The 54,054-nt window shown below is 68.1% G+C and carries 62 protein-coding genes and 1 pseudogene (2 of these 63 cut by a window edge); 29 read left to right on the top strand and 34 right to left on the bottom strand.

Annotated features, from left to right (window positions below; genetic code table 11):
- On the top strand, nt 1–308 hold the 3' portion of the coding sequence (locus tag AB0I04_RS18255; RefSeq protein WP_360885747.1) for an FAD-binding oxidoreductase. The gene continues 874 nt to the left of window position 1, outside the view; only the last 308 of its 1,182 coding nucleotides appear in the window; its start codon lies off the left edge, out of view; it ends in the stop codon at nt 306–308.
- Nucleotides 309–387: 79 nt separating this feature from the next.
- A complete protein-coding gene (locus AB0I04_RS18250) occupies nt 388–1,095 on the top strand; it encodes a Mut7-C RNAse domain-containing protein (RefSeq protein ID WP_360885746.1) in 708 nt (235 codons plus the stop codon).
- A gap of 115 nt (nt 1,096–1,210) precedes the next feature.
- Here the strand turns inward: AB0I04_RS18250 and AB0I04_RS18245 are convergent, their stop codons facing one another.
- Together AB0I04_RS18245 and AB0I04_RS18240 are read right to left on the bottom strand one after the other, a co-directional pair.
- A complete protein-coding gene (locus AB0I04_RS18245) occupies nt 1,211–2,803 on the bottom strand; it encodes an ABC transporter permease (RefSeq protein ID WP_360885744.1) in 1,593 nt (530 codons plus the stop codon).
- The gene (locus tag AB0I04_RS18240) at nt 2,800–3,705 is read right to left on the bottom strand and encodes an ABC transporter ATP-binding protein (RefSeq protein ID WP_360885743.1); all 906 of its coding nucleotides are present in this window, start codon (nt 3,703–3,705) and stop codon (nt 2,800–2,802) included. The genes AB0I04_RS18245 and AB0I04_RS18240 overlap by 4 nt, the downstream gene beginning before the upstream one ends.
- An 84-nt stretch (nt 3,706–3,789) precedes the next feature.
- Here AB0I04_RS18240 and AB0I04_RS18235 point away from each other — a divergent pair, with 84 nt between their 5' ends.
- Nucleotides 3,790–4,278 (top strand): MarR family transcriptional regulator, encoded by a 489-nt coding sequence (locus AB0I04_RS18235; protein ID WP_360885741.1) that lies wholly within the window; start codon nt 3,790–3,792, stop codon nt 4,276–4,278.
- Between the two features lie 33 nt (nt 4,279–4,311).
- Here AB0I04_RS18235 and AB0I04_RS18230 read toward each other — a convergent pair whose 3' ends face one another.
- The 9 genes from AB0I04_RS18230 to AB0I04_RS18190 form a co-directional block, all read right to left on the bottom strand.
- Complete coding sequence (locus tag AB0I04_RS18230) at nt 4,312–4,908, bottom strand: NlpC/P60 family protein (protein ID WP_360885740.1); 597 nt, start codon at nt 4,906–4,908, stop codon at nt 4,312–4,314.
- A 278-nt stretch (nt 4,909–5,186) separates the two neighbouring features.
- On the bottom strand, nt 5,187–6,140 hold the full coding sequence (locus AB0I04_RS18225) for a SpoIID/LytB domain-containing protein (RefSeq protein ID WP_360885738.1): 954 nt from the start codon (nt 6,138–6,140) through the stop codon (nt 5,187–5,189).
- 149 nt (nt 6,141–6,289) lie between these two features.
- A complete protein-coding gene (locus AB0I04_RS18220) occupies nt 6,290–7,126 on the bottom strand; it encodes a peptidase inhibitor family I36 protein (RefSeq protein ID WP_360885736.1) in 837 nt (278 codons plus the stop codon).
- A 305-nt stretch (nt 7,127–7,431) separates the two neighbouring features.
- A complete protein-coding gene (locus AB0I04_RS18215) occupies nt 7,432–7,602 on the bottom strand; it encodes a hypothetical protein (protein WP_360885734.1) in 171 nt (56 codons plus the stop codon).
- Nucleotides 7,603–7,774: 172 nt separating this feature from the next.
- Nucleotides 7,775–8,764 carry a helix-turn-helix domain-containing protein gene (locus AB0I04_RS18210; protein WP_360885732.1) on the bottom strand — a complete coding sequence of 330 codons (990 nt, stop codon included), beginning with the start codon at nt 8,762–8,764 and terminating at the stop codon, nt 7,775–7,777.
- Nucleotides 8,765–9,312: 548 nt separating this feature from the next.
- Nucleotides 9,313–9,927: a GPP34 family phosphoprotein gene (locus tag AB0I04_RS18205; protein ID WP_360885731.1), complete on the bottom strand. Its 615-nt coding sequence runs from the start codon at nt 9,925–9,927 to the stop codon at nt 9,313–9,315.
- Complete coding sequence (locus tag AB0I04_RS18200; RefSeq protein WP_360885729.1) at nt 9,924–10,169, bottom strand: toxin-antitoxin system HicB family antitoxin; 246 nt, start codon at nt 10,167–10,169, stop codon at nt 9,924–9,926. The genes AB0I04_RS18205 and AB0I04_RS18200 overlap by 4 nt, the downstream gene beginning before the upstream one ends.
- A complete protein-coding gene (locus AB0I04_RS18195) occupies nt 10,166–11,035 on the bottom strand; it encodes an SPFH domain-containing protein (RefSeq protein ID WP_360885776.1) in 870 nt (289 codons plus the stop codon). The genes AB0I04_RS18200 and AB0I04_RS18195 overlap by 4 nt, the downstream gene beginning before the upstream one ends.
- A 400-nt stretch (nt 11,036–11,435) precedes the next feature.
- Nucleotides 11,436–12,278, bottom strand: a complete 843-nt coding sequence (locus tag AB0I04_RS18190) for a peptidoglycan-binding protein (protein ID WP_360885727.1) — start codon at nt 12,276–12,278, stop codon at nt 11,436–11,438.
- A gap of 338 nt (nt 12,279–12,616) precedes the next feature.
- Here AB0I04_RS18190 and AB0I04_RS18185 point away from each other — a divergent pair, with 338 nt between their 5' ends.
- From AB0I04_RS18185 to AB0I04_RS18175, 3 genes are all read left to right on the top strand, one after another.
- Nucleotides 12,617–15,118 carry a DUF3516 domain-containing protein gene (locus tag AB0I04_RS18185; RefSeq protein WP_360885726.1) on the top strand — a complete coding sequence of 834 codons (2,502 nt, stop codon included), beginning with the start codon at nt 12,617–12,619 and terminating at the stop codon, nt 15,116–15,118.
- Nucleotides 15,119–15,197: 79 nt separating this feature from the next.
- Nucleotides 15,198–16,235, top strand: coding sequence for a hypothetical protein (locus tag AB0I04_RS18180; protein ID WP_360885725.1), 1,038 nt, complete (start codon nt 15,198–15,200; stop codon nt 16,233–16,235).
- Between the two features lie 79 nt (nt 16,236–16,314).
- Complete coding sequence (locus AB0I04_RS18175; protein WP_360885723.1) at nt 16,315–16,854, top strand: hypothetical protein; 540 nt, start codon at nt 16,315–16,317, stop codon at nt 16,852–16,854.
- 46 nt (nt 16,855–16,900) lie between these two features.
- On the opposite strand, the gene AB0I04_RS18170 is transcribed toward AB0I04_RS18175, so the two are convergent.
- Nucleotides 16,901–18,340 (bottom strand): trehalose-6-phosphate synthase, encoded by a 1,440-nt coding sequence (locus tag AB0I04_RS18170; RefSeq protein WP_360885721.1) that lies wholly within the window; start codon nt 18,338–18,340, stop codon nt 16,901–16,903.
- 211 nt (nt 18,341–18,551) lie between these two features.
- Here AB0I04_RS18170 and AB0I04_RS18165 point away from each other — a divergent pair, with 211 nt between their 5' ends.
- Together AB0I04_RS18165 and AB0I04_RS18160 are read left to right on the top strand one after the other, a co-directional pair.
- Complete coding sequence (locus AB0I04_RS18165) at nt 18,552–19,295, top strand: hypothetical protein (RefSeq protein WP_360885719.1); 744 nt, start codon at nt 18,552–18,554, stop codon at nt 19,293–19,295.
- A gap of 53 nt (nt 19,296–19,348) precedes the next feature.
- Nucleotides 19,349–20,197, top strand: a complete 849-nt coding sequence (locus tag AB0I04_RS18160; RefSeq protein WP_360885717.1) for an MBL fold metallo-hydrolase — start codon at nt 19,349–19,351, stop codon at nt 20,195–20,197.
- Between the two features lie 89 nt (nt 20,198–20,286).
- On the opposite strand, the gene AB0I04_RS18155 is transcribed toward AB0I04_RS18160, so the two are convergent.
- From AB0I04_RS18155 to AB0I04_RS18140, 4 genes are all read right to left on the bottom strand, one after another.
- Nucleotides 20,287–20,859, bottom strand: a complete 573-nt coding sequence (locus AB0I04_RS18155) for a DUF1349 domain-containing protein (protein WP_360885774.1) — start codon at nt 20,857–20,859, stop codon at nt 20,287–20,289.
- A 134-nt stretch (nt 20,860–20,993) separates the two neighbouring features.
- Complete coding sequence (locus AB0I04_RS18150; protein ID WP_360885715.1) at nt 20,994–21,425, bottom strand: hypothetical protein; 432 nt, start codon at nt 21,423–21,425, stop codon at nt 20,994–20,996.
- Nucleotides 21,426–21,452: 27 nt separating this feature from the next.
- Nucleotides 21,453–21,929, bottom strand: a complete 477-nt coding sequence (locus AB0I04_RS18145) for a MarR family winged helix-turn-helix transcriptional regulator (RefSeq protein ID WP_360885713.1) — start codon at nt 21,927–21,929, stop codon at nt 21,453–21,455.
- Nucleotides 21,930–22,168: 239 nt separating this feature from the next.
- On the bottom strand, nt 22,169–24,700 hold the full coding sequence (locus tag AB0I04_RS18140; RefSeq protein WP_360885711.1) for an MFS transporter: 2,532 nt from the start codon (nt 24,698–24,700) through the stop codon (nt 22,169–22,171).
- A gap of 183 nt (nt 24,701–24,883) precedes the next feature.
- Between AB0I04_RS18140 and AB0I04_RS18135 the strand changes: the two genes are divergently transcribed.
- Entirely contained in the window at nt 24,884–25,690 is an 807-nt protein-coding gene (locus AB0I04_RS18135) for a class I SAM-dependent methyltransferase (RefSeq protein ID WP_360885710.1), read from the top strand.
- Between the two features lie 72 nt (nt 25,691–25,762).
- On the opposite strand, the gene AB0I04_RS18130 is transcribed toward AB0I04_RS18135, so the two are convergent.
- The 3 genes from AB0I04_RS18130 to AB0I04_RS18120 form a co-directional block, all read right to left on the bottom strand.
- Nucleotides 25,763–26,176, bottom strand: a complete 414-nt coding sequence (locus tag AB0I04_RS18130) for a hypothetical protein (protein WP_360885709.1) — start codon at nt 26,174–26,176, stop codon at nt 25,763–25,765.
- A gap of 120 nt (nt 26,177–26,296) precedes the next feature.
- Nucleotides 26,297–26,779, bottom strand: a complete 483-nt coding sequence (locus AB0I04_RS18125) for a YbjN domain-containing protein (protein ID WP_360885707.1) — start codon at nt 26,777–26,779, stop codon at nt 26,297–26,299.
- 254 nt (nt 26,780–27,033) lie between these two features.
- Complete coding sequence (locus AB0I04_RS18120; RefSeq protein WP_360885705.1) at nt 27,034–27,642, bottom strand: hypothetical protein; 609 nt, start codon at nt 27,640–27,642, stop codon at nt 27,034–27,036.
- Between the two features lie 282 nt (nt 27,643–27,924).
- On the opposite strand from AB0I04_RS18120, the gene AB0I04_RS18115 reads away from it, so the two are divergent.
- Nucleotides 27,925–28,305 carry a hypothetical protein gene (locus AB0I04_RS18115; protein ID WP_360885703.1) on the top strand — a complete coding sequence of 127 codons (381 nt, stop codon included), beginning with the start codon at nt 27,925–27,927 and terminating at the stop codon, nt 28,303–28,305.
- Nucleotides 28,306–28,373: 68 nt separating this feature from the next.
- Here AB0I04_RS18115 and AB0I04_RS18110 read toward each other — a convergent pair whose 3' ends face one another.
- Nucleotides 28,374–28,889 carry a hypothetical protein gene (locus AB0I04_RS18110; RefSeq protein ID WP_360885702.1) on the bottom strand — a complete coding sequence of 172 codons (516 nt, stop codon included), beginning with the start codon at nt 28,887–28,889 and terminating at the stop codon, nt 28,374–28,376.
- A 172-nt stretch (nt 28,890–29,061) separates the two neighbouring features.
- Here AB0I04_RS18110 and AB0I04_RS18105 point away from each other — a divergent pair, with 172 nt between their 5' ends.
- Nucleotides 29,062–29,226 carry a DUF1330 domain-containing protein gene (locus AB0I04_RS18105; protein ID WP_360885700.1) on the top strand — a complete coding sequence of 55 codons (165 nt, stop codon included), beginning with the start codon at nt 29,062–29,064 and terminating at the stop codon, nt 29,224–29,226.
- A 54-nt stretch (nt 29,227–29,280) separates the two neighbouring features.
- On the opposite strand, the gene AB0I04_RS18100 is transcribed toward AB0I04_RS18105, so the two are convergent.
- A complete protein-coding gene (locus AB0I04_RS18100) occupies nt 29,281–29,898 on the bottom strand; it encodes a hypothetical protein (RefSeq protein ID WP_360885698.1) in 618 nt (205 codons plus the stop codon).
- Nucleotides 29,899–29,903: 5 nt separating this feature from the next.
- Complete coding sequence (locus tag AB0I04_RS18095; protein WP_360885696.1) at nt 29,904–30,248, bottom strand: PadR family transcriptional regulator; 345 nt, start codon at nt 30,246–30,248, stop codon at nt 29,904–29,906.
- 358 nt (nt 30,249–30,606) lie between these two features.
- On the opposite strand from AB0I04_RS18095, the gene AB0I04_RS18090 reads away from it, so the two are divergent.
- The 4 genes from AB0I04_RS18090 to AB0I04_RS18075 are packed head-to-tail and all read left to right on the top strand — an operon-like array spanning nt 30,607 to nt 34,060.
- Nucleotides 30,607–31,542, top strand: coding sequence for an ABC transporter ATP-binding protein (locus tag AB0I04_RS18090; protein WP_360885694.1), 936 nt, complete (start codon nt 30,607–30,609; stop codon nt 31,540–31,542).
- On the top strand, nt 31,539–32,306 hold the full coding sequence (locus AB0I04_RS18085) for a hypothetical protein (protein ID WP_360885692.1): 768 nt from the start codon (nt 31,539–31,541) through the stop codon (nt 32,304–32,306). Before AB0I04_RS18090 ends, AB0I04_RS18085 begins: the two co-directional genes overlap by 4 nt.
- A gap of 3 nt (nt 32,307–32,309) precedes the next feature.
- Nucleotides 32,310–33,428 (top strand): histidine kinase, encoded by a 1,119-nt coding sequence (locus AB0I04_RS18080; RefSeq protein ID WP_360885690.1) that lies wholly within the window; start codon nt 32,310–32,312, stop codon nt 33,426–33,428.
- A complete protein-coding gene (locus AB0I04_RS18075; protein ID WP_360885689.1) occupies nt 33,425–34,060 on the top strand; it encodes a response regulator transcription factor in 636 nt (211 codons plus the stop codon). The genes AB0I04_RS18080 and AB0I04_RS18075 overlap by 4 nt, the downstream gene beginning before the upstream one ends.
- 40 nt (nt 34,061–34,100) lie before the next feature.
- Here AB0I04_RS18075 and AB0I04_RS18070 read toward each other — a convergent pair whose 3' ends face one another.
- Nucleotides 34,101–34,772, bottom strand: a complete 672-nt coding sequence (locus tag AB0I04_RS18070) for a hypothetical protein (protein ID WP_360885687.1) — start codon at nt 34,770–34,772, stop codon at nt 34,101–34,103.
- Between the two features lie 289 nt (nt 34,773–35,061).
- Between AB0I04_RS18070 and AB0I04_RS18065 the strand changes: the two genes are divergently transcribed.
- The 3 genes and pseudogenes from AB0I04_RS18065 (at nt 35,062) to AB0I04_RS18055 (ending at nt 36,623) form a co-directional block, all read left to right on the top strand.
- The gene (locus AB0I04_RS18065) at nt 35,062–35,778 is read left to right on the top strand and encodes a hemerythrin domain-containing protein (RefSeq protein WP_360885685.1); all 717 of its coding nucleotides are present in this window, start codon (nt 35,062–35,064) and stop codon (nt 35,776–35,778) included.
- Between the two features lie 69 nt (nt 35,779–35,847).
- Nucleotides 35,848–36,114 (top strand): annotated as a pseudogene (locus tag AB0I04_RS18060) (LppP/LprE family lipoprotein); the annotation flags it as partial.
- 65 nt (nt 36,115–36,179) lie between these two features.
- On the top strand, nt 36,180–36,623 hold the full coding sequence (locus tag AB0I04_RS18055; RefSeq protein ID WP_360885683.1) for a GNAT family N-acetyltransferase: 444 nt from the start codon (nt 36,180–36,182) through the stop codon (nt 36,621–36,623).
- Between the two features lie 64 nt (nt 36,624–36,687).
- On the opposite strand, the gene AB0I04_RS18050 is transcribed toward AB0I04_RS18055, so the two are convergent.
- Both AB0I04_RS18050 and AB0I04_RS18045 read right to left on the bottom strand, forming a co-directional pair.
- Entirely contained in the window at nt 36,688–38,175 is a 1,488-nt protein-coding gene (locus AB0I04_RS18050; protein ID WP_360885681.1) for a prolyl oligopeptidase family serine peptidase, read from the bottom strand.
- Between the two features lie 109 nt (nt 38,176–38,284).
- Nucleotides 38,285–38,878, bottom strand: a complete 594-nt coding sequence (locus AB0I04_RS18045) for a metalloregulator ArsR/SmtB family transcription factor (protein ID WP_360885679.1) — start codon at nt 38,876–38,878, stop codon at nt 38,285–38,287.
- A 178-nt stretch (nt 38,879–39,056) separates the two neighbouring features.
- Here AB0I04_RS18045 and AB0I04_RS18040 point away from each other — a divergent pair, with 178 nt between their 5' ends.
- From AB0I04_RS18040 to AB0I04_RS18025, 4 genes are all read left to right on the top strand, one after another.
- Nucleotides 39,057–39,530: a carboxymuconolactone decarboxylase family protein gene (locus tag AB0I04_RS18040; protein WP_360885677.1), complete on the top strand. Its 474-nt coding sequence runs from the start codon at nt 39,057–39,059 to the stop codon at nt 39,528–39,530.
- A 177-nt stretch (nt 39,531–39,707) separates the two neighbouring features.
- Nucleotides 39,708–41,240, top strand: coding sequence for a serine/threonine-protein kinase (locus tag AB0I04_RS18035; RefSeq protein ID WP_360885675.1), 1,533 nt, complete (start codon nt 39,708–39,710; stop codon nt 41,238–41,240).
- Between the two features lie 6 nt (nt 41,241–41,246).
- A complete protein-coding gene (locus AB0I04_RS18030) occupies nt 41,247–41,696 on the top strand; it encodes an NUDIX domain-containing protein (protein WP_360885772.1) in 450 nt (149 codons plus the stop codon).
- A gap of 326 nt (nt 41,697–42,022) precedes the next feature.
- Entirely contained in the window at nt 42,023–42,514 is a 492-nt protein-coding gene (locus tag AB0I04_RS18025; protein ID WP_360885674.1) for a hypothetical protein, read from the top strand.
- Nucleotides 42,515–42,725: 211 nt separating this feature from the next.
- On the opposite strand, the gene AB0I04_RS18020 is transcribed toward AB0I04_RS18025, so the two are convergent.
- Nucleotides 42,726–43,166, bottom strand: coding sequence for a MerR family transcriptional regulator (locus tag AB0I04_RS18020; protein ID WP_360885672.1), 441 nt, complete (start codon nt 43,164–43,166; stop codon nt 42,726–42,728).
- 146 nt (nt 43,167–43,312) lie between these two features.
- Entirely contained in the window at nt 43,313–44,209 is an 897-nt protein-coding gene (locus AB0I04_RS18015; protein ID WP_360885671.1) for an aldo/keto reductase, read from the bottom strand.
- 19 nt (nt 44,210–44,228) lie between these two features.
- Here AB0I04_RS18015 and AB0I04_RS18010 point away from each other — a divergent pair, with 19 nt between their 5' ends.
- On the top strand, nt 44,229–45,215 hold the full coding sequence (locus AB0I04_RS18010; protein WP_360885669.1) for a helix-turn-helix transcriptional regulator: 987 nt from the start codon (nt 44,229–44,231) through the stop codon (nt 45,213–45,215).
- 65 nt (nt 45,216–45,280) lie between these two features.
- On the opposite strand, the gene AB0I04_RS18005 is transcribed toward AB0I04_RS18010, so the two are convergent.
- A complete protein-coding gene (locus AB0I04_RS18005; RefSeq protein ID WP_360885667.1) occupies nt 45,281–45,931 on the bottom strand; it encodes a DUF416 family protein in 651 nt (216 codons plus the stop codon).
- Between the two features lie 257 nt (nt 45,932–46,188).
- Here AB0I04_RS18005 and AB0I04_RS18000 point away from each other — a divergent pair, with 257 nt between their 5' ends.
- The 3 genes from AB0I04_RS18000 (at nt 46,189) to AB0I04_RS17990 (ending at nt 48,473) form a co-directional block, all read left to right on the top strand.
- Nucleotides 46,189–47,253 carry a hypothetical protein gene (locus AB0I04_RS18000; protein WP_360885665.1) on the top strand — a complete coding sequence of 355 codons (1,065 nt, stop codon included), beginning with the start codon at nt 46,189–46,191 and terminating at the stop codon, nt 47,251–47,253.
- Nucleotides 47,254–47,261: 8 nt separating this feature from the next.
- Nucleotides 47,262–47,579 carry a hypothetical protein gene (locus tag AB0I04_RS17995; protein WP_360885663.1) on the top strand — a complete coding sequence of 106 codons (318 nt, stop codon included), beginning with the start codon at nt 47,262–47,264 and terminating at the stop codon, nt 47,577–47,579.
- 276 nt (nt 47,580–47,855) lie between these two features.
- Nucleotides 47,856–48,473 (top strand): MBL fold metallo-hydrolase, encoded by a 618-nt coding sequence (locus AB0I04_RS17990; RefSeq protein WP_360885662.1) that lies wholly within the window; start codon nt 47,856–47,858, stop codon nt 48,471–48,473.
- 450 nt (nt 48,474–48,923) lie between these two features.
- Here AB0I04_RS17990 and AB0I04_RS17985 read toward each other — a convergent pair whose 3' ends face one another.
- From AB0I04_RS17985 to AB0I04_RS17970, 4 genes are all read right to left on the bottom strand, one after another.
- A complete protein-coding gene (locus AB0I04_RS17985; RefSeq protein ID WP_360885660.1) occupies nt 48,924–49,412 on the bottom strand; it encodes a hypothetical protein in 489 nt (162 codons plus the stop codon).
- Between the two features lie 19 nt (nt 49,413–49,431).
- Nucleotides 49,432–49,677 carry a hypothetical protein gene (locus AB0I04_RS17980; protein WP_360885658.1) on the bottom strand — a complete coding sequence of 82 codons (246 nt, stop codon included), beginning with the start codon at nt 49,675–49,677 and terminating at the stop codon, nt 49,432–49,434.
- A gap of 10 nt (nt 49,678–49,687) precedes the next feature.
- Nucleotides 49,688–49,825 (bottom strand): hypothetical protein, encoded by a 138-nt coding sequence (locus tag AB0I04_RS17975; protein WP_360885657.1) that lies wholly within the window; start codon nt 49,823–49,825, stop codon nt 49,688–49,690.
- Nucleotides 49,826–49,983: 158 nt separating this feature from the next.
- Nucleotides 49,984–50,436: a YdeI/OmpD-associated family protein gene (locus AB0I04_RS17970; protein ID WP_360885655.1), complete on the bottom strand. Its 453-nt coding sequence runs from the start codon at nt 50,434–50,436 to the stop codon at nt 49,984–49,986.
- Between the two features lie 415 nt (nt 50,437–50,851).
- Here AB0I04_RS17970 and AB0I04_RS17965 point away from each other — a divergent pair, with 415 nt between their 5' ends.
- The 3 genes from AB0I04_RS17965 to AB0I04_RS17955 all read left to right on the top strand — a co-directional run bounded on the left by AB0I04_RS17965 (nt 50,852) and on the right by AB0I04_RS17955 (nt 53,411).
- A complete protein-coding gene (locus AB0I04_RS17965; protein ID WP_360885653.1) occupies nt 50,852–51,574 on the top strand; it encodes a hypothetical protein in 723 nt (240 codons plus the stop codon).
- Between the two features lie 428 nt (nt 51,575–52,002).
- Nucleotides 52,003–53,154: a hypothetical protein gene (locus AB0I04_RS17960; protein WP_360885651.1), complete on the top strand. Its 1,152-nt coding sequence runs from the start codon at nt 52,003–52,005 to the stop codon at nt 53,152–53,154.
- A gap of 2 nt (nt 53,155–53,156) precedes the next feature.
- Entirely contained in the window at nt 53,157–53,411 is a 255-nt protein-coding gene (locus AB0I04_RS17955) for a DUF6406 domain-containing protein (protein ID WP_360885649.1), read from the top strand.
- Between the two features lie 99 nt (nt 53,412–53,510).
- Here the strand turns inward: AB0I04_RS17955 and AB0I04_RS17950 are convergent, their stop codons facing one another.
- Together AB0I04_RS17950 and AB0I04_RS17945 are read right to left on the bottom strand one after the other, a co-directional pair.
- Nucleotides 53,511–53,723 carry a DUF397 domain-containing protein gene (locus AB0I04_RS17950; RefSeq protein ID WP_360885647.1) on the bottom strand — a complete coding sequence of 71 codons (213 nt, stop codon included), beginning with the start codon at nt 53,721–53,723 and terminating at the stop codon, nt 53,511–53,513.
- 17 nt (nt 53,724–53,740) lie between these two features.
- A protein-coding gene (locus tag AB0I04_RS17945) for a helix-turn-helix transcriptional regulator (RefSeq protein WP_360885645.1) crosses the window boundary here: on the bottom strand, nt 53,741–54,054 show its 3' portion. The gene runs 571 nt beyond the window's last position; 314 of the gene's 885 nt are visible here — the last part of the coding sequence; its start codon lies off the right edge, out of view; its stop codon occupies nt 53,741–53,743.

The raw sequence follows: 54,054 nt of genomic DNA, 5'->3' as shown, positions 1-54,054 counted from the left end.
AGCGGACCCGCGTCGGTCAGCGCGCCATGCCCGCCGACCGCCTCACCGTCGCGGGCTTCGCCGACCCGGAGGCGCGCGTCTACACCGTCGTGACGCACAGCGGGATCACGCTGGCGCCCCTCCTCGGCGACCTGGTGGCCGGTGAGGTGTACGGCAAGGAGTCGGCGCTGCTCCGGCCCTTCCGGCCGGCCCGGTTCACCGAACCGACGGGGGCCCGGCCCGCCGAACCCACCCCCGTGCCGGTTCAGTGGCCGATACAGCTGGAACGGCGGTATGCCGGGCCCAGGGATTCGGGAACACCGTCCTAGGATCCTGAAAGCGACGATCCGTACGGAATGGTCCGCGGCTCGGCGGGGATGTGGGTCGTATGAGTTCGACGGGCATCCCATGAGTGACGCTCTGCTCGAGTTCGCCGCGGAGCTCCGCTTCTTCCTGCCTCCGGCGTCCCGGAACGGATCGGTCTCCGTCGCCCTGGACGGGACCTCCTCCCTCGGGCACCTGGTGGAGTCCCTCGGCGTCCCGCTTCCCGAGGTGGGCGCGCTCACCGTCGACGGCCGCGCGGTGCCGCCGTCGTACCGCCCTCGGGGCGGGGACCTCGTCCAGGTGTCCGCGGTGCGCCGGCCTCAGCCCCTGCCCGTCACCCCGCCCCGTTTCACGCTCGACGTCCACCTCGGCACGCTGGCCCGGCGGCTGCGGCTCGTCGGCGTCGACACCGACTACCACAACGACATCGACGACGACGCCCTGATCGACCTGGCGAACCGGGAGAAGCGGATCCTGCTGACGCAGGATCGCGGGCTGCTCCGCCGCCGGAAGCTGTGGTTCGGCGCGTACGTTCGCGGGGCGGACCCGGACGCGCAGTTCGGCGACGTCCTCGACCGGTTCACGCCGCCGCTCGCGCCGTGGAGCCGGTGCACCGCCTGCAACGGCCTGCTGGCGTCGGTCGGCAAGGAGACGATCGAGCACCTCCTGGAGCCGGGCACCCGGCGCAGCTACGACGACTACGCCCGGTGCGGGGCCTGCGGCCGTCTCTACTGGAAGGGCGCCCACCACGACCGGCTGGCGGCGATCGTGGAGGCGGCCCGCCGGGCTTAGCCGAAGCGGCGGCGAGCGCGGCTGCAGAGCCGACCCGATGCCCGGGGGCGAGCCGATGAGAGCGACTGCAGAGCCAGATGTCCCGGCGGCGAGCCGGTGATGGCGACTGCAGGGCCTACCCGATGTCGCGGCGCCGGAAGCCCGCGAGACCGGCCGCGGCGACCGCGACCGCCAGGGCGGTCAGCACCGCCAGGGGCGTGACGGTCAGGTCGCCGCCGGGCAGCTTGGGCACGTGCGTGAACGGCGACAGGTCCATCACCGCCTGGCTCAGCTTGAGCACCGGCCCCATCTGGCCGAGCAGCAGGAACACGGCGAGCACCCCCCAGGCCGCCGCCACGTACCGGGGCACGACGCCGAACAGTAGGAGCGCGATCGCCGCCGTCACCCAGGCCGCGGGCACCTGGACCAGCGCGGCACCGAGCAACCGGGGCACCTGGGTGCCGACGTCATGGACCCGCAGCCCGTGGGCCAGCCCGGCCGCCGCGCCCGCGACGCCCAGCAGCACCGCCGGACCGGCCGCCGCGAACAGCAGGTGGCCGATCGACCACCGCACCCGCCGGACCCGTGTCGCCAGGAGCGGTTCGAGGCGTTGCGCCGTCTCCTCGGTGCGCAGCCGCAGCACCACCTGAATGGCGTAGACCGCGGCGATCAACCCGAGGACGCCCATGACGGTGCCGACGAAGGAGTCCTCGAGTCCCCGCTGACCGCCCATCTTGGTGAGCATGTCTCTCGTGCCGGAGCTGTCCTTGACCAGGTCGCTGATGCCCTTGATGATCGCGCCGATCACCGCCCCGTACACGGCGAAACCGGACAGCCACGACAGGAACGCGCCGCGCTGCAGCCGCCACGCCAGAGCCAGCGGGCTACTCAGGGACGGGGCCGCCTCCGCCGGACCGGGGCGCACGGGCAGCAGGCCCGCGCCGAGGTCCCTGCGCTCGACCAGCGCGTACGCCAGGGCCACCACCGCGCCGGCGAGCACCACGCCGAGGGCGATGAGCCACCAACGTTCCCCGCCGAACGCCCGGACCCGCTGCGACCAGCCGATCGGTGAGATCCAGACCAGCCAGGAGACGCGCGCCGCGTCCCCGGCCGCGCGCAGCAGGAAGGCGACGCCGACGACGGCGAGCGCGATGCCGCGCGCCGCCTGCGCCGTCTCGGCGAGCTGCGCCGTGACTCCCGCGACCGCGGTGAAGAACAGGCCCGGGATCGCCCAGGCCAGGCCGACCGCGAGGGAGCCCGCCGCCGGCAGGCCACAGGCGATCAGCGCGATCGTGGTCACCAGCGCCACCGCGAGGTTGGCGACCACTCCGACCAGCAGGCCCGCGGTCAGCGGCGCCCGGCGGCCGACGACGCCCGCGCCGACCAGCTCCAGGCGGCCCGCCTCCTCGTCGCCCCGCGTGTGCCTGACCACCAGTAGGACGCTCATCACGGCGACCATCACACCGCCGAGGGCGGCCAGCCGCCAGGCGGTGATGCCGCCGATCGAGCCGGGCACGAGGACCCGGCCGTAGAGGGCGACCGTCGCACCGTTCCCGTTGATGCCGGAGGTGAAGTTGCGCAGCGACTCTTGCGAGTCGTAGAGGCTCTTGAAACCGTACGCGGTGCCCGCCGCGTACGCCGCGAGGGCGTAGATCCAGACCGCGACCATGATGCGGCTGCGCCGCAGTCCGAGCTTGAGCAGCTGTCCGGTGCCGGTGAGGACGTTCATCGCGCCATCCCCACGGGGGCCTGGTCCTCGTAGTGGCGGAGGAACAGCTCCTCCAGCGTCGGCGGAGTGCTCGTGAGGCTTCGGACGCCCGCCCGGGTCAGGTGCTTCAGCACCTCGTCGAGCTTGTCGGTGTCGACCTCGAGCTTGACCCGGGTGCCCTGGACGTCGGGGTCGTGCACGCCGGGCAGGGCGGTCAGCCCGTCCGGCGGGCTCGCCAGCTCGGCCGTGATCGAGGTACGGGTCAGGTGCCGCAGCTCGGCGAGCGTGCCGCTCTCGACGGTGCGGCCCTTGCGGATGATGCTCACCCGGTCGCAGAGCGCCTCGACCTCCGACAGGATGTGGCTGGACAGCAGCACGGTGCGGCCCCGCTCGCGCTCCTCCTCGACGCACCGCTGGAAGACCTCCTCCATGAGCGGGTCGAGGCCAGAGGTCGGCTCGTCGAGGATCAGCAGCTCGACGTCGGATGCGAACGCCGCGACCAGCGCGACCTTCTGCCGGTTGCCCTTGGAGTACGCCCGGCCCTTCTTCTTCGGGTCCAGCTCGAACCGCTCGAGCAGTTCGGCCTTGCGCTCCGGGTCGTGGCCGCCGCGCAGCCTGCCGAGCAGGTCGATGACCTCGCCTCCGGTGAGGTTGGGCCACAGGACGACGTCGCCCGGGACGTACGCGAGCCGCCGGTGCAGGGTGGTGACCTCGCGCCACGGGTCACCACCCAGCAGCCGCGCCGTCCCCGCGTCGGCCCGCAGGAGGCCGAGCAGGATGCGGATGGTCGTGGACTTCCCGGCACCGTTCGGGCCCAGGAAGCCGTGCACCTCACCGGTCCGGACGGTCAGGTCCAGGCCGTCGAGCGCACGCGTCCGGCCAAAGTTCTTCACCAGGCCGGACACGGAGATGGCGTCTGTCATGCTTCAGAACGTACACTAGTTTCACAGTTTCGTGAAAGTAATAAAGCAGATAAACTAGTTGCAGACCCTAAGGAGTGTGACTGCGTGGCCGACCGGAACCCCGAAGCCGTCCAGCGCTTCGTCGAGCGGTTCGCCTCGGAGTTGGTCGACGCGGGCGTGCCGCGCATGCCCGCGCGGGCCCTGGTAGCGATCATCGGCTCCGACTCCGGCCGCATGACGTCCGCCGAGCTCACCGAGACGCTCCAGGTGAGTCCCGCCGCGATCTCCGGCGCGGTGCGCTACCTCTCTCAGGTTCACATGATCCGGCGTGAGCGCGAGCCGGGCTCACGCCGAGACGTCTACGTCTCCGACGGCGACATCTGGTACGAGTCGATCCTCAACCGCAACCGCCTCATCTCCCGCTGGCAGCAGAGCCTCCGGGAGGGCGTCGAGGCACTCGGCCCCGACACCCCCGCGGGCATTCGACTGGCCGAGACGCTCGCGTTCTTCGACTTCATTCACGAGGAGCTCGGCGATTTCCTCGCCAGGTGGCAGGAGCGCAAGGCCGAGCTTCGGGCCGCCCGCGGCGACTGAGCCCGCGTCAGCGGTTCGGGATCTGAGCGCCGTTCACGTCACGCGGACGGCGCCGGCGTAGTCGCCGCCCAGGCGGACCGGCACCGCGCGGATGTGCGTCCCGGACTGGAAGGCCTCGACCATCTGGCCGGTCCCGAGATAGATGGCGACGTGGTGGATGTGCCCGCGACCCCAGAACAGCAGGTCGCCGGGGAGCAGCGGACCGGCACCCTGCCCGGGAGAGAACCGCGCGACGGCGATCCGGGTATGGAACTGATTGTCGGATGTGCCGTTGAGAATGTCGCGGCTGGTCGCCCGAGAATAGGCGTATCGCACCAGACCCGAGCAGTCGAATCCGAGCCGTTGTCCGTCGTTCTTGCTGGCCGGGTCGTGGCCGTCATAATGGCCGTACGTCGGGCCGGGAAGGGGCCCGTGACCGCCGCCCCAGCTGTACCAGACGCCGATCTGCGAGCACGCCGCCCGGACCGCCTGCTGCGCCACCGGCGACGCGCCCGGCTGCAGCACACCGCACCCGGGCACGGCGGGCGCGGGGTCCGCGGGTACGGGGACCGCGGCGCTCGCCCCGGATGCCGCCGCGAGGACCCAGCCCGCCAATCCAAAAATACCGACAAAGGATGCGAATTTCCGCATCTCCATGAGCGTCACTCACCTCCAGAATTGATTCCTCGGATTCCCGGTGACCCTCATTCCCCGGAATTCGATGACTGAATCACTCGCGGTTGACAGCGAAAGTTCCCGTTATCTCGCGTCATTTTCGGATCGCATGGTGCTCCCGGTCGACCGTCTGCCTCCGGCCGAGGCGACACACTGGCTGAACGGGCGACGCCGCCACCAGGCACGCTCCCGCAGGTTCCACCGGCGGGAGCGTGCCTGAACCGAGACAGCGACCTGGTCGGCCACCGGATGGGTCAGGAGTTGAGGGCGATCCCCCTGTAGTAGTACTTAAGGATCCTGGAGTAGCTCCAGCCCGCTCTGGCCTTGTCACGAGAGCCGTACTGCGACATCCAGTCCCCGTCGACCCAACCACCGCACGCCGTCGTGGTGGAGCAGTACTGGGCCTGCGGGATCTTCCCGTTACGGGTCATCCGAGTGCTCCACGTCGCGTCCACCGCGGCGTTCGTCGACGCCTTCGCGGAGCCGGGCCTGTACACCTGGTTCGACGTGGTGTCGGTGACGTCGAAGCACTGGCCCCACGACGTCTTGCTCGCCGAGTGCATCGCCCAGTACCAGCCGTAGCTCTTGACGGCCATCGCCCCGGCCCGGAGGGACTCCCTCGGCCAGCTCGACACCCACTCGTTGGGCAGGACGTTCTTGACGTAGGTCTTGAACGCCACCCGGTCCACGCGCCCGAGGGACACCCGGTACACGAGGATCGTCGTGGGCAGTTTGCTGTTCGTACCGTCGGTCTTACACCCGGTCGGCGGCGTGGAACTCAGGAACCGGTGCGAGGCGTTCTGATTTTTCAGGCCGGAGTTCAGGTTGCCTTTGGCGCCCGGCTTGAAATCCTGGTACCTGCCGCCGTAGTTGCTGTTGAAGTAGACCCGGACGGTCTTGCTGCTGCGGTTCCAGACCGAGGCTGCACTGTTCTTGACGCACTTTCCCTTGCCGGCGCCCGGACCCTTGAAGTCGAAGCATGAGGGCTGCTTGGCGCCGTAATCGGCGACCGAGCCGGCGAAGTCCGAGAGCGAGCCCTTGTTACCGCTGTTGAAGTAGAGGCAAAACTCGCCGCTCTCACACTTGCCGTTGCGTCCCGCAGCCAGGGCGGGCGATTCGCTGACGAGGACCATCCCACTGATCGCCACCACGGCAGCGGCGGTCGTCGCGGCGAACCGCGAGAACAGCCGTCCAGTTCGTATCGACACTGTTGTCCTTCTCTTCTGTGGCGACGATCGCTCCGCCAAGCGTCATCGCAGGGAGGATTCTCTTGAGCGTTTTCATCGGGGTTCTCGGTCTTTCTGGCAGTCGCGGCCCCGGCACCTGGTCGGTGGGTGTGCCGGGGCCGCGTCATCGGTCAGTGGTTGGCCTGGAACCAGGGCTGGGTCCAGCCGAGGTAGGGCTTGCCCCACTTGCTCTTGATGGCGGCGATGGTGGTGACGGTGAGGGTGCCCTTGCCGCCGATGTCGTTGGAGACGAACTCGCCGCCGCCGATCGAGATCATCACGTGGCCGTAGCCGCCGGAGAAGAAGGCCAGCCCGCCCGCGGGGACGTTGGTGCTGCCCGGGTGCTTGTAGCGGGACGGCACGGCGAGCCAGTGGTGGTAGGCGCTGGTCGAGCCGGACGCCGAGAAGCCGTACGCCAGGCCCACCACGTGGTCGCAGCGGTTGGCGTAGTCGCCGTGGTATGTGTGCGTCACGTGCGACTTGGCCCACGCGACCGCCTGGGCGCACGTTCGCCGGTCACCCAGGCCGGCGGTCGAGCACGCCGACGTGCTGCCGGGGGCGAACTGGTGTGAGGCGTTCTGGTTTTTCAGGCCGGAGTTCAGGTTGCCTTTGGCGCCCGGCTTGAAATCCTGGTACCTGCCGCCGTAGTTGCTGTTGAAGTAGACCCGGACGGTCTTGCTGCTGCGGTTCCAGACTGAGGCGGCGCTGTTCTTGACGCACTTTCCCTTGCCGGCACCCGGGCCCTTGAAGTCGAAGCATGAGGGCTGTTTGGCGCCGTAGTCGGCGACCGAGCCGGTGAAGTCCGAGACCGATCCCTTGTTATTGCTGTTGAAGTAGTAACAGAACTCGCCGCTATCGCATTTGCCGTTGCGGCTCGCCGCCGAGGCGGGCGATGCGGTGGCGAGCACCGTCCCACCGAGTGCCGCTGCGGCGGTCGCCACGGTGAGGATCTTGTTGAGCGTTCTCATTCCTGTTCTCCTCTTCTTTGCGGGGATTCGGGTGGGTTAGCGGAGCTTGCACTCCTCCCAGGCGCGGATGGTGACCTTCGGTCCGGTTGCAGACGGGGGCGATGCCGAAGCAAAGATCACTAGGCCCTTCCACCCTGAATTTGCAGGTGGGGCCTCTTGTGTGGGCCGGCTTGGGGGCGCTCCTGCAGAACTACGTCGTCTTGACGTTGACCGCGCAGTTGGGTCCGCTGCCGGAGTCGTAGTACAGGTAGACGTGACTGAGTGCGTTCACCGGTGACTTCACCGCGTAGGTGTCGATGAGGGAGTCAGATCCCCACGACCGTGGGCACGGCGAGGAGGCCGGCCAGCGCCGCCTTCGCAAGCTTCATGATTTCGATCGCCCCTTCTGTTCGATGTCCGCCCAAGGGCGGACGCGACAAGCCAGCGAGGAGCGATGTGACGGTCAGCAAGGCGCCGAAGCGGGCCTTGATCTTCACTCTTGGTCCCCGATGGAGCAGGTTCGACGACTCCCGCGATGTTTTGTCACATCGCGAGGTCTTCATCTGAAGCGTGCCGTGGGATGGTCCTCGAGTCTTTGACCGTCAGTCCACAAGCCTTGACGATCAGTCCACGCCGGAATCGAACCTCAGGAGAAGAGCGTTCATGGCGTCATTCGGTCGCCGCGCCGGACGGTGTGAGCATGTGGAAGCGGTAGTCCCTGGGCGGGAGGTCGTAGACGGCGCGGAAGGCGCGGGTAAAGGTGCTGTGATCGTTGAATCCCCAGCGAGCCGCGATCTGATGGACGGGAGTGAGTCGCAGCGCGGGATCGGCGAGGTCGCGGCGGGCTCGTTCGAGGCGCTGTCGGCGAATCCAGGCCGAGACGGTGGTGCTGTGTTGCTGGAACAGCCGGTGCAGGTAAGCGACTGAAATGTGATGGGCGGAGGCGATGGACCGCGGCGTCAGCTCCGGATCACGCAGGTGCCGTTGGACGAACGCTTCGATGCGCAGAAAGAGGGCGTCCTGGCCGGAGTCTTCCGGCGTAGCCGCGCCGGCGTCGAGGTGGTGAGCAATCGACGCGGTCATCAGGTCGACGGCGACACCGCTCAGCCGGGGGACGTCCATCGCCCGATAGGAAGCGGAGTCCGCGATCAGGCGGGTGAGGAACTGCGTGAGCAGTGCGCCGACACCGTCCTGCCCGGAAAAGGGCACCGCAAGAATGCTGTCGAGCCGGCGTCTGGGCAATGACAGGAGCGCCCGGGGCACTTGCGCGCGCACCAGCGAAGCCGTCCCGCCTTCGCCGGCGATTCGTACCTGAAAGGGATGCCGGCTGTCGTACAGCGCTAAATCCCGTGTGCCCAGCATGGCCTCTCGGCCGGCCTGGCTCACCACGAGCCGTCCGTGCAGTGGGAACAGCACCGAATACAGATCTGGGTCGCATTCGCGGATCAGCCGAGGTGTCCGCCGCACTTCAGACGGCGAGCAGGTCAGCTCCACCACGTTGATGTCCGCCAGATCCAGCGCCCGCGCGATGGCGTGGAAGTTCGCCGATTCCGAACTGAGAAACCGCATCGGGTGCACGCTATTGAGCTGGAACTCATCGAAGGCGGCCATGCGGTCCTGTGGCGGAAGGTCGTCGCTGTGAAACACCGTTTTGATCACAGATCCTCACTCCTCTAGGAGCGCCGGTGAGGGAACGGTCGCATGAGCAGCTCACGGCCCCCGCCCCCTGCTGCCATCACGAACTCAATCCGGCGTTTCGACGCGCGTGATGACGTCGCCCGCCTTCTTCGCGGTGACGTGGTCGCCGATCGTCAGGTCGCGGCTCGGCGCGCGGCGCGCGCGACGCCGCCGTACCGCTTGCGCAGACCGCGTACGCGCACCGACGTTTCATCCATACCGCCAGCATCACGCCGGCAGGAACCTCACGTGATCGGTGATCCGGTCATTCCCGTGTCCACCGAACGATGGACACGATGCCGGCCGGGCCATGGGCCGGGATCTGGTTTTCTTACGCTCTGTTCCGGCGGTGGCCGGTCCACGGCACTCCGCATGCCAGGAAGTTCACAGTCGCGATGACGGCGAACGCCGTTCCCGTTTAGCAGGTCTTGAACAGCACGCCTTCGACCACGGCGCCGAGGGGCAGCGCGCCCTGGGAGACGAGTTTCACCTCGCGTGCCCGCTGATCGGTGGGTCTCACACTGATCGGGTCAGCTTCCGGCGGCGGCGGCGTGCTTCTGCCGTACGGCCTTCTCCAGGGCGCGGGCGATCGGCCAGACCGGATCGGACAGTGCCTCCAGCCTGCGCGCGTGCTCCCGGCGCCCGCGGCGGGACAGCACGGTCGGCAGCTCGCCGCGGGCGGCCAGCACGAGCGCGGCGGCGGTGCGGCGGTCGGTGTCCGAGGAGGGGCGCAGGGCGGCCTTGACCTCCGTCGCGTACCGCTTCACCTCCCGGCGCTCGCGCAGCCGGACCCGGTCGGGGAGGATCCTGCGCCGCTCCACCTTGATCAATCGGTCCTTCTCGAGCTGGTCGCGCACCTCGCGGACGATGCGGCGTTCGTCGGCGTTCACCCAGCGCCGCCAGGATCGCGGTCTGCCGTCGGCGACCTGGCGCAGCACGGCGTCGAGGATCGGGTCGCCGGTCGACGTGGTGGCGGCGACCTTGGCCTTCCCGTCGTCGTCGGCCAGCCGCTCGTCGAGGTAGAGGTCGGCCAGCGCGGCGGCGCGCAGGATCAGGCCGAGCTGGGTGCGCGCGGTGATGCGCTCCTTCTCGACGTCGTAGGCCAGCAGGTAGAGCCGGGCGGGGAGCGATCGCGGCAGGTTCATGGTTCGGGGTCCTCCTTCGGAGGTCGGCCGGGTCTTCGTATGCGGCCGGCGTCGCGCGGCATCCGCCCGGCGTCGGCCAGCGCCCGGCGCAGCAGGAACTCGATCTGGGCGTTGGTGCTGCGCAGTTCGTCGGCGGCCCAGCGGGCCAGGGCCTCGTGCACGGCGGGGTCGAGTCGCAGAAGGAGCTTCTTGCGCTCGCCGCCCTTGCGCTCGGGGGCCTGGCCTTCGTCGCCGTCCGTCACTGGTAGAGGGATCCGGTGTTGACGACGGGCTGGGCGTCGCGGTCGCCGCAGAGGACGACGAGCAGGTTGCTGACCATCGCGGCCTTGCGCTCCTCGTCCAGGTCGACGACGTCGTGCTCGGCCAGCTGGTTGAGCGCGGCCTCGACCATGCCGACGGCGCCGTCGACGATCCGCTGCCGGGCGGCGACGACGGCGCCGGCCTGCTGGCGGCGCAGCATCGCCTGGGCGATCTCGGGGGCGTACGACAGGCGGGTGATGCGCGACTCGATGACCTTGACGCCCGCCGACGCGACCCGGGCCGCGATCTCCTCGGACAGCCTGCCGGTGATCTCGTCGGCGTTCTCGCGGAGGGAGAGCCGCTCGTCGCCGTGCGCGTCGTACGGGTAGATCCCGGCGATGTGACGGACGGCCGTCTCGGTCTGGATCGCGACGAACTCGACGAAGTCGTCGACCTCGAACACGGCCTTGGCGGTGTCCTCGACCTGCCAGACGACGACGGCGGAGATCTCGATCGGGTTGCCCTCGGCGTCGTTGACCTTGGTGCGGTCGGTCTCGTGGTTGCGGATCCGGGTGGAGATCTTGCGCCGGGTCGTCAGGGGGTTGACCCAGCGCAGGCCGTCCATACGGATCGTCCCGGCGTACCGGCCGAGGAGCTGGACGACGCGCGCCTCGCCGGGCGCGACGGCGGTCAGCCCGACGAGCACGATGGCGGCGGCCAGGATGAGGACGATCGCGACGACGACCAGCGCCGGCTCGCGGGTGAAGAACAGGGCGACGCCGACCGCGATCGCCACGAGGGACGCCGCCAGCATCGGCCATCCGTTGACGCCGTCGGCGACCCGCTCGCCGACCTTGGGCCTCGGCATCTCGACCTCGGTCACGACTCCTCCAACGTGCTTGGTCTGTGGAATCAAAGTGATATCACTTTAAGCCGACAGACCCCTCCGCGCAAGGCACGGTCACGTGACGTGGCGGGGAGGGCGGTATCGACGCGGGGGAGCACGCTCTACCCCGCGCAGGAGGAGAATCCGGCCGCCTCACGTCCGCCGAGCTCACCGAGACGCTCCAGGTGCGGCCCGCCACGATCGCCGGGGCGGTGCGGCATCTCTCTCAGGTCCAACATGATCCGGCGTGAGCGCGAGCCGGGCTCACGCCGGGACGTCTACGTCATCCAGACCGATGCGGTGGCGAGCACCGCCCCACCGAGCGCCGCGGCGGCGGTCGCCACGGTGAGGATCTATTTTGCGGCGCTCGGATTCGGGTGGGTCAGTGGAGCTTGTACTCCTCCCAGGTGCGGATGGTGACCTTCGGTCCGTCGTCCGGGCCGCGGTTGGCGAGCCCGTTCAGGCCGAGGTAGTAGTCACCGATCTGGTGCTGGGCCTCGGAGGAGAGGTCGGTGTCGCTGATGGCGGCGGCGTGGATGTGCCACGGCCAGTTGCCCTGCTTGGGATTGCGCACCCATGCCGCGAACCCGACACGGCGCAGGGCGCGGGTGACCGCGATGCGGGTGGCCGAACTCATCCCCTTGACGTTGACGTCGACGACGCCACCGCCGTCATGGGTGCCCGCGGACGTGGGGTCACCGCCGGGGTTGTAGGAACCCTGGTCCAGCACGAGTTTGCGGCCGAGCAGCCGCTGCGCCTCGTTCAGCATGCTCCGCGTACGGGTGTTGATGACGAACTTGCCGATGTGCACCCGGGCACCCGGCTCGATGATGTGGGTGACCTTGAAGCGTCCGGCGCCGAGCTTGACCAGCGACGCCTTGGCCGGCAGGCCACTGGCCTGCAGACCCTTGTAGCCGAGCGACTTCTGGTATTTCGCGAAGGCGGCGACCGTTGTGGTGCCGAAGGACCCGTCCACCCACTTCTTGTCGAGCAGGTGCCGGTCGCGCAGCGCCCGCTCAACGAGGAGCACGCTGGCCTTGGCGCCCGGGGTCATCTTGCCGTCGGGCCGCCGCGGGTCGATCTGGGCCGCCTTGACAAGGGCTTCCATGTTCACGCTCGGAAGGGCCTTACTGTCGGTCCCCTGTGCCGCCGCCTCGGCGGCTCCGGGCAGGGAAGCGAACAGGACGGCCGCCGCGAGGGCAGCGGCATATGAGGGCAACTTCATCGGCTCTCCTGGTTGCAGACGGGGGCGACGCCGAAGCGAAGATCACTGGATCGTTCCATCCTGAAGTTGCAGGTCACCGCCGGAGTGAGCGATGTCAGCAACCGGCTTCGGCCGGGCGCGGCCACCAGCCCGGGCGTGACCGTCGAGAGACGGAAGTCCCTTCCTGCCGGGAGCTGGCCACGACAGATGATCTTGATCCGTCCTGTGCCGACATATCTAGTCGATGGCCGGATTGGGCCACCGGACGACGATCGAGCCGGCACGAGCGCCGCCGCACGGCAGACCCCTCCGCGCAAGGCGCGGTCCCCCGATTTGGCGGGGACGGGCAGTATTGACGTGTGCGCCTCATCGACCGTCTGCCCAAGGGATCCGACCCCGACGCCGTCTTCGAAGCCTTCAGCGAGTGGGTCACGGAGCGAGGGATCACGCTCTACCCCGCGCAGGAGGAGGCGCTCATCGAGATCGTCTCGGGCGCGAACGTCATCCTGAACACCCCGACCGGCTCGGGCAAGAGCCTCGTCGCAGCGGGGGCGCACTTCGCCTCGCTCGCCCGTGACCAGGTCACCTTCTACACCGCGCCGATCAAGGCCCTGGTGTCGGAGAAGTTCTTCGACCTGATCGAGATGTTCGGCAGCGAGAACGTCGGCATGATGACGGGCGACGCGAGCGTCAACCCCGACGCCCCCATCGTCTGCTGCACCGCGGAGGTGCTGGCCAGCATCGCGCTGCGCGAGGGCACCGACGCCGACATCGGCCAGGTCGTCATGGACGAGTTCCACTTCTACGCCGAGCCCGAGCGCGGTTGGGCGTGGCAGATCCCGCTGCTGGAGCTGCCGCAGGCGCAGTTCCTGCTCATGTCGGCGACGCTCGGCGACGTCAAGCGGTTCGAAGAGGACCTCACGCGGCGCACCGGCCGCCCGACGGCCGTCGTCAGCTCGGCGGAGCGGCCGGTGCCGCTGAAGTACGAGTACCGGGTGACGCCGCTGCACGAGACGATCGAGGAGCTGCTGCACGACCAGAAGGCCCCGATCTACGTCGTGCACTTCACCCAGGCCGCCGCGGCCGAGCGCGCCCAGGCGCTGATGAGCATCAACGTCTCCACCAAGGCCGAGAAAGAGGAGATCGCCCGGCTGATCGGCGACTTCCGGTTCACGACGAAGTTCGGCCAGACGCTGTCCCGGCTCGTCCGGCACGGGATCGGCATCCACCACGCCGGGATGCTGCCGAAGTACCGCCGCCTGGTCGAGCGCCTCGCGCAGGCCGGGCTGCTCAAGGTCATCTGCGGCACCGACACACTCGGCGTCGGAGTGAACGTCCCGATCCGTACCGTCCTGTTCACCGCGCTGAGCAAGTACGACGGCAGCCGCGTACGGCGGCTGCGGGCCCGGGAGTTCCACCAGATCGCCGGGCGCGCGGGCCGGGCCGGGTTCGACGTGGTCGGCTACGTCGTCGCCCAGGCCCCCGAGCACGTCGTGGAGAACGAGAAGGCCCTCGCCAAGGCCGGCGACGACCCGAAGAAACGCCGCAAGGTGGTGCGCAAGAAGGCGCCGGACGGCTTCGTCGGCTGGGACGAAGAGGTCTTCAACAAGCTCATCGCCGCCGACCCGGAGCCGCTGCAGTCGCGGTTCCAGGTCAGCCACGCCATGCTGCTCAGCGTCATCGGCCGGCCGGGCAACGCTTTCCAGGCGATGAAGAAGCTGCTCACCGACAACCACGAGGACCGCGCGAAGCAGCGCCGCCACATCTCCCAGGCCATCGCGATCTACCGCAGCCTGCTGGCGGGCGGCGTCGTCGAGCAGCTCGAGGAGCCGGACGACGAGGGCCGGTACGCCCGCCTCACCGTCGACCTGCAGGAGGACTTCGCGCTCAACCAGCCGCTGTCGACGTTCGCGCTGGCCGCGATGGAGCTCCTCGACCCGTCCTCACCCTCGTACGCCCTGGACGTCCTGTCGGTGATCGAGTCGACGCTGGAGGACCCGCGCCAGATCCTGGCCGCGCAGGAGAACAAGGCCAAGGGCGAGGCCGTCGCGCAGATGAAGGCGGACGGCGTGGAGTACGAGGAGCGGATGGAGCTCCTCCAGGACATCACCTATCCCAAGCCGATGCTGGACACGCTCGAGGGCGCGTACGAGATCTACCGGCGCGGGCACCCGTGGGTGGCGGACTACCCGGTCCAGCCCAAGTCGGTCGTGCGCGACATGTACGAGCAGGCGATGACGTTCGCCGAGTACGTCGCGTACTACCAGCTCGCCCGCGTCGAGGGCATCGTGCTGCGCTATCTCGCGAGCGCCTACAAGGCCCTGCAGCAGACCGTGCCCGACTCGGTGAAGACCGATGACCTGCAGGACCTGATCGAGTGGCTCGGCGAGCTGGTCCGCCAGGTCGACTCCAGCCTCCTCGACGAGTGGGAGCAGCTCCAGCACCCCGAGACGGCGGAGCAGCACACGGTGATCGAGGAGAAGGTCGCCGCCGTCACCGCGAACGAGCGGGCGTTCCGGGTGCTGGTCCGCAACGCGATGTTCCGCCGGGTGGAGCTGGCGGCCCTGGAGAAGTACTACGAGCTCGGCGAGCTGGACGCGGAGGACGGCTGGAACGCCGACCGCTGGGCCGACGCCCTCGACGCCTACTTCGAGGAGCACGACGAGATCCAGACCGGCCCGGACGCGCGCGGCCCGAAGCTCCTGCAGATCGAGCGGGAGACGGACCTGTGGCGGGTCCGGCAGGTCTTCGACGACCCCGCCGGCCACCACGACTGGGGCATCGGCGCCGAGGTCGACCTGCGCGCCTCCGACGAGGCGGGCCGCGCGGTCGTGCACGTCACGGCCGTCGACCGCCTCTAAGCGGAATGGACTGCCCTGATCCGGCGCCGATTCCGCGCCCGTTCTGAGGCTGTCCGACGGTTATGGCACAGTTGATCGGGTGTTCGAACAGATATGCGCAAACCTCGCGAATGCGGCGCTGGCCGGTGACCAGCAGGCGTTCGGCCCCCTTCTTCCGGCGGTCCAGGAGCAGGCCGCCGGCCTTCCCGCCGACCGGCTGACCGCCGGGGTCCGGGCGATGGCGGGCGCCATCGCGGAGGCGTCCCCGCACCTCGGCGGCTGGGTGGCCGTGCTGACGGGCGCCCTGGTGGAGAACGGCGCCGACGCCGGCCCCGCCGGCCCTGCGGTCGTCGACCGGCTGGTCGAGGTGGCGGCCGCGGCCCTGGCCTTCGCGGGCGCCTGGGAGAAGGCGACCGGCGGCGCGCCCCCGGACCCGATGGAGCACCAGCCCTCCCAGGAGGTCTGGGAGACGGTGCACCCCGAACTCGGCGACGGCGCGGGCATCACGATGGAGTCCTGGTGGGCGCTGCCGCAGTTCGCGATGGCCGCCTCCACGATGCTCGCCCGCGACCAGGCCGTCCGCGCCTCCGTGACCGAACGCGACTTCAAGATCTCGGTGGTGGAGCAGGCCGCGCCCCACCTGGGGCAGCTGGAGTACGTCCGTGACCTGCTCAAGGTCCTCGACGGTGAGCGCCTGCTGGTGTTGGACCGTGCCACCGGGCGTGGGTGGACCGTCGTGATCGGCGGCGTCGGCGACAACTTCCAGCTGCACACGCTCCTCGCGCACGCGCTGGTCCGGCCGGGCGGCATGCCCGGGGAGGCGCCCGACCCGCGCTGGGTGGCCTCGTCGATCGACCAGGACGTCGAGCCGGGTACGCCCCCGGTCGCCGGCGTCTGGAACCTCGTCGACGCGCACGGCTCCTGGATCTGGAACGAGGGCGTCCCCGCCGACATCCCCGAGGTGGGCGGCACCCGGATCGTGGTGCTCGACCCGCCGACGTACCCGCGGACGTGGAGCCCGGGGCGCCGCTTCCCGCTCATGCCGGGCTCGCTGACAGTCGAGGGCGCGCACGCCCCGGAAGAGCTGCGTGACTGGTGGCAGCACGTCAAACCCGCCGTCCCGCCGGCGGGCGGCTGACGCGGGATTGAGCCTCTGGTCCCTGTCCGCCAGCGATCAAGATCACCATACTGCTGCGTACGTTCCCTGCAGAGGAGTCATGTTGAAGCTCGCGCAGCGTATGATCACCGGCACTCTCGCGTCTGTGGCGGTGCTCGGCACCGTGGCGGCGGTCGCCCCGGCCGCCGACGCCGCCGTCAAGCCGAAATGCACGACCGTGACGAAGACCGTTCCCGTCCCGAAGTACGCCGATCCCCAGTGGGAGATCAGGGTCTGCGTCAGCACGGAGAAGATCGACAAGGACGAGACGGTCATCGCCCGGATCGAACCGATGATGCGTGCGCGCGGCACGAGCAAGAAGGGGTTCGCTTTCAAGTACCCCACGAACGCCGCCGTCCTGCACATCTCCCTGACGCTCGACGGCAAGAAGCAGGCCGCCGAAACCTACGGCATCGGCCAGTACGTCAAGCGATACCTGTGGACCAAGAACCGCCCATACCCGCTGATCCTCAGCGGCATCTCCGCCTCCGCGGTCAGGCGCCCGGGAACGTGGCAGGCGATCGGCCGCCTGGACTACGACGTGTCGAATGACAAGCGGGGCGCCTACCGGTACACGGTGAAGTCCCCCGTGCTCCGGTAGGCACCGCCCGTGGGAGGCGATGGACCGACGAAGTGGCGCCCGCCGGTCAGAGGACGGGCACCGCCTCCTCGACGGCGGATTCGTCCCCGATGTCCGGGCCTTCGAGGGCCTCCAGGAAGTCGTTGGCCCAGCGGTCGACGTCGTACTCGATCACGCGCCTGCGCAGCGCCCGCATCCGGCGGTTCTGCTCGGCCGGATCGGCCTGCATGGCCTGCAGCATCTTCTGCTTCATGCCGTCGATGTCGTACGGGTTGACGAGGAACGCGCGCCTGAGCTCCTCGGCCGCGCCCGCGAACTCGCTGAGCAGCAGGCTGCCGCGCAGGTCCGCCCGGCAGGCGATGTACTCCTTGGCGACGAGGTTCATGCCGTCGCGCAGTGGCGTCACCACCATCACGTCGGCGGCGAGGAAGAGCGCGGCCAGCTCGTCACGCGTGTACGACGTGTGCATGTAGTTGATGATCGGCGAGCCGAGCTCGGAGTAGAGCCCGTTGGCCCGGCCGATCTGCAGCTCGATGTCGTCGCGCAGGATGCGGTACTGCTCGACGCGCTCGCGGCTCGGCGTCGCGATCTGGACGAACACCGCGTCCCCGCTCTTGAGCTTCCCGTCGCGGAACAGCTCGCTGAACGCCTGGATCCGCTGGCTGATGCCCTTGGTGTAGTCGAGGCGGTCGACGCCGAGCAGGATCGTGGCCGGATTGCCGAGGTCCGCACGGATCTGCGCGGCCCGTTGCCGTACCTCGGGCCGGCCGATGAGGTCGATCAGCTCCTTGACGTCCACAGAGATCGGGAACGCCTCAGCATGGACGATCCGGTCGCCGACGAGGATCTTGTTCCGATGGGTCTTCACGCCGCACAGGCGCCGGCAGAGCCGGGCGAAGTTCGCGGCGGCGTCGCTGCTCTGGAATCCGACCAGATCAGCGCCGAGCAGCCCTTCGATGATCCGCTGCCGCCACGGCAGCTGGACGAACAGCTCCATCGGCGGGAACGGGATGTGCAGGAAGAAGCCGATGCGCAGGTCGGGGCGCAGCTCCCGGAGCATCTTCGGGACGAGCTGCAACTGGTAGTCCTGCACCCAGACGACCGCGCCCTCGGCGGCGGCCTCGGCCGCCGCCTCCGCGAACCGCCGGTTGACCCGGACGTACGCATCCCAGAGCGTCCGCTTGTACACCGGCGGGACGATCACGTCGTGGTACAGCGGCCAGAGAGTGGCGTTGGAGAAGCCCTCGTAGTACCGCTCGACGTCGTTCGCGGTCAGGCAGATGGGCACGAGGTCCATGCCGTCGGCGGTGAAGGGCTCCACTTCCTCGTCCGGCGCGCCGACCCAGCCGACCCACGCGCCCCCGCGGCGCTGCATGACCGGGACGATCGCGGTCACGAGGCCGCCCGGGCTACGCCGCCACGCCGCCTCGCCGTCCTCGTCGATCACACGGTCGACGGGAAGCCGGTTGGCGACGACAACAAACTCACTCTTCGTAGACGCTCCCACATTCCTCTTCCTCCCCAAATCGGACTATTCGATCCCTCTTGAACACGTTTCGCGATCAGTGTCACATCGGTAGGAGGCGCGGAGGTTCCCTCCACCTTGCGGCGGAGCCAGAATCAGCCTGCGGTGTGAGGACGCGGGGCCCTCCCTCGGTGATGATTACGTCAAGGCTCCAGCGAACCCCCACAAAGGGTCTCCCCCACGAGGAAACAGTGTGAGCACCGCCACCGGTCTTATCCCCGGCCGGCCGCCCGCCGGACGTCTCCGGCCTGCCTGGATCATGGGCATCGTGGCCGAGCTGCTGCTGCTGACCGCCGAGCCGCTCGCCCGGCTGCGGCGAGGCCGGCTGCCTCTGGCGTTCGCTTCGTCCGCCACGGTGCTGATCCTCTGGTCGCTCCACTTCTCCTCGCTCGGCACGTACATCGTTCGGCTGATCAGCGACGTTTCAGCCTCCACCCCGTTCTACCTCGCCGTCGTCCGGCTACCCGCGTCGATGTACGCTCCGGCGCCGAACCTCCCGGTGTGGGGCTCGCTGCTGCAGGTGTTCGTCGTGTTCGGGATCGCCGAGGCGCTGATCGGGTGGCGCCGTACGCTGACGGTCGCGCTGACCGCGACCTTCCTGTGCACGCTCAGCGGCCGGATCATGTGCTACCTCGGACCGGACTCGATCCTCGGCCTCCCGTGGATCTCCCGGTACGTCTCCGACACCGGCCCGTCGGCGGCCGTCGTCGCGCTCGTCGCGTACGTGTGCTGCGTCCGCCGCGCCCCGCGCACGATGACCGTCCTGCTCACCGCGATGGTCACCGAGGTCACCCTGCTGCCCAACCTGGCCGGGCGCGAGCACGTCGTCGCCATCGCCCTCGGCATCCTGGCCGCCCTCGCCGTCCCCGCCGCCGGCCGGCTCCGCCGCGCGTCGAGAAAAGCGATGTCCGCCGAGTCAGGGGCTCGTCATGGTTGATCACGCTGTCCTACGATGACCCCCGGGGATGGCGGTGATTTGGGGGTTTTCGCGTGCGTGTCCATCATCTCAACTGCGGCACGATGTACCCCTTCGGCGGACGCATCCTGGGCGAGAGCGGTGACCGGCTCGCGTCGGCCCGGCTGGTCTGCCACTGCCTGCTCATCGAGACCGACGAGGGCCTCATCCTGGTCGACACGGGGATCGGTACGCAGGCCGTCGCCCGGCCGAGGGAGATCCTGGGCCGCTCCTTCGCCGCGATGACCCGGCCCCGGCTCGACCTGGGGGAGACCGCCGTCCGCCAGGTCGCGGCGCTCGGGTACGCCGCCGCCGACGTACGCCACATCGTGCTGACCCACCTCGACGTCGACCACACGAGCGGGCTCACCGACTTCCCCGACGCCGAGGTGCATGTGCACGTCGCGGAGCTGGAGGCGGCCCGGCGGCCCGTGACGCTGCTCGAGCGGGAGCGCTACCGGACCGCGGTGTGGTCGCACCGCCCGCGCTGGGTCGAGCACCACCCGGGCGGCGAACGCTGGCACGGGTTCGAATCCGTACGCGGCCTTCCCGGCGGGCTGCTCCTGATCCCGCTCACCGGGCATACGCGCGGCCACGCCGGCGTCGCGATGGATACCGGCGACGGCTGGCTCCTGCACGCCGGGGATGCCTACTTCCACCACCGCCAGATCGAGTCGGGCGCCTGCCCGCCCGGCCTGCGCGTCTTCCAGTCCCTCGTGCAGGCTGACCGTACGACCCGGCTGCACAACGTCGGCCGGCTTCGGGAACTGGCCCGGACCGGCGACGTCACGATGTTCTCCGCCCACGACCCGGTGGAGCTCGAACGCCGGAGAGCGACGGCTCAGGAGCCGTCCCGCAGGTCGAGCAGGCGCCTGGGATCGTAGGCGATCGCGGCTCAGGAGCCGTCGCGCGGATCCAGCAGGCGCCTGGGCTCGCTCGTGGACCAACCGGGTCGAGCAGGCGCCTCGGCTCGCTAGGAACCGTCGCGCAGGTCCAGCAGGCGCCTCGGCTCATAGGCGATCGCGTCGAACGTCGCGGTGCAGCCGTCGCCGGTGGGCGACTGGGCCTCGAAGCCGTACGACGGGACCTCCGAGGCGTAGAGCGCGAAGTGGCGGATGAGCCGCCAGTACGCGCCGTCGGTCGAGGCGTGGAAGGCGTATGCCGTGCCGACCCGCGCCACCCGCAGCCAGACCTGACCCCCGTCCACGACGAAGGCGTTGCAGTCGTCGGACGTGCCGCGCGTGACCACGGACACGACCATGGGCTCCCGCTGCGGGGACAGCTCGAAGGCGAGCTTGGCCCAGGCTCGGTCGTTCAGCCACACGAGCAGCGCGCCCGCGTCGAACGTGGACTGGAAGTCCACCTGAACGCGGGCGCTGAGCAGGAAGTCGCCCTCCGCGCAGGCGAGCAGGTGCGGCGCGTTCAGCGTCACGGCCGTCCGCTGCGGGTCGATGAACAGGTCCGTGCCCGGACCGGCAGAGATCTCGAATCCGTCTTCGGTCATCCGGTATGAACTCGCCGGCTCTCCGTCCCACCGCAACGACACGGGGATGCGAGGGATTCCTAGCTGCCCGACTGCACGCGCCACACCGTCTCCTTAGGTCCGCCAGGCGTGTTTTGGAGCGCTCCCAAGGAGAAAGTAGGCCGCGGCCCGGAATTCGTACAGAGTGCGCCGGGCGTTCATTTCTTCAGCGTGTACCGGCACTGGGCCACCTCGCCCGCCTTCTTGACGACGACCGACCCGTCGACGGTGATCTGGCAGGTGACCTTCTGCTGCGATGACGCGTTGGCGAGCACGGCGAGCAGGCCGCTCTTCACCTCGACGGTCTTCTTCCACGGCAGCTTGGCGTTCGTGGCGGTGCCGTTGGTGCTCGCGTGGTAGTAGATCCCCGGGAGCTCCCCCGAACCCAGCACCTCCAGGACGACCGCGTGAGCGCCGCCTGCGGGCTTGGACTTCGGCGCCCCGGACTTCTTCGCCTCGCCACCGGGGCCGGCCGCCTTCTCGCTCGGGCTGGCGGAGGCGGGGTCGTCCTTCGCCTTGGAACCTCCGCCGCAGGCGGTGGCCGACGCGAGTATCCCGGCAACGGTGCAGAAGATGAGTATTCGCCGCATCCGCCGAAGATTACTGGCAGCGGAAAGTTAATCGATCTTTACCCGGCCGACCAGGCGGTTGAAGCGGGCCAGCATCGTGGCGAGGACGCGGACGTCCTCCTCCGGCCAGGCGCCGAGCAGCCCGTGGAACTTGTCCTGGCGGGCGGCGCTGATGGCGTCCATCCGCGAGCGCCCCTCGGCGGTGAGGTCGAACCGGTGCGCGCGCCGGTCATCCGGGTCCGGCCGCCGCTCGATCAGGCCGAGCTCCTCCAGGACCTTCAACTGGCGGGTCATGGTGGCCTTGCCGATCCCGAAGTACTCCGCGAGGTCGCTGGGCCGGGCCGGCGCGCACTCGCGCAACCCGACGAGCAGCCCGTACGCCGCGGAGTCCAGCCCGGGATGCACCTCGCGCATCATCTGAGTGGACAGCGCCCGCGCGCGGCGCAGCAGGACGCCGATCTCGTGCTCGAGGGCGTGGTACGCCTCGTGCTTACCGGTATCGGGCGAGACTGGTGCTTCGGTCATCGTTCGCTTCCCTTGAGCCGTGCCGTGGGCGAGGCCGAATGGCATGATCCCACCCCGCGCGGCCCGGTTTCGCGTTTCCTTCAAGAGTGGCACGGCCGGGGCGAGCGACCGGGCCGGAACCGACCCCGGGCGGGTGACCGGGCCCGGCGGGTGACCGGGCTGGGCGGGTGACCTGGTCGGGCGGGTGACCTGGTCGGGGGGAGTGACCGGGCCGGGGCGGGCCGGCCCGGTCCTTTCGGTCACGCCGCCGGGTGGCCGAGCCACATGTCGTGCGCGTCCTCGTCGTGCCCGTTCAGGCTGACCGCACTGGCCACGGGCGCGTACCCGGCGGCGGTGACGGTGTACTGGCCGCCGGTCAGGTCGGCGAAGGAGTACTGGCCGTTCGGGCCGGTCACGGTGATGCCGACGACGTTGCCGGCCGCGTCGAGCAGGGTGACGCGGGCGTCGGCGACCGGGCCGTGGCCGTGCGCCTGGACGGTGCCGGCGATCCGGGCGCCGGGCCGCAGCTCGACGTCCTGCCGGGTCACTCCCGAGTCTCCGCCGACCTCGGCCGGCACCGCGGCCGGGCGGTGGCCCTCGGCGCTGACCGCGACCGTGTACGTCCCCGCGACCACCTGGGTGAAGGCGTAGCCGCCCTCGGCGTCGGTCACCCCGTTCGCGACGACCTCGCCGCGAACGTCGGTCACGACGATCATCGCGTCCGCGACGGGCACACCGTTCGTGTCCCGCACCGTGCCGGCGAGGCCGCCGTTGCCGGTGAGGACGAGGTCGAAATCGAGCGGCCGGTCGCCGGTGACCAGGGTCGCGGCCTGCGGGTCGTGGTCGCCGGCCGCCGCGATCAGCACGTACGTGCCGCTGCCGGGCGTGGCCACCTCGTACCGGCCGTCCGGCCGCGCCACCGCGCGCCCGATCTGGCGGCCACGGATGTCGATCAGCGTGATCGCCGCACCGGGCACCGGCGTGCCGTCGGCATTGCGAATGACGCCGCGGATGACGCCGTCCAGCCGCACCTCGGCAGCGACCGGGGAGCCCGGAAGGCCGCCCTGCCGTTCCGCGGCGACCGGCAGGCCGTTCTGCCGTACGTCGGAAGCGATCGGAAAGGCCGGAATGTCCTGCCGTGTCTCGGCAGCGACCGAGGAGATCGGCCGGCCGGCCGGTGCCGGCTCCTCGCTCCGGGCGTGCTGGCCGCGCGGGGCGGCACCGGCCGGTGCCGCCTGCTGCTCGAGGTTGGCGGTGCGCAGTGGCACCTCCTTGACGAACAGAATGGCGAGCAGTGCGAGCAGCGCGCACGGCGCCGCGTACATGAACACGTTGCCGATGCCGTGCCCGAAGGCGTTCTCGACGACCGCGCGGATCGGGGCGGGCAGCGCCGAGAGCTTGGGGATCGAACCGTCGCCGCCACCGCCGGAGCGGACGCCGAGACGTGCGAGGCCCTCCGCCGTGTAGTGCGTGACCCGGTTGGACAGCAGCGCGCCGAGCGCCGAGACGCCGATCGCGCCGCCGAGCGTACGGAAGAACGCCACGGTCGAGCTGGCCGCGCCCATCTCGTGGAGCCGCACCTGGTTCTGCACGGCCAGGACGAGGTTCTGCATCGTCATGCCGAGCCCGGCGCCGACGGCGAACATGAAGATCGAGGCCTTCCAGTACGCCGTGTCGTGGCGCAGCAGGCCCATCAGGCCGAAACCGACGGTGATGAGCAGGCCACCGGTGACCAGGAAGGCCTTCCAGCGGCCGGTGCGGGTGATGATCCGCCCGACCACGGTCGACGACAGGGCCAGCCCGACGATCATCGGCAGGGTCATGATGCCGGCCTTGGTCGGCGAGTCGCCGCGGGCGAGCTGGAAGTACTGGCTGAGGAAGGTGGTCGCGCCGAACATCGCGACGCCGACGAAGAGGCTCGCCACGGCGGCCAGCGCCATGGTGGAGTTGCGGAACAGCCGCAGCGGCACGATCGGCTCGGCCGCCTTGGTCTCGACGAGGATGAACACCAGGGCGATGACGAGCGCACCGCCGACCATCACGCCGGTCTGCCATGACAGCCAGTCGTACCTGTCACCGGCGAACGACACCCAGATCAGCAGCAGGGACACCGCTGCGGTGATCAGCGTGGCACCGAACCAGTCGATCTTGACCTTCCGCCTGCGGACCGGCAGGTGCAGGGTCTTCTGCAGGACGAGCAGCGCGATCAGGGCGAACGGCACACCGACGTAGAAGCACCAGCGCCAGCCGAGCCAGGAGGTGTCGACGATGACGCCGCCGATCAGCGGGCCGCCGATGGTGGCCAGTGCGAAGACCGCGCCGATGTAGCCGGAGTACCGGCCGCGTTCGCGCGGCGAGATCATCACCGCCATGATCACCTGGACGAGAGCGGTGAGCCCGCCGGCGCCGAGCCCCTGCACCACCCGGGCGGTGATGAGCATCGCCGGGTTCTGCGCCAGGCCGGCGAAGGCCGAACCGGCGACGTAGATCAGCAGGCCCAGCTGGACGAGGAGCTTCTTGCTGACCAGATCCGCGAGCTTGCCCCAGATGGGGGTGGACACCGTCGTCGCGAGCAGGGTGGCGGTGATCACCCAGGTGTAGGTCGTCTGGCTCGCGTGCAGGTCGGCGATGATCGTCGGTAGGGCGTTCGACACGACGGTCGAGGACAGGATCGCCACGAACAGGCCCAGCAACAGGCCGGACAGCGCTTCCAAAACCTGCCGATGCGACATCGGGGCGTCCGCGCCGTGGCCGGGCGTGGCCCGTACCTCGGCCGGTGCTGCGGTAGTCATCAAGCTCCTTATCGCTCCATGGCCGTACGGGCCCATCACTTATTTGCCCGAAGCAACCATAGACGTACTTGGTTGCCCTAAGCAACATAACTCCGCCCGTCGGCATTCCCCCGACGGCCGCTCCCCCGTGGAGCACCGCGAAATCCGGGTGATCCCCTCCGGAGACGGCGGTACCGTCGCCCGGTGACCGAACCGGACTGGCGCCGGCTGAACCGAGCGCGCTGGGACGAGCGCGTGCCGCTCCACGTGGCCGGGCCCTTCTACGACATCGAGGGCTTCCGGAGCGGGCGGGACACCATCCGCGCCTTCGAATACAACGAGGTGGGCGACGTCACCGGCCGCCATCTCGTTCACCTGCAGTGTCACTTCGGCCTCGACACGCTCTCCTGGGCGCGTCGCGGGGCACGCGTGACGGGGCTGGATTTCTCGGCACCCGCCGTCGATCAGGCTCGGGCGCTCGCCGCCGAACTCGGCCTCGACGCCCGATTCGTCACCGCGGATGTCCACGACGCGGTGGAGGCGCTCGGCGGGCGGACCTACGAAATCGTCTACACCGGACTGGGCTCGCTCGTCTGGCTACCCGACGTCCGGCGGTGGGCGCAGGTCGTCACCGCACTGCTCCGGCCCGGCGGTTTTCTCTACCTCGCCGAGTTCCATCCCTTCGCCAACACGCTCGACGAGGCGGACGGGCGGACGGTCACGGCGGACTATTTCGACGCCGGACCCCACGTGTGGACCGAGCCGGGGTCGTACGCCGACCGGTCGAGCCCGACCCGGCACAACACGTCGGTGCAGTTCGAGCACGGCCTCGGCACGGTCGTCACGGCGATCGCCGAGGCGGGCCTGCGCGTGGAGTTCCTGCGCGAGCACGACGCCACGCTGTTCGAGCGGTTCGAGACGCTGGAGCGAGGGCCGGATGGGATGTTCCGGGTGCCGGCGGGCCGGCCCAGGATCCCGCTGATGTACTCCCTGCGGGCCCGCAAGCCGTGAGCCGGCGTCCCCGCCGGCCATGAAAAAGGGCCGACCACAGCCGTGGTCGACCCTCGAGTCGTGGCTGTGGGGTCAGCCGCAGGCCGGCTGGGAGGTGAACTTGTAGGAGCCGTACGTGCCGCCGTAGACGACGCATTCGCCCGTCGGATTATCCGCCTTAACCGCACCGGCGTAGTACTTGTACGCGGCGGGACCGTCGACCTTGACGGTCGCACCGGTCGTCAGAGAGGCCGAGATCTTGACGGAGTTCCCGACGTACGAGTCCCCCTTGAGGGTCACCACGCAGTTGCTCGGACCGTTGTTGAGCCAGTAGACGCGCGCCTCGCCGGCCTTGCCCAGCGGCTGCGACTCGACCACCTGGAAACCGGACCCGCAGATCCGCTCCGGGGTGTACGGCTGTGTCCCGGCCGCCGCCGTTCCCACCGACGCCGTCAGCGCGATGCCGCCCCCGAGCGCCAGCACGGCGAGCCTCTTCATCCCGTTCATGTCTCTCCCAGCCATACGTCGCACAGCCCGGATCACCTCGATCCGGATGATCAACAATATGCGTTGTTGATCATGGTCTGGGAGGCCCGTCCGTGACGGCCGGCCGACGGGCAGGTGACCTCAGAGCGGCTCGCCGGCGAGGCCGGAGAGGGAGAGCCGCTGGGTGAGCCACAGGTGGAAGGACCCGGCGTTCCCGAGCCAGACGGTCGTACTCGCGGCGAACTGCTCACGGGTCACCCCGCCGTCGACGCGCATCATCGCCTCACTGACGATGATCACGCTGCCGTCGTCGTCGGTGGCGGTGTAGACCTTAAGGCCGGTGGTGTCGCGGTTCCACTCATCGAGGACCCCGCAGAGCGCCGGCTTGTCCTCGACGCTGAAGAAGTGGTCATAGATCGTGCGCGCGGAGAAGACCTCGTCCTCGTCATGGATGGTGAAGAAGAGGCTGAAGCACGGCCACCGCGTGCCCAGGCGGCCACGGGAGTCCCGGAACGAGCTGATCTCCAACTGGTCCAGTACGTCTTCCAGAAGCTCGAGGTCGGGCCGGACGACGCACGCGTGAGGACCGCTGGAGGACGGACTACTCGGAGGTTCGGCTTCCATGCGTGACTCCCTTCTCGCGGACAGTAGTCAGATTGTGCCTCACCAACGCCATTGGAGACGCGTTACCGTAACTTTCCGCTGGAACCAGCGATCGCCCAGCCGTACGACCGGGCGATCGATTCGACCGTGGGCGAAATATCCCGTCCGAGCGTGCAGGCATGGACACCGAAACGGTGCCCGGAGCACAGGTCACCCAATCCCACCGCGTCGCCTCGGCCCGCTCCTTCCGCGCCGAGCATTGACCCCCGGGCCGCTCAGTGCTGGTTCGGGGCGAGGCAGAGCACGTAACCGTCCCCGCCTGTTTTGCCGCGCCAGTAGCGGACGGTCGCCGAGGGGTACGGGCTGCAGACGCCCTTGCCGTTCATCTCCTGGATGCCGACGCTGATCCGGGAAACGTGCTCCACCCTGCCGACGACCTTGTAGGTGGCCGACGCGTCCGTGCAGGCGACCGTCTTGATGTTGTCGCCCGTGATGTGCTTGCCGCTCGAGGTGGTCTCGTCCGACGTCTTCTTGACGCAGTCACCGACGGCCGCCTCGTCGGAACCAGACCCCATCCGGTTGAGGACGATGATGCCCACCAGAGCGACCAGCGCGATCGGCAGGACGATCAGCAGGCGCTTCCGGCGCTGGCCAGGCGCGAGCCCCGGCGGGGGACCGTACGGTCCGGGCGGACCACCGTACGCGCCGGGAGGCATGCCGGGCCCGGGCATACCGGGAGGAGGCATGCCGGGTCCACCGGGGGGAGGCTGCATGCCGTACGGCCCGCCGGGGCCCGCCGGTCCGGAGGGCGGCGTCGGGTTGGGCTGCTGCCAGTTGGGCGATCCGCCTTGCGGCGAGGGCTGTGGGGGGTACGGCGCGGACATCGATCCTCCTGGTGAACGAACCGGGGAGGCCACTTGCGGGTCGCCTCCCCGGGGGGACGTTCCGACGATCACGCTCGATCGAGCAGAGAGATCGGGAACCGTCCCGGGATTCTCGCACGTCCCTCAGGGAATCCTGTCGATCACCTCCGGTGACGGCAACGCAGGCCGATACAACAAGGCGACCGTGACTCACTGGAACCACATCGGCCACATGCGTATCGAATAGGGGTCTGGGACCTCGCCCAGGCGGCACAACGAACGACTACGAAGGACCTATCAGTGATGCAGACCCCCCTTCGCCTCGCCGGAGCGCTCACCCTGACGACCGCGCTCGCGCTGTCGGCCACCGCCTGCGGCAGCGCGGACAAGAAGGCCGCGTGCGAGAAACTGCAGAACACCATCCAGCAGACCAACCGCACGGGCATGACCCAGATCAACAACCCGACCGCGCTGGCGCAGACGTACGCCACCAGCGCCGCGACCATGCGCCAGGAGGGCAAGGACTCCGGGGACGGCGATGTCGAGAAGGCGGCGAACCACGCGGCGTCCGCGATGGAGAAGCTCGGGAGCCAGGTGAAGTCGACGGCCGGCGGCAACCCGCAGATGCCCGACACCTCGGACCTGATCAGCGCCGGCAAGGAGCTCCAGTCGGCCTGCGGCTGACCTCGTCCCTTCGGCCCAGGGGTCACCGTCGGCCGCGCCGCCGACGGTGACCCGCCCGGGCCGGAGGCTTACTTGAAGCGGACCACGAGCTTGCCGCCGCCCTCGTACTGGAGGTCAGCCGCGAACCCGCCGTCGACGTCGAACTTCGTCTTGTCGGCGAGGCGCACGACCGGGGTCGACAGCGGCTTCGTCGTCGTCTTGTGGTTGTAGGCGATCTTCGGCTTGTGCGTCTTCGGGTCCGTCCACTCGATGCCGGTCCCGGTCTCGTACGCCTTCTTGGTGTACGTCTTCTTCTTCACCACCGTGGCCCACACGGTCTTGCAGGCGTCCGAACGGTAGACGTTGAGGTGACCGCCGACCTTGACGTGCTTGCCGGTGTTCTCCTGGTGTCCCCAGATCGTGAACTTCTTGATCAGCACGGGCTTGTATTTGCCGGCCGCCTTGACGCACTTCACCGAGGTCCGCGAGGTCGTGTCGGCGAACGCACTCCCGGCCGTGGCGGCGGCCGTGGCGGCGGCCATGCCGCCCACGAGCGCGGTGGCGGCGAGCAGCGCCGGTACCCGGCGACGGAGGTCGAGGTTCACGAGCTCCCCTTCTTTTCAGACGGCGCGCCCCTGTGGCGCGGTCCATGAGGTGAGACATCCGGGGCAGGAGACCGGTTCGCGGACCAAGATCACAAAAGCTAAAAGTCGACCCGCACCGCGGCGGAGCGCCAAAGGGTGCGCGTTCTCGCGCGGTGGTGCCATCAGGCTCGGTGTGCGAGGCGTCATCGAGTTCCCCGACCTGGACAAGGCGCGCGCCTGGTACGACTCCCCCGCCTATCGCGAGATCATCCCGCTGCGCGCGGACCACTCCCGCAGCGCCATCCTGCTCATCGACGGCGCCGGCGACGACCACCGTGCCACCGACGTTCTCGCCTGAGACCGTGCGAGGTGGCCCGAGCACCGATTCGCCCGGGCCGGGTGCCGCGAGGGTTCAGTCTCCGGAGCGCCGCGCCCGATGCATTAGGTACGCCGCCGATGCGAGGGAGCCGACGAGAGTGACCAGCAAGACCGTCGAGGCGGTGCCGGCCGAGGTGCCGGACGACTCGCAGTGGCCCGTCCCGTCGCAGGTGGTGCTCCCGCTCCAGAAGAGGAAGTAGTAGGCCGGGATGACCAGCCCGCCGGGGAACACCAGCGTGCCGATCAGCTTGTCGCGGAGCGTCCAGCGCGCGGACGCCCAGAGCAGCACCGCCCCGATGAGCCAGCCGAGCAGGGGCAGGACGATGCCGCCGATCAGCAGGAGGATGACCACCGCGATCTCGAAGGCACCCGCGCGCGTTCGGGGAGACGCCTGCCCTGCCGTCGCCGCGCGTACCAGCGACGTCTCCGGCAGGCCGACGCCGGCCTCCTGAACGATCTCCTCCGGCGTACCCAGACGGTCGAGAATCGTCCGTACGGTGGCTTCGGTCCGGTCGGGACTCTGCGCCAGCACGGTGTCGATATGCTCCCGGATCTCCGCGACCAACTCCGCCCCGCGATCCGGCGGCAGCCCCCGCGCCGCCGCCTCGAGGCGGCCGAGGTACTCCCCGATCAGCTCATCGGTCACCGTCATCGCCCTCACGTCCCTTTCCCGATGAAGTGCTCGACCGCGCCGCTGAACCGCTCCCACTCCGCGGTGAAGGCCTCCAGCGCCTGGTGCCCCGCGGGCGTGAGTCGGTAGTAGCGCCGCGGCGGGCCGGTGGTGGACTCCTGCCACACCGTCTCGACCAGCCCTTGGCGCCGCAGCCGGGACAGCAGCGGGTAGATCGTCCCCTCGCTGATGACCATGCCGTCGACCTCGCTGAGCATCCGCACGATCTCGACGCCGTACCGCTGCTCGTGACGCAGCAGCGCCAGCACGCAGTACGGCAGCGCTCCCCTCCGCATCTGCGTGAGAAGGTTCGATGCGTCACCCGGTTCCATGCGACACAAGGTACCTAGCCTGACATCGTGTGTCCAGAAGGGGACAGCCATCCGCCCCCTCACCACAGGTGCCTGGCACATGCCCGCCCTCAGTGATGAATTCGAAATCGATGACGCCGATGAAATGACAAAGATGTCCAGACGTACGGCGAAGCGTCCGCCATCGTCTCGGTGCTGGCGCTGGTCGGCCTCGTCCTGACCCTGAGCTATCTGTCGCGAGCCTCATTCCGGCACGGCGGGCCGGCTGAACCGCGTCATCCAAAAGATGGACTAAGCCGCGGACTGCGTCTCAAGATGACATCCAGGTTCGCTCTGGTGCCCGATGGGCGCCGCGCGTTCCAAAATTAGCTTGCTCTGTATGAACACCACACAGGAAGGCGCGGTCCTGGAGACCGCGGGGCTGACCAAACGATTCGGTGACCGGATCGCGGTGGCCGGGCTGGATCTGCGGGTGCCGGGCGGATGCGCGTTCGGGCTGCTGGGTCCGAACGGAGCAGGTAAGACCACGCTGATCCGGACTGTGCTCGGGCTGACCCGGGCGACGTCCGGCACGGTACGGCTGCTGGACCTGCCGATGCCCGCCCAGCGGCGCGATGCCCTGGCCCAGGTGGGTGCGATCGTCGAGGAACCCCGGTTCCACCTGCACCTGACCGGCCGGGAGAACCTGCAGGTCGCCGCCGCGGTACGCGGCCCGGCCGCGCCCGGCCGGGTGGCGGCGATGTTGGAGCGGGTCCGGCTCGCCGACCGGGCCGACGACCGGGTCAGTGGCTACTCGCTGGGCATGCGGCAGCGGCTGGGCATCGCACGGTGCCTGCTCAGCGACCCGCAGCTGCTGATCCTGGATGAGCCGATGAACGGGCTGGATCCGGCCGGCATCCTGGAGATGCGGCGCTTGATCGGGTCACTGGTCGAGGATGGCCGCACGGTGGTGGTCAGCTCTCACTTGCTGGATGAGGTGGAGAAGACCTGCGACATGGTCGCCATCATCGACGGCGGCCGCCTGGTCGCGGGCGGCGCGGTGTCGGAGATCGCCCACACCGGTCGGCAGGTTCTGGTGGGCTGCGACGACCCGTCACGGGCGACGGCGGTGCTGCAGCAGCGGCAGGCCGTGACCCAGCTTGTGCTCGAGGAGTCCGGAGTGCTCCGGGTTACCCCCGCCGCCGGGATCACGCCCGCCGCGGTGAACCGCTGGCTGGTCGAGGCCGGCATCGGCGTCGAAAGGCTGGAACCCGTCCGCGCCACTCTCGAAGAGCGATTTCTGGAGATCACCGCACAGCTGGAGGCGGCGAAATGACCGGCATCAAAATGATCCAAGCGGACCTGCTCAAGCTATCTCGACGACGAGCGTTGATGGCCTGGTCGGTGATCCTGTTCGTCGGCGCACAGTTTCTGTATTACGGGCTGGAGGGGGCCCGGCATGCGCTCGAGGCCACTCGTTACGGGCCGGCCGGTGGAACGCGCGGGCTGGCGAACGCGATGATGTTGGTGATGTATCTGGGAGGCGTCACGGCCGTGATCATCGGGACCGCCGCCGGTGGTGGTGACGCCGCCGCCGGAGTGTTCCGTGACCTGGTGTCCACTGGCCGGTCGCGGCTAGCACTGTTCGCCGTCCGTATACCGGCGGCCCTGATCGTGACCTGGGCGTTCGCTCTCCTGGCGATTGCCGCTATGGCAGCCGGTGCCGTCATGCTCGCCGGTCCGGGCGCGGCGCCTTCAGCAGGCGTGCTTGCCCGGTGTGGGCTGGCGGTCGCGGTCTCCCTCGGGGTCACCGCCATCCTGGCGGTCGGGCTCTCCTCACTACTGTCCTCTCGCAGCCTCGCGATCGGACTGCTGCTCTGCTGGAACCTGGCCCTGGCCCGGGTCCTGGAACATGCCACCAGCTTCGGGACGCTGCGGGAGCTGCTGCCGAACGCCGCAGGCGAGCGGCTCATCCCGGCCTCGGTCGGCGGTACTCACGTGGTGCCGATGTCGGTCGTGACGGCTGTGGCCGTCCTCCTGGCCTGGGTGATCGTCGCATCGCTGGCCGGGGCATGGCGTACCACCCGCAGAGACGCCTGAGCGATGGCACCCTCCTGGTGGCGACGTGCCGGTGACCTCGCGGTCACCGGCACGTTCACCGTGCTCACCGTCATCGGCGCGGTAGTGGGGGTGCGTAGTGGCGGCGACCCGGTGCGGGCGTGGGGCTCCGCGACCGCCGAACTGCTCAGCATCGCGGCGTTGACACTTCGCCGCCGTCATCCGCTCACCGTCCTCGCCGTGACGACAGCCTGCGGCGTGGTCGCCGCGGCGACCGCGGACCGAACCGTCATCGGGCCGCTGCTGCCGGCCATCGCTCTCTACACGCTGGCGACCATCTCCAGTTGGCGCGTCACCGCCGTCGCGGCAGGCGCGGTGGTCACCGCATACGGTGCCGCAGCGCTGGCCGGGCAGGGCCTGGCGGGGTTCACCGCGGCAGCGGGGATCTTCGCGATCGCGGCGACGATCGGCCTATACGCAGGGGAACATCGCCGACTGCTGGCGCGCGCCGAGTCCGAACAGCGGCTCCTGGCCGCCCAGGCCGTGCTGGCCGAACGCGTGTGGATAGCCAGAGAACTGCACGACGCGATAGGACACCACGTGAGCCTGCTGGTTGTGCAGGCCGGTGCCGTCCGGACCACTCTGCCCGACGACCACCCTGCCTCGCCGATTCTCACCGCGATGATCGATGGCGGGCGGGAAGCGATGACGGAAATGCGGCGGCTGGTGGACGTGCTCCAGCCCACCGGCGACGACGACAGCGGATTCGGGCCGCCGCCCGGCCTGGCCGATTTGCCGGGACTGTGTGACCGGCTTCGCGCGGGCGGGCTCCCGGTCGACGTGCACATCGACGTGGTCACGCAGCCGGGGCGTACGGCCGGAATCACCGCCTACAGGATCGTTCAGGAAGCCCTGACCAATGTGATCAAGCATGCCGGGCAGGTCGCCACCCGCGTCGACATCAGGGGCACTGCCGAACTGCTTGATCTGCGGGTGACGAACGCAGCGCCGACCACCGCTCCCGCCAGGCTGAGTTCGGGCGGGCACGGGCTGGACGGCGTCCGCCGCCGTGTCGCTCTGTTCGGCGGCGAGGTGTTCTCGGGCCCGGTGCCCGGCGGCGGATACGCTCTTCGCGCCACCCTCCGACTCCGAGAGCCCCCATGAACAAGATCCGGGTACTGATCGCCGACGATCAGCCGCTGATGCGGCAGGGGTTCGCCATGATCCTCTCCGCGCAGCCCGACATCGAGGTCGTAGGTGAGGCCGGTACCGGTGCCGCCGCGGTGGAACGCGCGCGTACGCTCGGACCAGACGTGATCATGATGGACATCCAGATGCCCGGTATGGACGGCATCACCGCGACCCGGCAGCTCCGCAACTGCAAGGTCCTCATCCTCACCACCTTCGGCAGCCAGGAACACGTCGCCCAGGCGCTTCATGCGGGAGCGAGCGGCTTCCTGCTCAAGGACGCCACGCCCGAACAGCTCGTACACGCGGTACGCGTGATCGCATCCGGCGAGGCCCTGCTCGACCCGGCGATCACCCGCACACTCATCCAGCGGGCGCTACCGGCCCTCACGACCTCTGTCACCCCGCCCCGCTTCGAAGCACTGAGCGAACGCGAGACCCAAGTCCTGCGGCTACTCGCCCAGGGCATGAGCAACGCGGAGATCGCCACCGTGCTCGTTGTCAGTGAGGCGACGGTGAAGACCCACGTGTCCCGGCTGCTGACCAAGCTCGGCCTGCGCGACCGGGTCCAGGCCGTCGTCGCCGCCTACCAGCACGGCCTGGTCTGAGCCAGGGCAACGACGAAGTCGCGCTGCTCGACCTTGGCCCTCACGGCGTTGAGGTGCCCTGCCGCACACGTCGCCACGACAGGTTGAGAGCCACTGCCGCGGTCAGGATCCAGATGGCCTGTACGACGGACATAACGATGGCGAAGATGAGGCCGGGAGTGCCGAAGACGGCCGCGATACCAGCGATCACGAAGAGCACGGCGACGACCCGTGCCGATCGCGCGAAGCCAGGCCTGAGCACGGCCGGTTCGAGAGCGAAGCCGATGCCCGCGAACAGGAGCGGGGCCGGTGCCAGCGGGAAGATCCGAGCGAACACCCCATTGCTGAGGGCGAACGTGGTCGCGACCGTGGCCCTGTCCCCGGCAGAGGCGGCCATCGGCACCGCCTCCAGCAGGGCGGCCTCGATGACGACAACCGAGAGCAGTAGCGCACAACCGACGATGGTCGCGATCCCCGACATCCGCGCCGCCGTCTCGCTCAGCTTCAGCAGAGCCAGAAAGAACACAATGCTCAGCAAGGCGCCCGTGGCCTGCAACCAGCCACCGGCGTAGAACAACAACGAATGGCTGCTCGCATACCTGAGCAGCTTGTCGGGCGAGGCTCCGGCATAAGGCCAGCCCGTCACCGCGGGAGCCGCGAAATAGATCACCAGCAGAACGGGACCGGCGATACCGGCCAGCGAGCCCAACAGTCGAAGCCTGTCCACGCTCATGTCAGCAGGTGGACGACGTTGCCGCGTTGCGTCAGCGCGAGGCATGGCGGTCTCCGTTCTATCCGCTTCCAGACTTATAGGATGCATTTTCATACGGTCATCGAGTAGCCCCTTCTCGTCCGCGACTATGGCCACCTGGGGCCCGGAAACGCAGGAGCGCCCCCGCCGTACGACCTGCCCATTGACGGGAACCTTGCGGGGCTTTGGTCGACTCGTCACTATCTGGGGACTTCCAGCGGGTACGTCCTCGAGCACCGGGTCCGCGACAACCAGGGGATGAGGGGTCCTGATGACCGGTGTCGACCCGGCCGTTGAGCGGCGTCGCCTGCTACGCCTGTCAGCGGCGACGGCCGGTGGCGTCCTGCTCACCGCCTCGGCCGGCGGCCGTACGGCGGCTGGAGACGTCACCGTGGCACCCGCCGAGGAGGTTCCGCCGACCGAGGACCTCATGCGGGAGCACGGCGTCTTGAAGCGGATTCTGCTGATCTATGAGGAGGCGGAGCGGCGGCTGCGGCACGGCAAGGATCTTCCGCCGGAGGCGCTCCGCGAGTCCGCCGACATCATCCGTACATTCATCGAGCAGTACCACGAGAAGCTCGAGGAGAATTACATCTTCCCGCGTCTGCGCAAGGCCGGAAAGCTGGTCGACACCGTCGACGTGCTGAAGACACAGCACGACAAAGGCCGGATCCTCACCCGACGCATCCTGGACGGCGCCACCGCCAAGGGCCTGGCCGACGAGCACACCCGCAAACGAGTCGTCCACGCCATGAGGTCCTTCGACCGGATGTACGCGCCGCACGAGGCCCGCGAGGACACCGTCGTTTTCCCGACGTTCCGCGACATCATGCCGGCGCGCGAGTTCGCCGAGATGGGCGAGCGTTTCGAGGACGAGGAACACCGGCGGTTCGGCGCCGCGGGCTTCACCGGCATCGTCGACCGCGTCGCCGGCATCGAGCGGGAGCTGGACATCTACCAGCTCTCGAAGTTCACCCCGCACGTCTGACCACCGCCCGTACGGCGGAATGGACGAAGAAAAGCAACCGCCGCCGGCCAGCGCACCCCGACCGCGGACGGCAAGGGCCAACTCGTCTTCTTCTGGCACGGCACGAAGTTCCTCGGCTGGGACGCCGTGACGGAGACCGACTCCATCCGCGGCGTCACCACCGGTACCGGCCATTTCACGGTGACGTACACGCACTACGCGGCGCAGGACCCGGAGTGCTGCGCATCCTTGCCACCCGTCACCATCACGTACGTCTGGCAGGACAACGACGGCTTCGTCCCGTCCGGGCAGGTTCCCCACCACGGCGATCCGGTCCGCGTGAAGCTCCTGCCCTGACCGCCGGTCGTACCTGACCGAAATCCGCTTTGACGCCGTACGGCGCAGTGCGCTTCTCTATGCCCGTGCCCAATCTTCGCATCGAGCGAGTGGACGGCGAGGCCGGCCTCAAAGACTGGCGGTACGTCCACAACCTGATCATCCCAACTGCCACGCTGTCGCTCGACGAGGTCCGTGAACGCTCCGGCCGCAACCTGCTGGACGTCGCGTACGCCGACGACGTCCTCGTCGGCTGCACGACGGTACGCCCGCCGACGAGCGACAACGGATCCACGGCCACGGTGATCGCCCGGGTCCTCCCCGAACACCGGCGCCAGGGGTTCGGGGAGGCACTGTACGAGCGAGGGCTGGCCCAGGCACGAGAGCTCGACGCCGAGGTGATCGAAACGGTCATCTGGGCCGCGAACGTCGACGGCCTGCGCTTCGCGGAGAAGCACGGCTTCGTCGAGTTCGACCGGTACCAGTTGCCCGGCGACGACGTCTACTGGATCGACCTGCGCCTGGCCTGAGCGCCGCCTCGTTGCCATGAGGCTTGAGGTCACGGCGGCCGACGAGGTGACCGAGGTTCACCGATCACCAGGCGAGGAGACCCCAGTAGGCCGCCCATGGGATGAAGATCGCTCCCGCGACCGTCACCATGGCGACACGAATGCGCAGGCCGCCGGACGTCGGTGTGCGCCGATTCCGCCAGGCGACCGTGGCGGTCGCGACCGTGGCGCCGGCCACGATGACGGCGAGGAGTTGGAGAATCAGCCACGGGAGCGGGCGACCGACGAGGACCGGCCCGATGAGCTGTCCGCTCGTCGCGAAGACCGAGACCGTGAACAGCAGTGTTCCGGCGACGGTCACCAGACCGGTCGCCGCGAGCAGGCGTGCTGAGCGGCATGCCGGTCCCCTTGTTTCCGTGCGCCCGGCGATCCGGCGTATGACCCCGGTCACCAGATATCCGGCGAACGCCACCAGAAGACACGCGATCGCGACCCACTCAAGAGCGTTCGCCTCGTACCAGGCGCCGTTCGAAGGGGCACGGCTGGTGAGGGCCTGCCGTGGAGGTGCGGCGGTGCTGGACAGCGGCGGGTGGCCATCGGCGACCTGGTGGATCCACGACGTCATCATGGCCGCAGAGGCGGGAGGGAGGGCGCCCAGTGGATGGCCGCCCAGCAGCGGCCCGCCGAGATTGTGGAACCCGTCGGTCGTACGGTGGCCGTTGTGGCCGGCACCGGCGATGAACCGTACGGTGACGTGCTGGTTTCCCGCGCGGGCGAGGGCGCGTTCGTAGATCTGCGCGCTTTCTCGCGGCACCACCTGGGTGTCATGTTCACCCCACAACGCGAGGACCGGCTGCCGCAGGCGTTCGAGCAGGGGCACCGGGTCGTACCCGGCCGAGGGGAACAGGCCCGCGCCGTCCACGAGGTGCGCCGCCGGTCCGCTGATCGTGTCGAGAAGTGATCCGGAGACGTTCTGATGCCGCAGGTGGACGGCGAGGTTCCAGGTCTGTGTGCGCAACGGCGTGTAGCCGGGGCCACCAACCGTGATCAGGAACGCGACGTCCGAAGACCGCGACGCGGCCAGCGGCAGAACCCAGCCGCCTTCACTGAACCCCCACAACCCGACCTTCGCGGGGTCGACGCCGGGACGGGCCCGGAGGGTCCGCATGCCGGCGAGCGCGTCGGTGGCGAGGAGCGAGAAGTCGCGGTGCATCTTCGAGTAGCCGACGGTCCGCTTGTCGTAGATGAGCGCGGCGATCCCGGCGCGGGCGAACGCCTCGGCCTCCTGCGTGTACTCCTGCCGGGGCGCCGGACCGGAGCCGCCCACCAGCACGACGCCCGGAACAGGGCGGGTGCTCCTGCTCGGTGCGACGACCGTGCCGTGCAGGGTCACTCCGTCGCCTCCGCGGAAGGAGACATCGCTGCGGTTCACGGTGGTGGCACTCGGGCCGGCGGAGTCGTACGCGGCGGGGCGCGCCGTCGCCGACAACGGCACGAGGGCCGGAAGCGACGCCAGCAGGCCGACCGCCCATCCGACCGCTCGGACGCGGCGGGATTTGAATGAGAGCAGCACGACGTGCTCTCCTTTCTCTGGGATTCGTGTACGCGAAGACACGCCCTATGGCGTGGTGACACGGGCTCCGTTCACCGGGTCGCCGAGCGTGCAGGCTCGGCGGCCCGGCTCATTCCTCGGAGCCTGCCGTGGGTGTTGAGGTGTCCGCGTCGGGGATGCCGAGCAGCCGGACATGCATCGGACGTGCGCCGGGAGGTGTCTCCTCCTTGGGTCGTGAGTAGCGGTAGATCAGCGCGATGTACTCCTCGAAGAACTCCTTTGCTTCATCGAGCGTGAGACGGAGGGTGGCGCGGGAGAACAGGAACGCGTCCGCCCAATCGCCCAGTGCCTCCCGGCCGGCCGAGAAGCGAGAGAAGAGCTCGACGAGTTCGGCGAAGTTGTGCCGCACCATCTCCGAAAGCGCCTCGCGCACCTCCGGGGTCTGGCGGCTGTACGGCGGGAACCGCCGATCAGCGGGCACAGCGCGCCACCAGCGTTCCCGTCCCTTCGACAGCTCGGGAACCTCCTCGACGAGCCCGTGCTTGGCGAGTTGCCGGAGGTGGTAGCTGGTCGCCCCGGTGCTCTCACCGAGCGCCCGCGCGAGGGTCGTGGAGTTGACCGGCCCGTCACGCAGGCACTCTTCGATCTTGCGTCTGAGGGGGTGCGCGAGCAGCCGAAGCACGGCGACGTCGGTGATCTCCTGAGCTGGGGGGCGGTCCGCCATGCAGCGATCATAAGCGTTCGCAAAGGGTCTTTGCAAAGAGTCTTTGCATCACTGTTGGCCAGCGGGTCGGTCAGCCGGGGCACGGCCGGGAGACGCAGATCACATTCGGCCGGCTGTCACATCGTGCCGGGCGATCGGGTCAGTGAGGTGTAGCAGCCAACACGGCAAGGAGATCACCATGGACGCCCGTCTCAACTTCTACGGCAACCCGGCCGCGGCGAAGTTCTCGAAGTACATCAACTCCGCCGGCAAGGTCGTGACGGACTCGACGCTGCCGGCCGCGACGCAGGAACTGGTGAAGATCCGCGCCAGCCAGATCAACGGCTGCGCCGGCTGCCTCGACATGCACACCAAGGACGCCGCGCACGCCGGGGAGACCTCGACGCGCCTCAACCTGCTCGCCGCTTGGCGAGAGGCCACGGTCTTCACCGACGCCGAGCGCGCCGCCCTGGAGCTCACCGAGCAGGGCACCCGCATCGCCGACGCCGCCGGCGGTGTCACCGACGAGGCCTGGGCGAACGCCGCCAAGCACTACGACGAAGACCAACTCGCCGCCCTGGTGTCCCTGATCGCCCTCATCAACGCCTACAACCGCATGAACGTCATCACCCGGCAGCCCGGCGGTGACTACCAGCCCGGCCAGTGGGGGTGACCGCGACCGGCGGATCAGCGCCGAGGACGTCCACCTCATCGTCGGCGCACCCGACCTGCCCATGGCCTCCGCGTCGGCGCTGGAGCGAACTGGACCCCCGTCACCGGGGTCTGGTGGAATGTGTCGATTACGTGATCTATCCCTGACGGCCGGGCGGAGGCATGGGTGCGGGGTGGTTTGGAGCTGGCCGGCCGGTACCAGCTGGAGGAGCCGCTCGGCCGGGGCGGTATGGGCGAAGTATGGCGGGGTGTCGATCTACGGCTGCGGCGCCCGGTGGCGGTCAAGATCTTGCCGTTGGCGATGGCGGCGGACCCGACGGCCGTGGCGAGGTTTCGCCGGGAAGCCGAGATCGCCGCGACGTTGAATCATCCGGGTATCACCACGGTGTTCGACATCGACGAGCATCAATTCGGTGACGAGCGTCTGCTTTTCCTGGTGATGGAGCTGATGCGGGGCCGGGACCTGCAACGAACGCTGGGCGAACACTCTGGCGGGATGCCCATCGAACAGGTGACGGACCTGGCCGTTCAGGTCCTCGACGCGATGTCGGCCGCGCACGAACAAGGCATCGTGCATCGAGACCTCAAGCCCGCCAATCTGTTTCTTCTGGAGAGCAGGCGGGTGAAGGTCTGCGACTTCGGGATCGCCCGCCTCGCCGACGCCACAAAGATCACCGTCACCGGCGGGTCCTCTGGCACGCCTCTGTACATGGCACCCGAGCAGATCCAGGGCCGTACCGTCGACCAGCGGACGGACCTGTACGCCTTCGGCTGTGTCCTGTACGAAATGCTCACCGGTACTCCGTGGGTGGACACCGGCCCCGGCCTGGCCGCGATCCTCTACCAGCATCTAGAGCAGATCCCTGCTCCACCCAAATCCCTGCGTCCTGACATCCCGGACCACCTCAACGCGCTCGTGCTCGAACTGCTCGCCAAACGGCCCGACGACCGGCCGCACGACGCGACCGCGATCATCGCGCGGCTGCGCGGGGCCACCGCGGACACTCCGCAGGCACCAAGCCCGGACACTCCGCAGGCACCAAGCCCGGAAACGGCTCAGACCCCACCACCGCCGAACCCGAAAACGACGCCGGCCACCCCGTCGCCAGGCCCCGAAACGCAGCTCGCCAATCCACCGTTGACCTGGGGACGCGCCATTGTCATTCTGGCGGCCCTTACGGTATGCGGCTTGGCCGTCTACGCCGTCACCGCATATTCCCGGTCCGGCAGCGATGAGACCCCTTCCGGCAAGACCCTCAAAATCGGAGCGCAGGCCTCCGTCCTTGCGCAGACCGATCCCACCGGGCCCGTTTACCATATAGGACTGACGGTCAGCGCCATCGAGAAGCTTCCCAGCACAGGCTTCACCCCAAAGGTCAGCCGGCCGCTCCAAGCCAAGGTGCCGTACTGCATTCATTTCTCGCTGACGAACACGAGCAAGCGCACAATGTCGGCGGACGGCGTCAACCTGGTCACCGACGAAATGGGAGGCATACTCCCTGGCGGCACCGAAGCCACGACCTGGAAGAGCATACCCGATTTCAAAATTCCCCAGAAATGCCCGCCGCCCAACAACAAATCACTGGCGCCGAACGGTACCTTGCCCGAAACTGAACTGATCTTCTCCGACTCGACGGTGGTCGCGGCTCGTTGGCGAAGGTACGAAGCCATGGGGACCCTACCGAACAACTACACAGTCTCCTGGAAGTGACCGGCAATCGAGGTCAAGCACTCCGCTCGCGCGATCCTGATCGACGATAACGACCGCCTCGTACTGATCAAACGCACCCGCCCAGGCCGGCCGGTCTACTGGACGACCCCCGGCGGCCGAGTCGAACCGGGTGATCGATCACTGGAGGAGGCGTTGCGACGGGAACTTCACGAGGAGCTGGGAGCGACCGTCGGCCTTTGTCAGCAGGTGTTCCTGCTCAGCCGACCGAAAGATGGCGGCGTGCGAGTGCAGCACATCTTCGTCGCGCGGCTTACCGAGCTGGACCTTACGCGGCGTAACGGCCCCGAATTCGAAGACCCTTCGCGCGGACGATACGACCCGGACTTCATCGAGCTCCCCGACGAATCGTTGGCCGCCATCGACCTGAGACCCCGAGCGTTGAGAGACTTCATTCTGGCCAATCGGGACGCCCTGCTGGACGCTGTCGGCGCATGAGCACCCACCCAGGGAAAGCGGCCGATGACTTGATCGAGCGCTGACGAGCCGTATCCGGCCGATGGGCATGCGGGCCTCCCGACGTTCCGCGACATCATGCCGGCCCGCAAGTTCGCCGCGATGCGCGAGCAACACCGATGGCAGGAAGCGCCGACGCACCGTTCCTATGGTCCGGCCGCTGAATCAATCAACCTAAAGATCAGCAGAACAAACAAAACCGACTACCCGATCAACATCGGCGGCCGTACGACTGGGGTGTCGGCTCCGACCGCGGCGGGGCGACAGGAAAGGTCTCCAGCTCCGAAACAGAACGGACGGGTGCCACAATGCGCACTGCATCCCTCAGCCGCACGACGACCGTCACCGCACGGACGCGACGTCTCATCGCCGTGCTCACCGCACTGATCGCCGCCACCCTCGGCGTGGCCGTCGGCGCGGCCTGCATGACGCCGGCCCACGCCGACACCGCTCAGACGCCCACCACGACCAAACTGACCTGCCAGGACTTCAACGGAGCCGGTTTCATCAACTGGGACATCCTCGTCCAGCTCAACCCCGACGGGACCGCCAAGTCCGCCTCACAGCTGGGCGACGCGTACCTCACCGGCCTGCAGGCGGTCTCGGTCGAGCGCACCGGTCAGGCGACGATCAACATCACCAACGGTGGGCGCTCCCTGAGCTTCCACAGTGACGTGCTCATCCAGGCAACAGTCCCCCTCACGACCATCAACTTCTCCGGTCCGGCTCAGGGCTGCAGCGCGGACTTCAACTTCCCGAACCCGCCGACCACGGTCACCAACCTCACGCCCAGCTCCTGACCCGATCCCCTCTCTCGCCGGTGCCTCCGCGCCCTCTCGTGGCGGAGGCACCGGCACGGTCATGACTGGACACGACCTAACGTGCTGAGTCAGGAGCGAACGCCAGAGGCGACCCGTGACCTCCCTACTGGCCTTGACGCCCCTGAACCGGCACCGAGACGACGCGACCTGCATCGTCGCGGACGTGACCGCCACGGACCGAAACCGCCCATCACCGTGAGGGACCCATCTCGACGTGCTCGCTCGCGAGCTCCTCGAAGGAGACGCCGTCGAGCAGCCGGTCCAGCGCCTCGACGAAATGCGGGCATTCGCGCGCGGGGTGCTCAGCGGGGCACATGAGCACATGGCTGAGGAAGTCTTTGGCGCCCTGAGCCCTGGCGATCAGCTCCTCCAGCTTCTCGATCTGCCCGCCGACGGTCTCCCGCCACTGCTCACTCCCCTCGTCCAGCAGGGCGGCCGCCGCGTCGAGGCCGATACCGAGCCGCTGCGCGATCTGGATGAACGCCAGGCGCCGTAGCTCCCGCCGACCGTACATCCGCTTTCCGTGCACCCGCGCGGCCGGCCGTACGAGGTCGCGTTCTTCGTAGTGAAGGAGTGCCGAGGTCCGCATGCCGAGCCGGTCGGCGGCCTCACCGATAGGGATCAGGTCCATGCGTCCCATTTGACTTCAAGCCGACTTGAAGTCGGCCTACTACCGCGGATTCCCATGGCGGTCGGCTGGAGTGGGTCATCTCGCGGCACCGGGTCCGTCACCTGGCACCTGCCGATCCGATCCGGTCCGTTCCGACCCGCTCCGTCTCAAAAACTCGGGGCACCAAGGTGGGTGACGCGGTCGAGCGCGGCGAGGTCGTCGTCGTCCAACTGGATGCCGTCGACGGCCAGGTTCTCTTCGAGGTGGGCGACCGAGCTCGTGCCGGGGATCAGCAGCATGCGGTCGTAGTGGGCAAGCAGCCAGGCGAGCGCGACCTGCGACGCCGAGACGTCGTGCTTGGCGGCCACTGATGCGATCGCTGGATCGGCGGCGAGCGCCTGCGGGCCACCAGTGAACGCGGAGCCGAGGGGATAGTAGGGAACGTAGGCGATGTCGTTCTCGCGGCAGAGATCGACGACCGGCTCATCCGTACGATTCGCGATGCTGTACGCGTTCTGCACCTCGGCGATCGGGGTGATCTCAAGGGCGCTCTTGACGACGTCGGCGGACACGGTCGAGATGCCGATGAGATCGAGCTTGCCCTCGTCGCGCAGATCGGTCAGGACACCGAGCTGCTCGGCGAGCGGAACCGTGTCCGGTTCAGCGCCCCCGACCCCGAAGCGCATGTTCACGAGGTCGATCCGCTCGAGCCGCAGGGAGCGAAGGTCCTGCTCGACGGTCGCCCGCAACTGTTCCGGACGTGAGGCCCGGATCCATCCGCCTTCCTCATCGCGGGAGCCGCCGACCTTCGTGGCGATGACGAGGCCGTCCGGGTAGGGGTACAGCACCTCGGCGATGAGTTCGTTGACGACATCGGGACCGTAAGCCTGCGAGGTGTCGATGTGATTGACGCCGAGCTCGACGGCGCGGCGCAGCACGGCACGAGCCGCGTCCGGGTCCTTCGGCGGGCCGAACACCCATGGGCCGGCGAGCTGCATCGCACCGAAGCCGATGCGCCGCACAACCTTGCCGCCGAGCAGGGAGGTCTGAGTGATCGTGGTCATGCGTCGACTATGGGACCCCGTGCGCCGCACCGACCAGTGGTGGCAGCATCCTCGGACGCGCAGACCCACCCACGCCAGCGCACCCGGCCACTACCGTTGGAGCGTGGCCAAGAACGGTGAGCTGCGAGAGTTCCTGCGCACCCGGCGGGCGCGCGTGCAGCCTGAGGACGTGGGTATCCAGACCGACGGCCAACGCCGCGTCCCGGGCCTGCGACGCGAGGAAGTCGCGATGCTGGCCGGCGTGAGTCTCGACTATTACGCCCGCCTTGAGCAGGGCCGCCGCCACCTACAGCCGTCCGATCAGGTGCTCGACGCGATCGCCCGCGCGCTGCGGCTGGTCGAGATCGAGAGGCAGTACCTCCACAACCTCGTCCGGTCGACCGTCGCCGCGCCCAAGCCCGACGATCTGCAGCTCGCGCCCCTCGACACGGGCATGAAGCTGATGCTCGACAGCCTCAAGACCCCTGCGATCATCATCGACTCGCGCGGAGACGTTCACGCGATGAACCGCATGGGACGGGCGCTGCTGGTGGGACTCGAACCGATGCCGTCCGCGGCGGCCAGCCACCCGCGCTGGCTGTTCCTGGATCCGTCGACGCGCGACCTCTTCACTGACTGGGAGATGAACGCGCGCGTGAGCGTCGGGGTCCTACGGGAGGCTGCGGGCCGCTACCCACGCGACAAGAAGCTGCACACACTGATCGGCGAACTGTCCGTCGCCAGTCCCGAGTTCCGCAGCTGGTGGGCCGAGCACGATGTCGATGCCCGATGCCGTGGTCCTAAACGATTCCAACACCCCGTCGTCGGCGAGCTCATCATGCACGTCGAGGCGCTGCAATTCCCGGACGGGGAGCGCTGGCTCTACGCCTATTCAGCGGAACCCGGATCGCACTCCGCAGAGGCGATCCGCTTGCTCGGCACGTGGGCCGCGACGCAGGACGCCGAGGAAACGGCCGATCAGGCCAGAGTCCCGCGCTCCTCCGCCCTCCACACGTCCAGCGAGTAGTGATCGAGCCGCAGACGATGCCGCGGGGCAGTTGGGGTCTGGTGGGGCTCCCGCTATGCCGGCCGTCACGGGCGGTGTGACGCAGGTGTTCGCAGGTCGGCGAGGACCTGGGTGGTAAGGGTCGAGCGTTCCAACAGCTCCAGATCGAGCAGTTGACGGTGTTTTTCCTGTTCGACCAGCGGATCGCGCTCTGCGGCCTGTACCGGCTGTGCATCGAGCTCCCCCTGGCGGGCCACTGCCAGAGCAGCGCCCCGGCCGTAGCGCAGGCAGTGCAGTGTTTCTCTGATCCCACCGTGGACAGCGACGTGACAGGCGCCCGTCACACCCCAAGCGGCGTGTACGGCGTTCTCCGCCAAGGGCGTCGCGGCGCCGTTCGCGACCCGCCATGCCTCCCATGTCCTCGTGCCGGCGAGGTCGAAACCGAACTCGGCGGCGACGAACGCCTGGTCCATGCAGGCCACGCCCACGGTGACGATGTCGAAGGCGGACCCGCACTCCAGCAGATCCCACACGCCGTCCAGAGCGCTTTGGAGCACCAGCGGCTCGCCCAGCCCGGTCTGCTCGTGAAACCGCCAGTAGTGCGGCATCAGGCGCTCGGCGACCGCCGCCGCCAGCGCAGCCCGAGCCGCAGGAGCCAGACCATCGAGCCGCTCGGTCAGCCGTCGTTCTTCGTCAAGGAATCCGGCGATACGGCCGTCATCTCGCCCTTCATCCATGACGTGACCCTATGACGGCGCGATGTCCAGATGAGAAGAGGCCGCCTGTACGAGCTTCGGAGACTTTCGATCACCGGAAGCACATCCGCACGGCCAGGTCCGCCTGATGGTCACGTCTTCGTCTCCGAACACTCTGTGGTAGTAGACAGCTCCGCCGCACACTGGTTCCCTTGTGTGTGTCAGGGTCAGTCTTTCTGTCAAAACGGGGGATGCCGACATTCCCGGGGGTGGCGACCGAATGACTCGCAAGGTGGCAGATGGCCACTGATCGCTTAAGCGACGACACCGATACCGATGTAGAGAAGATCGACGAGACTCTTCCTGCCGCACATCGCCTGCCGCCGGACAGACCAGGCGCCGAGGGCTTCCCGTCGCGAGCAGAAAGCAGAGCCGGTGCGGCTGAAGTCGACAACGACGGGCGGCAGTCTTCCGCCCAGTCAGGCACCGAGGCTGCCGACGATCAAAAGACAGCCGGCCGGCAGGGAAGCGACAGCCAGCAGGAACCACTCGTGCCCGAGGCCCACAGCGGTGAAACGATCCGCCCGTTCGGTGAGCGCCTCGATACTCCGCTGGGTGATGACCAGCCGACCCCGCGGGAAGTGCTGGAACGCTTTGCCCCTCCCCGGGCCGGTCTGCGGGAACTCTCGGCGGAACAGGCGAAAGAGTACATCGAGCAGAATGCTGAGCAGCGGCCTTGGCTTTCGTCGGCCAGAGACAGCGACCCGGCGGTACAGCGAGTCATCGCCGCACTGGATCAAGGCAGAGGCCATGCGCTGGAGCGTCATGAAGGCTTTGCCGACGACGACAAGCTGTTTCAGCGTGTGACCACCCTGGAGGACCCGGCACAGCTCGATGCCGACAAACGCGTGGCAGGCATCGACGGCTGTAAGCCTGGAAACCAGGACCACAAGTGCGCCAGTTCTGCGACCGCGATCCAGGACCCGGGGGCTTTCGCAACCGCCTTCGCGCGTGGCACGGAACATCAGAAGGTGCGCGAGACTCTCGATATGCCATTCGCCTCAGACGTGTATCCGCCGCCCGTCTCGATACCCATTGACGAGTTATTAGGCCCAGATGGACACCGCTACTGTGACGGCTACGCCCTTACACCAATAGCAGGAGATCGCCGGGTGGCGATGGAGTGTCGAGACGCATTTGTATATGCGCGAGCAAACGACCGGGATCCCGATGTTCCACCACCGCAGGCTACACAGATGGAGTCGTTCGCCGGTGGGACCGTCGAGTTCTTCTTCCGCCCCAACTCCGCCCAAGGCAGCTACGAAGTGAACACGATGTACGTCGAGCCGCCAAAGGGCCCCTAGGAGGAACGATGGCACTCAAGGGAAAATACTGGCGTGAAGACAGGAATGCACCGTTCGCGATACTCCTCGGCACAGTAGAAACGCACTGCCACCCCGAAGCCTACGATGAGGCTTACGAAGACCTGATCCAGCGCGCGCGACATCCGGAAGGAGACGCTGGTATCAACGACTTCAAAGAGCAGCTGCGCACCGCACTTCAGGACACTTCCAAGCTCCCAGAGGATTCTCTGTTCACAGCAGCTCAATACAGCGACGGAAGCGACGGTAAGTTTCTTAGCCGCCTATGGCGGGACTTGTACCCGAACGAACCACTTCCTGCGAGCTGACCGAGAGGCGAAGCGCAGCCGACGACCCACTCGACCCTGATTAGCACGACAGTCCAGTCACGTCCAGCCAAGCACGACATCGGTCTGCTCGACGCGCTCACTCGCCTCGCCAACCGGCGTCCCTGGCTGCCCTCGGCCGTCTGAAATTCCGCTCGCCCAGCCCGCTCCGCGCAAGCCACGGATCCGGGACGGGAAGTTCGCGGCGGCGGCCTGACCGGAAGACCGCTTTCTCCTCGGGAAAGCGATTCTTCTCGGGTCGGCCGATATGGTGATCCGGTGAAATTGACGAATTTCGGACACGCCTGTGTGCGCGTCCAGGACGGCGATCGGGTGCTGGTAATCGATCCGGGTACCTTCTCCGATGCGGAGGCGGCGCTGTCCGAAGCCACGGCCGTGCTCGTCTCCCACGAGCACCCCGACCACATCGACGTCGAGGCACTCAAGGCCGCCCGGGCGGCCAACCCAACACTGACCATCCACACCCATGCGGCACTGGCTGCCGAGCTCGGCGAGGGAGCGGTCGCGGTCGCCGCGGGCGAGACCTTCACCGCCGCCGGCTTCACCGTGAAAGCCGTGGGCGGCGTTCACGCCGAGGTCATCGACGGACTGCCCGGCTGCCCGAACCTCGGGTTCATCGTGGACGGCCTCTACCACCCGGGAGACTCCCTCTTCGTCCCCACCGACGAGGTCGACACCCTACTGGTCCCGGCATCCGGCCCCTGGGTGAAGATCGGCGAGGCTATCGCCTTCGTCCGCGGCGTCCGGCCGGCCCGGGCGTTCCCGATCCACGACATCCAGCTCAGCACGATCGGTCTGGAGTACTTCGACGAGTGGCTCGACGAGGAGGAGACCGACTACGCCCGCATACCGGTGGGCGATTCAGCCGATCTCTAGTGCGGCAGCGCATTTCATTAGGTGAGCTGCGGGTATGCGTGCCGGGGTGGTTGGCGGAGGCAGTTCGTTGGTGGTGCCAGCGGGCGCGGTGGCGATCTCGCCAGTTCCGCCAATAGATGGTGTGCTCGATGCCGTGGTGTGGTGGCGGGAAATGCAGGGCGCAGCCGAGGGCCTGGATGCAAGGAAGCTGACCAGTCACCGAAGGAGGTTAGGGTCCATTGCTCCCTCATGCGACGTTCACTGCCAACCGTAATCCGCCTGATCGGTGAGATCGATACTCCGCACTGCCAACTTCACCGCCCCGCATCGTCGCGCGGAGTTCCTGATCACCAGTCTCCGTACCGTCCGCGCCAACACCACGTCAGCTCGTCAAAACACCCGGTCGGTCTCGGCGGTCAGGACGCCGACCCAAGTCGCGCCCCTACTGCGCCCGGCGCGGCTACAACGCGCTCAAGCCGTTGCCGGCCGCCGACGACGTACGGCGGTGACGATGTCGTCGATCGAGTGGTCGAGGGACAGATCAGACAGGACGATCGGGGTGCCGTACCGAGCCATGTTGCCGCGTGCCTCCCGGCGCAGCCACGGCAGTGCGCGGCGGACGACGTCCTCCGGTTCGGCGGGAACGATCAGCAACACCGGGGTTGACGTCTTGCCGCGCAGGGCGACACTGCGCGTGACCGAGGCCACCTCGCCCCAGCTCAACCGCACGCCCATCAGCGGGAAGCGGATCCCACTCTCGTCGACCGCCACCACCGGTACCCGACACACCGTGCTGACGATGATCGGACCACCGAACGCCGCCAGCGACACGACGCCACTGACTGCGATCAGCACTCCCATCAGGTCGGGCCGGGTCACCCCGAACACCACCGCTGCGACGGCGATCAGCGTGAACAGCACGTACGGCCCGTTGGGCCGCAGGCGCACGAGCAACGGCATCGGGCCTCCACTAGGTCTTTCAAATTTTGAACGTGTGCAGCCGGGCGGTGCTGAGGGTCTGCTCCGCGCCGAACCGCTCGAAGGCATCGACGGGCTGAAGACCAAGGCGGGCGGCGAGCTTCAGGACCGTACACACCGGGAAGACGTTGTGCAGCCAGTCGTACGCGGCGGCGACCACCGGATACCGGTCACCCCCGCCGACGCCAACGGCCTGGTCCCAGGCGAACACCTCGCCCCACGCGGGATGGTTCACTCCGATCGGCACCCGCGTTGGGCTACAGATCCGGGGTCTCCACCGCGAACCGCAGGCCGGCATCTGGGAGCTCGACGACGCCACCGTCGAGCCGGCAGGCCAGGCCGTGCCCCTCGCCGAACATGCGAGCCACCAGCTCCGCCCCACGCGCCGCGTCCATCGTGCACCTTCCGTCGAGATCACGAACGTTGATCCGACGAGTGAGCCGCCTGCTCGGTTCACGCCATTTGCCGCAACCCCGCGTGCGCCGGCCTATGGATCGATGAGCACGTCGGGCTTGGCCCTCGCCGCGGTCGGAGTGTGGAAACGGGAGGCGGCTCAGCGCCGAGGGCGACCTTCGCGCAGCTCTTCGACCGCCTGAGCGACGCGACGCTCCCGCGTCTCGGCCTTCTTCGCCTGCTCGATCCAAGTCACGTACGCCTTCCTGCGGGAGGGCGACAGCCCGTCGAAGCACCGCTGCGCCTCCGCCTCGGTCTTCAGCGCATCCGCGAGATCGGCCGGTACGGCGAGTTCCTGCGGAGAGTCGTCGAGCTCGACCTCGACGTCCACCTCGTCACCGGCTGCGAGCCCGGCCGCCTTCCGATGCTCGGCACTGACCGGAATCTTGGTCACCCCGCGCATGCTTCCGAACGTCGTCGAGTACTCGTGGCCGTTGATCGTGACCTTCACCCGGGCCCGCTTACCACTCCCGAGTCCTTCCACGACCTCATCCGGAACGTTGATCCCCGTCGCCGTCTTACCGTCGAGTTGCACCGTCGCACGGAACCTCATGAACGCGAGTATCCATCCGATACGCCCGAGTCACAGCACTTTGCGCAATCCGGCTCCCGGCCAGCCTCAGCGGTCAGGACCGGCCGGGATCAACGAGCTCGACCACGCGAAAGCACTCGGCGACAACGATCACGTCATCGTCGATGGCGGGCCGACTGCGCGAAGGTACGAAGAATCCGATCACGCTGCTCAATGCTCACTCCACGCCGCTCGGCCGCGCCCGAGCGCTCGTGTCGCGGAGCTCCCCAGCCATGTACGGGCGTCGAAGCGATCCCCGATGCCTACCGCCTGCGAAGGGGGGAACCATGGCTGTCGATCATCGACGATCTGGTCGACAAGCCGATCAGCGAGCAGCACGATCAGGAAAGACGCAGGATGTCCGATCCTGTGATGGCGACGCAGCGTCACACCGTACGTGTGGTTTTCTTTCGCCGCAGGCTCGGTCAGCGGCTCCAAAGCCTCGACCAACCGAGATGCCGTCTATGCCGCTCCCACTGTGCTGGCCGTAGCCGAGGGTCTAGGGGAAGGCGGAGAGCTCAGTGGCAAGGTCGCGGTCGACGCCGCCCGCTGCTTTGCCGCCGCCGGCACCAGTCGCAACGCCGACGAGGCCGCACTGGCGATCTTCCAACGGGCCCATCGCGGACTGAAGGCCCTGGCCGCCGAGCAAGGGCACGCTATGCAAGCCAGCATGACCGCGCTGGTGCTGGCCCACGGTCACTTGGGCCTCGCCCATATCGGCAACACGCTTGCCTTCATGGTGCGCGACGGCGTGATGTTCCAGATCGCCGTTGGCGACCGCAGGTGCGTCTTGGGCATGCCCTTTGAAATGATCGACGCCCCCTTTATGCCGTGTCGATCGCTGTATACCGAGATGGATCCCGACCCAGCGGTCTCTCTGCGGAACGTTCGCGCTGGTGACCGTTACATGGTGTGCAGCGATGGACTGGGGATGCCGCTCAGCCCCGAGACCCTACACACGGTACTGAGCCAGGAGCGATCGCCAGAGACAGCCGTGGCCTCCCTGCTTGCCCTGGAACCCCTGAGCCGGCACCGAGACAACGCGACGTGCATCGTCGCGGATGTTGCCGTCACGGACCAAGACCACTCGCTCGCAGTCTGGCCCCGGCACTTGTCATAGGCAGCACCGTTGTGCCCTCGCTTGTCCGTCTTCCGGCATGGTCAAGCCCTCCGTCAACACGGTAGCGTCGGCGTCCGGGGGTGGCGGCGTGATGATCAGCGAGGTCACGGATGGCCATTGACCGCGTCAGTACGGGCTCTGACGCAGAGACCGAGAAAATCGAGGAGAACCCTCCGGCTGCACGCCGAACACTCCCTCCGGACAGGCCCGGTGCGGAGGGCTTCCCGTCTCGCGCTGACAGCCGCCGCGAGGCAGCCGCCGCCAGCAGAAATGATTCTCCACGCAGCAAGCCAGAGACGACCCAGCTATCCGAGCAGTCGACCGCTGAGCAGGATGCCACCCTTACTAAAGACAGATCCGACGCACCGGCCGGGCCGGAGGGCGAAGTCTCCGAGCCGGGTGAACCATCAGACTCCCCCGCCCAGAACATGGACGTCGACGGAAGCTGGGCAGTCGTCGACGAGGTCGATGGGGTCCTACTGCCGAACGAACAACAATCCTTCGACGCGGCAACGGGTGCGGATGGCCTCGATGAGCGGGAGACGACGAGTGGAAGCCGCAACGATGCACCGTTGATCGGCGATTCCGACGAGGGTATCGCAGAGCGAGGTCTGCTCGACAACATAAAGCGGTCGATCAAAAGGCTCGACTCGAGTGATCAATCTGGAGAGCTGGCCAGCATCGTCGATCGGCCAGAGTTTCAAGACCCGCACGAGTTTCCGCTCATGATTCCAGATCGCTACGGAACACCGCTTGATAGGCCGGATGGTATCCGCACACCGCTCTTCGACGGCAAACCGAGGCGAGAGCAGGCTCAGCAGGGAGCGCTCGGCGACTGCGGCATCATCGCTACATTCGGAGCGGTCGCTGCCCATCACCCAGAGGCGATCAGAGAATGCGTTCGGGAGACCGGTGAAGGCAATTATGAGGTACGTCTCCACGATGCGAAGTTCTCGTCTTCAAGCCTATGCTACGAGCCGACCGGGCACACCATCACCCTGACGGTCACACCAGAATTTCCGGTCTTCGAGGCCAACCCTGACCGACCATCCTTTGCCGATTCTAATGAGACTGGAGCAGCATGGGCTCCCGTGCTCGAGAAGGCGGTCGCCGGCATTGACCAGATCTGGAGTGACGAACGCAAACAGAAATGGGAAGAACGTTGGAAAGTCATCCAGCCAGACGAAGAGCCGCCGACCGGTTACGTCCGCATGAACAAGGGAAGCCATCCTAGCGACCGTGCCGAGCTACTCACTCAGCTGACCGGATTTCCAGCGCGAACCTGGGACGTCCCTGATTCATATGACGCGCGAGGCCGCAGTCCAGATCGGCAGATCCTCGATGAATTTCGCGCGCAACTTTCAGAGAATAAGCCAATCCTCATCGGGACCAGGGATCTGCGGTCTAACGAGAAACGTCTTCCGCATAACCTCGTCAGCGGACACGCCTATGAGGTTACCAAGGCGACCGCAGACGGGCGCATCCACCTACGCAACCCTTACAATAAAGACCACCCAACACCCATGACGGCCAAAGAATTCAGGGCCAACATGCGGCAACGTTACACCACGCTGGGATAACGATGAAACACGGCGAAATCGGGCTTCGCAACGGCATTCAGGTAAATACCGATCTCGGCAGCTTCAGCGCCTTCAATGCCACCCTTCTATCAGACGGCACGAAAGAGGTCTATTTGTCAGTGTCGACCGACGAGACGCGGCACTATACCCTAGGCCTAGGCGATACGTTTCCGGTGCGCGACCAGACCTGGAAGCTCGATCAAATCGAAAACGCCGGCAAGCCGAACTGGTATATCGTGCTCCGCAGGCTCGAGTAGTTGACGCTCCTCCATAAGATGTCAGGGGCAGTCGATACTGTTAGCCGCCCTGATACAAGGAATCGGTAGCCGCCAGTTGTCGATGAATGATCAACACCCTTATGGCGCGGAGCTCTCCGGCCTCGACTTGTGACGGTGCCCCGAGAAAGCGTCCGCCGTCATCGGCGCCAATATTGCAGCCTCGACGCAGTTACCGCCTTGCCCGCTTCGCGTGCTCCTGCGCCAGGCCACCGCGATCTCCACACAGTTACCGCCATGCCCACTACGACGGCTCTTACGCCAGGCCTTGCGGGCAAGATCCAGACTCGTCATCCGCAGGTCCTCTCTGATCAGGCCATCTGCTTGCGCACCTCTTCAATCAGCGCCGCAGAGTCGCTGGTGTTCAACGCCGACGTCCTGAGGTGATCGAACACCACGCTACCCCGCGCCGTCTCGCCTGGCTTCTCCAAATACACACAGCCCATAAGGTGCTCGATGTAAAGGACCTCCGGGTAGCCATCGAATGCGAGGAGGACGAAGGGGCCATCGATCGCGGCATGTACCCCCGCTCGGTAGGGCAGGACCTGGATGCTCACGTTCGCGAGTCGACCGAGCTCGATCAGCCGGCCGAGCTGGTCGTTCATGATCTCGGCACCGCCGACGA

It is taken from the genome of Actinoallomurus sp. NPDC050550 (genome assembly GCF_040655075.1).
GTDB lineage: Bacteria > Actinomycetota > Actinomycetes > Streptosporangiales > Streptosporangiaceae > Actinoallomurus.
Note: the sequence above shows the minus strand (reverse complement) of the source record. Positions and strands in the feature narration are given on the sequence as shown.

Bases quoted from the DNA above. Each gene is read 5' to 3' on its own strand.
- AB0I04_RS17955 (WP_360885649.1), top strand. From the start codon at position 53,157: ATGAAACACGGCGAAATCGGGCTTCGCAACGGCATTCAGGTAAATACC.
- AB0I04_RS18075 (WP_360885689.1), top strand. From the start codon at position 33,425: ATGAACAAGATCCGGGTACTGATCGCCGACGATCAGCCGCTGATGCGG.
- AB0I04_RS18150 (WP_360885715.1), bottom strand. From the start codon at position 21,425: ATGCGGCGAATACTCATCTTCTGCACCGTTGCCGGGATACTCGCGTCG.
- AB0I04_RS17960 (WP_360885651.1), top strand. From the start codon at position 52,003: ATGGACGTCGACGGAAGCTGGGCAGTCGTCGACGAGGTCGATGGGGTC.
- AB0I04_RS18005 (WP_360885667.1), bottom strand. From the start codon at position 45,931: ATGGATGAAGGGCGAGATGACGGCCGTATCGCCGGATTCCTTGACGAA.
- AB0I04_RS18190 (WP_360885727.1), bottom strand. From the start codon at position 12,278: ATGAAGTTGCCCTCATATGCCGCTGCCCTCGCGGCGGCCGTCCTGTTC.
- AB0I04_RS18240 (WP_360885743.1), bottom strand. From the start codon at position 3,705: ATGACAGACGCCATCTCCGTGTCCGGCCTGGTGAAGAACTTTGGCCGG.
- AB0I04_RS18205 (WP_360885731.1), bottom strand. From the start codon at position 9,927: ATGAACCTGCCGCGATCGCTCCCCGCCCGGCTCTACCTGCTGGCCTAC.
- AB0I04_RS18250 (WP_360885746.1), top strand. From the start codon at position 388: ATGAGTGACGCTCTGCTCGAGTTCGCCGCGGAGCTCCGCTTCTTCCTG.
- AB0I04_RS18025 (WP_360885674.1), top strand. From the start codon at position 42,023: ATGCGCACTGCATCCCTCAGCCGCACGACGACCGTCACCGCACGGACG.
- AB0I04_RS18220 (WP_360885736.1), bottom strand. From the start codon at position 7,126: ATGAGAACGCTCAACAAGATCCTCACCGTGGCGACCGCCGCAGCGGCA.
- AB0I04_RS17985 (WP_360885660.1), bottom strand. From the start codon at position 49,412: ATGCCGTTGCTCGTGCGCCTGCGGCCCAACGGGCCGTACGTGCTGTTC.
- AB0I04_RS18140 (WP_360885711.1), bottom strand. From the start codon at position 24,700: ATGACTACCGCAGCACCGGCCGAGGTACGGGCCACGCCCGGCCACGGC.
- AB0I04_RS18090 (WP_360885694.1), top strand. From the start codon at position 30,607: ATGAACACCACACAGGAAGGCGCGGTCCTGGAGACCGCGGGGCTGACC.
- AB0I04_RS17950 (WP_360885647.1), bottom strand. From the start codon at position 53,723: ATGACGAGTCTGGATCTTGCCCGCAAGGCCTGGCGTAAGAGCCGTCGT.
- AB0I04_RS18115 (WP_360885703.1), top strand. From the start codon at position 27,925: ATGCAGACCCCCCTTCGCCTCGCCGGAGCGCTCACCCTGACGACCGCG.
- AB0I04_RS18000 (WP_360885665.1), top strand. From the start codon at position 46,189: ATGGCCACTGATCGCTTAAGCGACGACACCGATACCGATGTAGAGAAG.
- AB0I04_RS18080 (WP_360885690.1), top strand. From the start codon at position 32,310: ATGGCACCCTCCTGGTGGCGACGTGCCGGTGACCTCGCGGTCACCGGC.
- AB0I04_RS18015 (WP_360885671.1), bottom strand. From the start codon at position 44,209: ATGACCACGATCACTCAGACCTCCCTGCTCGGCGGCAAGGTTGTGCGG.
- AB0I04_RS18175 (WP_360885723.1), top strand. From the start codon at position 16,315: ATGTTGAAGCTCGCGCAGCGTATGATCACCGGCACTCTCGCGTCTGTG.
- AB0I04_RS18230 (WP_360885740.1), bottom strand. From the start codon at position 4,908: ATGCGGAAATTCGCATCCTTTGTCGGTATTTTTGGATTGGCGGGCTGG.
- AB0I04_RS18145 (WP_360885713.1), bottom strand. From the start codon at position 21,929: ATGACCGAAGCACCAGTCTCGCCCGATACCGGTAAGCACGAGGCGTAC.
- AB0I04_RS17995 (WP_360885663.1), top strand. From the start codon at position 47,262: ATGGCACTCAAGGGAAAATACTGGCGTGAAGACAGGAATGCACCGTTC.
- AB0I04_RS18065 (WP_360885685.1), top strand. From the start codon at position 35,062: ATGACCGGTGTCGACCCGGCCGTTGAGCGGCGTCGCCTGCTACGCCTG.
- AB0I04_RS18040 (WP_360885677.1), top strand. From the start codon at position 39,057: ATGGACGCCCGTCTCAACTTCTACGGCAACCCGGCCGCGGCGAAGTTC.
- AB0I04_RS18245 (WP_360885744.1), bottom strand. From the start codon at position 2,803: ATGAACGTCCTCACCGGCACCGGACAGCTGCTCAAGCTCGGACTGCGG.
- AB0I04_RS18020 (WP_360885672.1), bottom strand. From the start codon at position 43,166: ATGGACCTGATCCCTATCGGTGAGGCCGCCGACCGGCTCGGCATGCGG.
- AB0I04_RS17975 (WP_360885657.1), bottom strand. From the start codon at position 49,825: ATGGACGCGGCGCGTGGGGCGGAGCTGGTGGCTCGCATGTTCGGCGAG.
- AB0I04_RS18100 (WP_360885698.1), bottom strand. From the start codon at position 29,898: ATGACGGTGACCGATGAGCTGATCGGGGAGTACCTCGGCCGCCTCGAG.
- AB0I04_RS18195 (WP_360885776.1), bottom strand. From the start codon at position 11,035: ATGCCGAGGCCCAAGGTCGGCGAGCGGGTCGCCGACGGCGTCAACGGA.
- AB0I04_RS18130 (WP_360885709.1), bottom strand. From the start codon at position 26,176: ATGAACGGGATGAAGAGGCTCGCCGTGCTGGCGCTCGGGGGCGGCATC.
- AB0I04_RS17970 (WP_360885655.1), bottom strand. From the start codon at position 50,436: ATGAGGTTCCGTGCGACGGTGCAACTCGACGGTAAGACGGCGACGGGG.
- AB0I04_RS18045 (WP_360885679.1), bottom strand. From the start codon at position 38,878: ATGGCGGACCGCCCCCCAGCTCAGGAGATCACCGACGTCGCCGTGCTT.
- AB0I04_RS18085 (WP_360885692.1), top strand. From the start codon at position 31,539: ATGACCGGCATCAAAATGATCCAAGCGGACCTGCTCAAGCTATCTCGA.
- AB0I04_RS18120 (WP_360885705.1), bottom strand. From the start codon at position 27,642: ATGTCCGCGCCGTACCCCCCACAGCCCTCGCCGCAAGGCGGATCGCCC.
- AB0I04_RS18095 (WP_360885696.1), bottom strand. From the start codon at position 30,248: ATGGAACCGGGTGACGCATCGAACCTTCTCACGCAGATGCGGAGGGGA.
- AB0I04_RS18125 (WP_360885707.1), bottom strand. From the start codon at position 26,779: ATGGAAGCCGAACCTCCGAGTAGTCCGTCCTCCAGCGGTCCTCACGCG.
- AB0I04_RS18070 (WP_360885687.1), bottom strand. From the start codon at position 34,772: ATGAGCGTGGACAGGCTTCGACTGTTGGGCTCGCTGGCCGGTATCGCC.